The organism is Larkinella knui, from assembly GCF_003858645.1.
GTDB classification, from domain to species: domain Bacteria; phylum Bacteroidota; class Bacteroidia; order Cytophagales; family Spirosomataceae; genus Larkinella; species Larkinella knui.
This window is the reverse complement of the sequence record NZ_RQJP01000001.1, coordinates 980414-1038084: the sequence shown is the minus strand read 5'-3', so window position 1 is coordinate 1038084 and position 57671 is coordinate 980414. Positions and strand designations below refer to the sequence as shown.

The 57671-nt window shown below is 50.3% G+C and carries 47 protein-coding genes (1 of these 47 cut by a window edge); 24 read left to right on the top strand and 23 right to left on the bottom strand.

All coding sequences use genetic code 11. From position 1 onward, the window contains the following. The 5 genes from EHT87_RS04195 to EHT87_RS04175 form a co-directional block, all read left to right on the top strand. A protein-coding gene (locus EHT87_RS04195) for an FMN-binding glutamate synthase family protein (RefSeq protein ID WP_124904162.1) crosses the window boundary here: on the top strand, positions 1 to 155 show its final stretch. 1381 nt of this gene lie to the left of the window's left edge; only the last 155 of its 1536 coding nucleotides appear in the window; its start codon lies off the left edge, out of view; the stop codon is at positions 153 to 155. Between the two features lie 15 nt (positions 156 to 170). Further along, positions 171 to 683 carry a hypothetical protein gene (locus EHT87_RS04190; RefSeq protein ID WP_124904160.1) on the top strand — a complete coding sequence of 171 codons (513 nt, stop codon included), beginning with the start codon at positions 171 to 173 and terminating at the stop codon, positions 681 to 683. A 102-nt stretch (positions 684 to 785) separates the two neighbouring features. Next, on the top strand, positions 786 to 1706 hold the full coding sequence (locus EHT87_RS04185; RefSeq protein WP_124904158.1) for an NAD-dependent epimerase/dehydratase family protein: 921 nt from the start codon (positions 786 to 788) through the stop codon (positions 1704 to 1706). A 253-nt stretch (positions 1707 to 1959) separates the two neighbouring features. After that, positions 1960 to 2352, top strand: a complete 393-nt coding sequence (locus EHT87_RS04180) for an OsmC family protein (protein ID WP_124904156.1) — start codon at positions 1960 to 1962, stop codon at positions 2350 to 2352. Between the two features lie 139 nt (positions 2353 to 2491). Continuing rightward, on the top strand, positions 2492 to 2911 hold the full coding sequence (locus EHT87_RS04175; RefSeq protein WP_124904154.1) for a DUF4260 domain-containing protein: 420 nt from the start codon (positions 2492 to 2494) through the stop codon (positions 2909 to 2911). Here the strand turns inward: EHT87_RS04175 and EHT87_RS04170 are convergent. From EHT87_RS04170 to EHT87_RS04160, 3 genes are all read right to left on the bottom strand, one after another. Beyond that, positions 2847 to 3884 carry an AraC family transcriptional regulator gene (locus EHT87_RS04170; RefSeq protein ID WP_124904152.1) on the bottom strand — a complete coding sequence of 346 codons (1038 nt, stop codon included), beginning with the start codon at positions 3882 to 3884 and terminating at the stop codon, positions 2847 to 2849. The two genes, EHT87_RS04175 and EHT87_RS04170, sit on opposite strands and share 65 nt — an antisense overlap. 90 nt (positions 3885 to 3974) lie before the next feature. Then, positions 3975 to 4652 (bottom strand): hypothetical protein, encoded by a 678-nt coding sequence (locus tag EHT87_RS04165; protein ID WP_124904150.1) that lies wholly within the window; start codon positions 4650 to 4652, stop codon positions 3975 to 3977. Positions 4653 to 5039: 387 nt separating this feature from the next. Beyond that, on the bottom strand, positions 5040 to 5555 hold the full coding sequence (locus EHT87_RS04160; protein ID WP_124904148.1) for a DUF2911 domain-containing protein: 516 nt from the start codon (positions 5553 to 5555) through the stop codon (positions 5040 to 5042). A 120-nt stretch (positions 5556 to 5675) separates the two neighbouring features. Between EHT87_RS04160 and EHT87_RS04155 the strand changes: the two genes are divergently transcribed. Then, the gene (locus EHT87_RS04155) at positions 5676 to 6944 is read left to right on the top strand and encodes a hypothetical protein (RefSeq protein ID WP_124904146.1); all 1269 of its coding nucleotides are present in this window, start codon (positions 5676 to 5678) and stop codon (positions 6942 to 6944) included. On the opposite strand, the gene EHT87_RS04150 is transcribed toward EHT87_RS04155, so the two are convergent. Beyond that, positions 6936 to 7697, bottom strand: coding sequence for an ABC transporter substrate-binding protein (locus tag EHT87_RS04150; protein WP_229320831.1), 762 nt, complete (start codon positions 7695 to 7697; stop codon positions 6936 to 6938). The genes EHT87_RS04155 and EHT87_RS04150 overlap by 9 nt on opposite strands. A gap of 21 nt (positions 7698 to 7718) precedes the next feature. On the opposite strand from EHT87_RS04150, the gene EHT87_RS04145 reads away from it, so the two are divergent. Further along, entirely contained in the window at positions 7719 to 8552 is an 834-nt protein-coding gene (locus EHT87_RS04145; protein ID WP_124904144.1) for a DUF5694 domain-containing protein, read from the top strand. Positions 8553 to 8673: 121 nt separating this feature from the next. Beyond that, positions 8674 to 9450 (top strand): recombination directionality factor, encoded by a 777-nt coding sequence (locus EHT87_RS04140; protein WP_124904142.1) that lies wholly within the window; start codon positions 8674 to 8676, stop codon positions 9448 to 9450. On the opposite strand, the gene EHT87_RS04135 is transcribed toward EHT87_RS04140, so the two are convergent. Next, complete coding sequence (locus EHT87_RS04135; RefSeq protein ID WP_124904140.1) at positions 9451 to 10128, bottom strand: response regulator transcription factor; 678 nt, start codon at positions 10126 to 10128, stop codon at positions 9451 to 9453. It abuts the gene before it with no gap. Between the two features lie 125 nt (positions 10129 to 10253). Beyond that, positions 10254 to 11732: a sensor histidine kinase gene (locus EHT87_RS04130; protein WP_124904138.1), complete on the bottom strand. Its 1479-nt coding sequence runs from the start codon at positions 11730 to 11732 to the stop codon at positions 10254 to 10256. A 208-nt stretch (positions 11733 to 11940) separates the two neighbouring features. Here EHT87_RS04130 and EHT87_RS04125 point away from each other — a divergent pair, with 208 nt between their 5' ends. After that, on the top strand, positions 11941 to 12672 hold the full coding sequence (locus EHT87_RS04125) for a GDSL-type esterase/lipase family protein (RefSeq protein ID WP_185716139.1): 732 nt from the start codon (positions 11941 to 11943) through the stop codon (positions 12670 to 12672). A 171-nt stretch (positions 12673 to 12843) separates the two neighbouring features. Here the strand turns inward: EHT87_RS04125 and EHT87_RS04120 are convergent, their stop codons facing one another. Both EHT87_RS04120 and EHT87_RS04115 read right to left on the bottom strand, forming a co-directional pair. Continuing rightward, positions 12844 to 13833: an aldo/keto reductase gene (locus tag EHT87_RS04120; RefSeq protein ID WP_229320829.1), complete on the bottom strand. Its 990-nt coding sequence runs from the start codon at positions 13831 to 13833 to the stop codon at positions 12844 to 12846. Between the two features lie 67 nt (positions 13834 to 13900). Beyond that, positions 13901 to 14758 (bottom strand): helix-turn-helix domain-containing protein, encoded by an 858-nt coding sequence (locus EHT87_RS04115; RefSeq protein ID WP_124904132.1) that lies wholly within the window; start codon positions 14756 to 14758, stop codon positions 13901 to 13903. A 132-nt stretch (positions 14759 to 14890) separates the two neighbouring features. On the opposite strand from EHT87_RS04115, the gene EHT87_RS04110 reads away from it, so the two are divergent. The 4 genes from EHT87_RS04110 to EHT87_RS04095 all read left to right on the top strand — a co-directional run bounded on the left by EHT87_RS04110 (position 14891) and on the right by EHT87_RS04095 (position 23824). After that, on the top strand, positions 14891 to 15724 hold the full coding sequence (locus EHT87_RS04110; RefSeq protein ID WP_124904130.1) for a GLPGLI family protein: 834 nt from the start codon (positions 14891 to 14893) through the stop codon (positions 15722 to 15724). A gap of 175 nt (positions 15725 to 15899) precedes the next feature. Further along, the gene (locus EHT87_RS04105; protein WP_124904128.1) at positions 15900 to 18776 is read left to right on the top strand and encodes an outer membrane beta-barrel protein; all 2877 of its coding nucleotides are present in this window, start codon (positions 15900 to 15902) and stop codon (positions 18774 to 18776) included. 267 nt (positions 18777 to 19043) lie between these two features. After that, complete coding sequence (locus EHT87_RS04100; RefSeq protein ID WP_124904126.1) at positions 19044 to 22388, top strand: DUF1553 domain-containing protein; 3345 nt, start codon at positions 19044 to 19046, stop codon at positions 22386 to 22388. A 2-nt stretch (positions 22389 to 22390) separates the two neighbouring features. After that, the gene (locus tag EHT87_RS04095; protein WP_124904124.1) at positions 22391 to 23824 is read left to right on the top strand and encodes a DUF1501 domain-containing protein; all 1434 of its coding nucleotides are present in this window, start codon (positions 22391 to 22393) and stop codon (positions 23822 to 23824) included. On the opposite strand, the gene EHT87_RS04090 is transcribed toward EHT87_RS04095, so the two are convergent. The 3 genes from EHT87_RS04090 to EHT87_RS04080 form a co-directional block, all read right to left on the bottom strand. Continuing rightward, positions 23821 to 24438 (bottom strand): hypothetical protein, encoded by a 618-nt coding sequence (locus EHT87_RS04090; protein WP_124904122.1) that lies wholly within the window; start codon positions 24436 to 24438, stop codon positions 23821 to 23823. The two genes, EHT87_RS04095 and EHT87_RS04090, sit on opposite strands and share 4 nt — an antisense overlap. A 139-nt stretch (positions 24439 to 24577) precedes the next feature. Continuing rightward, the gene (locus EHT87_RS04085) at positions 24578 to 25663 is read right to left on the bottom strand and encodes a M42 family metallopeptidase (protein ID WP_124904120.1); all 1086 of its coding nucleotides are present in this window, start codon (positions 25661 to 25663) and stop codon (positions 24578 to 24580) included. A gap of 91 nt (positions 25664 to 25754) precedes the next feature. Continuing rightward, a complete protein-coding gene (locus EHT87_RS04080) occupies positions 25755 to 28067 on the bottom strand; it encodes a TonB-dependent receptor (RefSeq protein ID WP_229320827.1) in 2313 nt (770 codons plus the stop codon). 412 nt (positions 28068 to 28479) lie between these two features. Here EHT87_RS04080 and EHT87_RS04075 point away from each other — a divergent pair, with 412 nt between their 5' ends. Both EHT87_RS04075 and EHT87_RS04070 read left to right on the top strand, forming a co-directional pair. After that, positions 28480 to 29613: a sensor histidine kinase gene (locus EHT87_RS04075; protein ID WP_124904116.1), complete on the top strand. Its 1134-nt coding sequence runs from the start codon at positions 28480 to 28482 to the stop codon at positions 29611 to 29613. Positions 29614 to 29662: 49 nt separating this feature from the next. Next, on the top strand, positions 29663 to 30388 hold the full coding sequence (locus EHT87_RS04070; RefSeq protein ID WP_124904114.1) for a LytR/AlgR family response regulator transcription factor: 726 nt from the start codon (positions 29663 to 29665) through the stop codon (positions 30386 to 30388). Positions 30389 to 30410: 22 nt separating this feature from the next. On the opposite strand, the gene EHT87_RS04065 is transcribed toward EHT87_RS04070, so the two are convergent. From EHT87_RS04065 to EHT87_RS04055, 3 genes are all read right to left on the bottom strand, one after another. Next, positions 30411 to 32378 (bottom strand): STN and carboxypeptidase regulatory-like domain-containing protein, encoded by a 1968-nt coding sequence (locus tag EHT87_RS04065; RefSeq protein ID WP_124904112.1) that lies wholly within the window; start codon positions 32376 to 32378, stop codon positions 30411 to 30413. A gap of 90 nt (positions 32379 to 32468) precedes the next feature. After that, positions 32469 to 33554: a FecR domain-containing protein gene (locus tag EHT87_RS04060; protein ID WP_124904110.1), complete on the bottom strand. Its 1086-nt coding sequence runs from the start codon at positions 33552 to 33554 to the stop codon at positions 32469 to 32471. 102 nt (positions 33555 to 33656) lie between these two features. Continuing rightward, complete coding sequence (locus EHT87_RS04055) at positions 33657 to 34238, bottom strand: RNA polymerase sigma-70 factor (protein WP_124904108.1); 582 nt, start codon at positions 34236 to 34238, stop codon at positions 33657 to 33659. A gap of 340 nt (positions 34239 to 34578) precedes the next feature. On the opposite strand from EHT87_RS04055, the gene EHT87_RS04050 reads away from it, so the two are divergent. Beyond that, complete coding sequence (locus EHT87_RS04050) at positions 34579 to 35490, top strand: sugar phosphate isomerase/epimerase family protein (protein WP_124904106.1); 912 nt, start codon at positions 34579 to 34581, stop codon at positions 35488 to 35490. A 91-nt stretch (positions 35491 to 35581) separates the two neighbouring features. Here the strand turns inward: EHT87_RS04050 and EHT87_RS31225 are convergent, their stop codons facing one another. Next, on the bottom strand, positions 35582 to 35740 hold the full coding sequence (locus tag EHT87_RS31225) for a hypothetical protein (protein WP_185716138.1): 159 nt from the start codon (positions 35738 to 35740) through the stop codon (positions 35582 to 35584). Between the two features lie 118 nt (positions 35741 to 35858). Further along, complete coding sequence (locus tag EHT87_RS04045; protein WP_124904104.1) at positions 35859 to 37415, bottom strand: acyl-CoA carboxylase subunit beta; 1557 nt, start codon at positions 37413 to 37415, stop codon at positions 35859 to 35861. Positions 37416 to 37517: 102 nt separating this feature from the next. On the opposite strand from EHT87_RS04045, the gene EHT87_RS04040 reads away from it, so the two are divergent. The 5 genes from EHT87_RS04040 (at position 37518) to hslU (ending at position 42278) form a co-directional block, all read left to right on the top strand. Continuing rightward, positions 37518 to 38063 carry an LVIVD repeat-containing protein gene (locus EHT87_RS04040; protein WP_124904102.1) on the top strand — a complete coding sequence of 182 codons (546 nt, stop codon included), beginning with the start codon at positions 37518 to 37520 and terminating at the stop codon, positions 38061 to 38063. Between the two features lie 11 nt (positions 38064 to 38074). Beyond that, a complete protein-coding gene (locus EHT87_RS04035) occupies positions 38075 to 38833 on the top strand; it encodes an LVIVD repeat-containing protein (RefSeq protein WP_124904100.1) in 759 nt (252 codons plus the stop codon). After that, on the top strand, positions 38833 to 39594 hold the full coding sequence (locus EHT87_RS04030; protein ID WP_124904098.1) for a hypothetical protein: 762 nt from the start codon (positions 38833 to 38835) through the stop codon (positions 39592 to 39594). The genes EHT87_RS04035 and EHT87_RS04030 overlap by 1 nt, the downstream gene beginning before the upstream one ends. A gap of 85 nt (positions 39595 to 39679) precedes the next feature. After that, a complete protein-coding gene (gene porQ / locus EHT87_RS04025) occupies positions 39680 to 40726 on the top strand; it encodes a type IX secretion system protein PorQ (protein WP_124904096.1) in 1047 nt (348 codons plus the stop codon). A gap of 154 nt (positions 40727 to 40880) precedes the next feature. Further along, positions 40881 to 42278, top strand: coding sequence for an ATP-dependent protease ATPase subunit HslU (gene hslU, locus EHT87_RS04020; protein ID WP_124904094.1), 1398 nt, complete (start codon positions 40881 to 40883; stop codon positions 42276 to 42278). A gap of 157 nt (positions 42279 to 42435) precedes the next feature. Here hslU and EHT87_RS04015 read toward each other — a convergent pair whose 3' ends face one another. From EHT87_RS04015 to EHT87_RS04000, 4 genes are read right to left on the bottom strand one after another with little or no spacing between them, the layout of a single operon-like run. Then, positions 42436 to 43212 (bottom strand): LytR/AlgR family response regulator transcription factor, encoded by a 777-nt coding sequence (locus EHT87_RS04015; protein ID WP_124904092.1) that lies wholly within the window; start codon positions 43210 to 43212, stop codon positions 42436 to 42438. After that, on the bottom strand, positions 43209 to 44243 hold the full coding sequence (locus EHT87_RS04010; protein WP_124904090.1) for a sensor histidine kinase: 1035 nt from the start codon (positions 44241 to 44243) through the stop codon (positions 43209 to 43211). Before EHT87_RS04010 ends, EHT87_RS04015 begins: the two co-directional genes overlap by 4 nt. Next, positions 44244 to 45284, bottom strand: a complete 1041-nt coding sequence (locus tag EHT87_RS04005; protein WP_124904088.1) for a S41 family peptidase — start codon at positions 45282 to 45284, stop codon at positions 44244 to 44246. Between the two features lie 39 nt (positions 45285 to 45323). Continuing rightward, a complete protein-coding gene (locus EHT87_RS04000; RefSeq protein WP_124904086.1) occupies positions 45324 to 46142 on the bottom strand; it encodes a hypothetical protein in 819 nt (272 codons plus the stop codon). A gap of 251 nt (positions 46143 to 46393) precedes the next feature. Here EHT87_RS04000 and EHT87_RS03995 point away from each other — a divergent pair, with 251 nt between their 5' ends. Continuing rightward, positions 46394 to 47959 carry a hypothetical protein gene (locus EHT87_RS03995; RefSeq protein WP_124904084.1) on the top strand — a complete coding sequence of 522 codons (1566 nt, stop codon included), beginning with the start codon at positions 46394 to 46396 and terminating at the stop codon, positions 47957 to 47959. Between the two features lie 12 nt (positions 47960 to 47971). On the opposite strand, the gene EHT87_RS03990 is transcribed toward EHT87_RS03995, so the two are convergent. Beyond that, on the bottom strand, positions 47972 to 49528 hold the full coding sequence (locus EHT87_RS03990) for a DUF5723 family protein (protein WP_124904082.1): 1557 nt from the start codon (positions 49526 to 49528) through the stop codon (positions 47972 to 47974). Positions 49529 to 49744: 216 nt separating this feature from the next. On the opposite strand from EHT87_RS03990, the gene EHT87_RS03985 reads away from it, so the two are divergent. Both EHT87_RS03985 and EHT87_RS03980 read left to right on the top strand, forming a co-directional pair. Continuing rightward, positions 49745 to 51229 carry a circularly permuted type 2 ATP-grasp protein gene (locus tag EHT87_RS03985; RefSeq protein ID WP_124904080.1) on the top strand — a complete coding sequence of 495 codons (1485 nt, stop codon included), beginning with the start codon at positions 49745 to 49747 and terminating at the stop codon, positions 51227 to 51229. 244 nt (positions 51230 to 51473) lie between these two features. Beyond that, positions 51474 to 54815, top strand: a complete 3342-nt coding sequence (locus EHT87_RS03980; protein WP_124904078.1) for a right-handed parallel beta-helix repeat-containing protein — start codon at positions 51474 to 51476, stop codon at positions 54813 to 54815. A 194-nt stretch (positions 54816 to 55009) separates the two neighbouring features. Here the strand turns inward: EHT87_RS03980 and EHT87_RS03975 are convergent, their stop codons facing one another. Then, complete coding sequence (locus EHT87_RS03975; protein WP_124904076.1) at positions 55010 to 56239, bottom strand: glycosyltransferase; 1230 nt, start codon at positions 56237 to 56239, stop codon at positions 55010 to 55012. Positions 56240 to 56250: 11 nt separating this feature from the next. Further along, the gene (locus EHT87_RS03970; RefSeq protein ID WP_124904074.1) at positions 56251 to 57594 is read right to left on the bottom strand and encodes a flippase; all 1344 of its coding nucleotides are present in this window, start codon (positions 57592 to 57594) and stop codon (positions 56251 to 56253) included. Between the last annotated feature and the right edge of the window lie 77 nt (positions 57595 to 57671).

Sequence of the window (57671 nt, the reverse complement as noted above, 5' to 3'; positions counted from 1 at the left end):
CGGGGTACGAGCACCCCTGTCAGTTTACGATGGAGGACGTCGATCTGGCCATGGGCGACAACAACCGGATTCAGCCGTTGTGCGATGCCTACGGCTATACCAAAGATGTGGTTGCGTTTACGTCCATTGCTGATTTGCTGAAGATCAGGACCTAAAGTCAATCCATTCGAATGAAAATTAACTTTACCGCAAAACAAGCCGCCTGGATTTTTCTGCTTGCCTGTGGCGTTTTTGCCTTTATCAAACCCTGTCCGGGTGAGTACTGCCATTTGGGAGACGTTGAGCCGAAAGTTCGCGCTGTTAAAGCCGGCTTGTTCTGGAGTCTTTTTACCGGTTTCCAGATCAGGCGCCGTTTTTTTGGTGAAGACCTCTGGGCCGTTCGAATTGGTGACAACTTCATTTTTTTGTTGGCATGTTATACAATCAGCGCACTTCTCCAATTCAGTATAATCAGGCTATATTGTTTGGTTGCCCCAACAAAAAACTATCAGGTATCGGGATCGGTAATCAAAGCAAAAAATGCGGACAAAATGAGTGCCGATTATTATCTGATAACTCTCCAAACCACCGAAGGTGATCATGATTTTTACACCAGCCGAAAAGCGGTAATAGGTGACAGCCTGAACCTACAATTGCACCAAACTTCCTGGGGTGTCGTTTACGGGAACCGGGCAAACCCGTAAGTCCGCTTTATTTCGTTTTTAGTCACTTCTATTTTCATTTTTAGTCATTCGCTTTCCTGGTATCTTTCCTCACTTTTGCGCTATAGTTAATCCGAAAAGAGCATGCAAACCATACTAGGCGCCGGCGGTACCATCGGCAGCGAATTAGCCAAAGAACTTTCCCGGTATACGGACCGGATCCGGCTGGTGAGCCGTAATCCTAAAAAAGTCAACCCGACGGACGAACTGTTTCCGGCCGACGTCACCGACCGCGATCAGGTGTTTAAAGCTGTGGCAGGTTCGGAAGTGGTTTACCTGACCGTCGGCTTTGACTACAACATCAAAGTCTGGCGCGAAAACTGGCCCGCCCTGATGCGAAATACGATCGATGCCTGCCAACAAGCGGGTGCTAAACTCGTCTTTTTCGACAACGTCTATCTGTATGATGCGAACGCCATTGGACACATGACGGAAGAAACGGTCATCAAACCCATTAGTAAAAAAGGCCAGGTTCGAGCCGAAATTGTCGCCATGCTGATGCGTGAGGTCAATCAGGGAACGCTGACGGCACTCATCGCCCGGGCCGCCGATTTCTACGGCCCCCACAACGACAAAAGCCTGCTGGTGGAAACCGTCGTGAAAAATTACCGGAAAGGAAAAGCCGCCAACTGGTTTGCCCGAATGGACAAAATCCACACGTTTACGTATACGCCGGATGCCGCCAAAGCCACGGCCCTGCTCGGCAATACCGCCAGCGCCTACAACCAGGTCTGGCACCTGCCCACCGACGCCACCCGCCTGACCGGCCAGCAATGGATCGACCTGTTCGCCAAAGCCATGAAGGTTAAACCGAAAGCGTCCGTTTTACCCACCTGGATGATTCGCCTGATCGGGCTGTTTGTTCCGCTCATGCGTGAGTTTCCGGAGATGGCGTATCAGTATGACCGGGATTATTTCTTCGACAGCAGCAAGTTTGAAAAAGCGTTTAATTTTCAGCCTACGAAACCGGAGGAAGGCGTTAGAAAGACCGTGGAAGGAAATTGAGGTTCTTAGAATTGAATTTAACGCGAACGATGAGCGTAGACGACTCCCGGGCCAAACCGTTGTTTAAGCGCCAGCGGCCCGTACCGGTATTCGCAAATCGAACCGATCCGGGGTCAATCATTTCATAGTTCATGTTAATTTAGCCGTACTTTTTAAATCAGCGGTTTTCATCGGCGGAAACTGCCTTATTTTACCGGAATTCACGGAGTGTAACGCCGACGATTCAACCTAAACCGGCTCTACCCGTATGAAAATGTCTGCCCAACTAGTGAGTGAATTGAACAAGCACGAGATCATCGTGCAGACCGACAATTCGACCAAAGGGCTGCTCATTCCACCCAAACCGTCCGGCTTCGGATCTTCCATCAATGGGGGTGAACTGTTGCTGCTTGCCCTGGCGACCTGTTTCTGCAACGACATTTACCGGGAAGCCACCAGGCGAAACATCGCTGTTTCGGGCGTCGTAGTTGAAGTTTCCGGAGAATTTGGGGCAGAAGGTGAATCCGGTTCCAATTTCACATATAAAGCGAACGTCACGGCCGATGCATCGCCCGACGAAATCGATGCATTGATTCGCCACACCGACCAAATTGCCGAAATCCACAACACCCTGCGGCAAGGTCTGAACATTGAATTGATTACCTGACGGATTTTTGGGCCAGGGATCACCGGTATTCTGAGCGCCGGCAAAATTTCGTTTTTCGTCACTTCGATTTTCATTTCCGGTCATCCCCAACCCGGTTTTTTTGGCGGACCTTTGACATACACAAAACACAAAGACTGTCATGAAAACGCTACTAAAACTCGAAGAAGCCGCCCAATTTATCCTTTCGATCGTTCTGTTCAATCAATTGCCTTTTGCCTGGTGGTGGTTTCCGGCCCTGATTCTGGTTCCGGATCTGAGTATGCTGGGATACCTGATCAATCCCAAACTGGGCGCGTATGCCTACAACCTGATGCACCACAAAGCATTTGCAATCGGCATCGGCATCCTGGGCCTAACGCTGAACAACCAGCCGCTCCTGCTGACCGGCATTCTGCTTTTTGGCCACGCGGCTATGGATCGGATGATGGGCTACGGACTGAAATACACCGATGATTTTGGCCATACGCACCTCGGTCGCATCGGCAAAAATGCCGCTAAGCCGTCAGACGAAGCGCGGCAGTCCGGTATGCACCGGGCGTCGAGCCTGTCCATTTCTTAAACGTGCGGTAAAACACACTGGGTTCGGAAAACCCGAGGAGGTACGCAATGTCGGTGGTGCTGAAATTGGGTTCGCGAAGGTGCCGGACCGCGAGATCGTGCCGCACTTCGTCCAGCAATTGCTGATACGTAAAGCCTTCTTCTTTCAAATGCAGCTGGAGCGTGCGAACACCCATCGCCAACCCCTCCGCCACTGCCGCCAGCGCCGGTTCTTCGCCTTTCAACAGTGTGAAGATTTCCTGTTTCACCCGAACCGAAAGGGCAGCCGGAACCTCGGCCGTCGTCCGCAGTTGCCGCAGCAATTCTCCGGCATGCTGGTCAAATAAAGCATACAGACTCGGGTTCGCATTCAGAATTGGCGTATCCAGCCACGCAGCATCCAGAATCAGCACGGTTTCACTGGCGTCGAACACCAATCGGGCCGGGGCAAAAACGCGCTCGTACGCCAGCTGGTTTTCCGGTGCCGGGAACGCATACCGGATTTCTTCGGCGACCACCGGCAGCCCGGTCAAAGCCCGAAAAGCCGACTGATACATCGAGAGTTCGGAACCCAGCGTGTAGTCGGGATAAATAATGGCTTTACTGGTCAACGTCAGCGAAAGATGAAACCGGTCGCCGACCAGCCGTCCGACGGTTTGCACACCCTCACACGCAATATCCTGATAATGACACAGTTTCTCAATTGCTTTTCCCAGGGTCGGGCAGTGCATCATCACATACGACAGCACCCCCAGCGACAACGGGTTGATCAACTCGCCCAGTTGCAGGGGTAAATCAGACTCGCCGGTCATTTGAATGACTTCCTTCCAAAGGGCCTGCACAGCCTGAATCGAAACCCGGCCGTCGGGGTTTTGCAAAACCGCCGAATCAACACCAACCGCCCGGCACAAGGCCGACGAATCCGCCCCCCGCTGTCGGGCGGCATACAGGATGAGATTAAAAGAACCGGAAGAGAGCGTTTCATCAGTGGTCATGCCCGCGAAGATACGACGCCCAACGAAATTATCTGCGCGTCGTTCACCGGCAAACCATCAAAGAGGCTCTTTCCGGCTGATGAAGCGGTTTCAGGGATTGGCAGGTGAAATTTTCAGATTGGCAAAATCACCGCCAGAACCCGCCCCGACCCATAATCCGATTCGCCCGTCTTTGCGGTTGTTTAATTTTTTGACCACCAGGCTGGGATGTGCATTGTCGTTCACAAAAACGCTGATGGTTTCCTGATCCACCACAATGCGGGCCTGAAACCAGCCGTTGGGATCGGGAGCCGGTTCGATGGGTTGTTCGTATTGGTCGGGATTGTTCTTGCGCAATACCGGCCAGTCATGGTCCGGCAGGGAAATGTACTGAACGGCGTGGCTGTGCCGAACCGGGTCCGAGGCCCGGAAATTAAACGGTCGAAAATACACCGCATCGTACGTTTTATCGTCGACGCCATGAAAGGCGACGCCCACAAAACTCCGCTGCAACACGTCTTTCCCCCGCATAGCCAACGCGATGGTTCCCTGCTGGAAAGCTACGTTTTCCAGCCAGGCCACACCGGCATCGGCGTCCCGCTCTTCCAGCCGAACGCCCGGGCGGTCCCCCTCCGGAAGCACTTTCAGGGCGCGATTATACAGTTTGAAACCGTTTTCCTTCGCCAGACGACCCAGGTCGACATTACCGCTCTTCTGACTAAAAGCAAGCGTGTTGAAAAACAGGCTCAGGCTCAGAAAAATGACCTGGAATGTAGAATTTGTTTTCATGTTTGAAAATCGGTTTGGTTCAAAACCAGGCACCAGCCTTCCTGCCCACGGTAAAAACCGAGGGACTGAATAAGCCCGTTTCAAGGTTATTTTGGGAAATAGACGGATGAATATTCTCGAAGGTCAGCGGTGGTTTCCGGAGCAAAACCGCCGGGGCCGAAGCCGGAATGCGGGCCAGTCCGGCATTGGGAGTTTGCGGGTAGAAAAGGCAATCACCTGAAAATCCCGGCTTAAGTATGAAAGCAGTTGGCGGTATTCGTCGATGAAACCGGGCAAACTGCTGGGCAAGCACCCAACCGGTTTGCCCGATCCACCAGGCAGTTGCGGACTGCTTTTTAGTGAAAAAGAAGCCGCACGTAGTCGCGTTTTCCGATTCAGAACGCGGGCTTATTTCACCATGAAATCAACTTTCGTATCCGCCCACACCATCGCCACATCGCCTTTCGGGGAAATATCAATGGTAAATTTTTCCTGAAAGTTCTTGGCTTTTTTCGCCGGAACCGTCACGCGCAGCACGTCTTCCTCCTGTTTGTACGTAAACGCGCCCCACTTGATGCCCTTGTTGATGATGATCGTCCAGTCTTTTTCGCCCGGAATCGTAAAAAGCGCATACTTGCCTTTGGGTACGGGTTTTCCTTCCAGTTTTACATCATCCGAAAATTCGATGGTAGTGGTTTCGTTCGCTCCGGTCCGCCAGACTTTGCCCATGGGCGCTACTTTACCGGCCGGGTCCCAGACGCTGCGGCCTTTGACCGACGGCTGGCTGTAGTCAATGGTGATGGTTTTGCCACCCACCGTTTGCTTGGCCACTGCCGGTGGGCTGGGCCGTTTCGACTTGTCCTCCTGGGCAAAGGTCATTTGGGCGATCAAAAGCAATGTTGTGAAAATGAGCAATTTTTTCATGATGGTTTACGTAACTTTGGTTGAAGGAATAAATTACCGAACAAAGGTGGAAAAATTCATCGAAAATAGATAATTCGCCCGTTGTTCAAGACTGTTCAAGTTGATTCACGCTGATTGTCAATGCAAACCGAAGGTGACAAGTTACAGCATTGCCGAATGCTGATCGAAGAGAAAGTGAATTGGGGCGACAGCAGCCAGTGGCAGAATCAGGATTTTGAAGCCCTGAGTGAACGCATTTTTTCCGAAACCAACGTTTCGCTCAGTGCCAGCACCTTGAAACGGATATGGGGAAAAGTCCGCTACAACAGTGCCCCCACGGCCACCACGCTCAATACGCTGGCGCAATTTGTGGGTTACGAAAACTGGCGGGAGCTTCGGAAAGACCCCGTTCCGGTGAACGACGCCCCAATTCAGAACCTCCCCGCTCAACCCGCTCCACTTCCCGTTGCCCGCCCATCGGTTTGGCGTTGGCCTTGGGTCGTCGGCACGTTGGTCATGCTGGGGTTAGCCGGTATCTGGGCTTTTCAGAAACGAAACAAACCGTTGCACTACGGACCGCTGACCTTCACCAGTCGCCCGGTTTCCAGCGGACTCCCCAATACGGTTTTGTTCGACTATGACGCGACGGATTCTAACGCCGACAGCGTTTTTATTCAGCAAAGCTGGAATCCAAAACTGCGCTACCGGGTCGGGAAAGACGATCACCACTACGCCAGCACGTATTTTTATCCCGGTTATTTTCGGGCCAAACTAATCCTGAACGATTCCATCGTAAAAGAACACGATCTGTATATCAAAACCGAGGGCTGGCTTGGCACGATCAACCGCGATTCGATTCCGGTGTATTTTCCGGACAAACAACTCCGGCAAATGGGAACCCTCGCGCTGACTGAGGCCGACCTGACCGGGCAGGGCATCGATTTCCGGCAGGGCGTTCCGTCGACCAGTTTCCATTACGTACAGCCCCTGGGTGAGTTGTCGAGCAGTAACTTTCTCTTTGAAACCGAATTGAAAAGCACCTTCAACCGATTCGAGGCCGTATGCCAGAACGTGGGCATTATGGTGCTGTGTTCCAATGGCATGCATTTTATTCCATTGTCATTGAAAGGCTGTGTGGGTCAATTGAATCTATCGTTTTCCGGAAAAAATGTTTCGGGTAAAACCAGCGACCTCTCCGGTTTTGGTGTCGACTTTTCCGATTGGGTGAAAGTTCGCTGTGAGGTGAAAGACAAACTGGCGAAGGTATTTGTCAATGAAAAACTGGCGTATGAAGGGCGGTTTCAGGACGATGCCGGGAAGATTGTCGGACTGCGGTATTATTTTCACGGAACGGGTGCGGTAAAATCAGCCCGGTTTTCCGATGGCCGGATCAAGGCGGTTTTACTGTAAGCCGAGCTTTTGTTTCAGCTCCTTCAGGTAATCCGCAACTTTCAGCAACCGGCTCCCGTACCAGCTAAATAGCTCGCCATCCACCAGCACGACCCGGGCGGACGGGCAAATTTCCTGCAATTCATGCCGGTGTTTTTCCGAAAACGGATACGGTTCCGACGACAGAAAAATCAGATCGGGTCGGGCGGTCTGGAGATCGGTTTCCGTCACTTCGGGGTAACGGGTCAGGTTTCCAAAAGCATTCTGAAAACCGGCCATTTCCAGCATGGAATGGATAAACGTCTGACGGGCCGCAACCCTGTACGGTTTTCGCCAGATGAAGTAGGCGACCGTATGTGCTGAGGCAGCTCCGTTCTTGTAAAAAGACTCTTCGATTTTCTTCACCAATGCCGCCCCTTTCTGAGCTTTTCCGACCCGCTCTCCCACGTCCCGAATCATCGCCAGCGCATCGGATACGGTATTGACATCCGTTACCAGAACCGGGTAAAACCGCTGCAACTCCTCGATTTGTTCACGGGTATTTTCTTCTTTATTGGCAAGAATAAAGTCCGGTTTCAGGCGGTGGATCTCGGCCAGATGAAGCGTTTTGGTGCCCCCAACTTTGGGTTTGTTTTTTACCTTTTCTGCCGGATGAACACAGAATTTGGTAATGCCCACAATTTCCGCTTCCAGCCCGAGTTCGAAGAGCAATTCGGTTTGCGACGGAACGACGGAAATGATGCGCCGGGGCGGTATTTTTGCATTACCTTGCATTTCTTAACCAGACTAAAACTCATGAAAATTGTACTGGCGCTGTTACGCACCCTGCTGGCAATCCTGATCTATCTAAGCTGCGTTCCGTCGTTTGGGCAAGACAGTCCCGCTAAAATCAAAGTCTATTTACTCGGTACGTTTCATTTCGGGGCCACGTCGGACCCCGGCAAAACGCCTTTCCCCGATCTTTTTTCAGCCAAACGGCAGAATGAACTGGATCAGATTGCCGGTCATATCAGCAGTGCGAACGTATCGAAAATCTTCGTCGAATACAACTATACCCGACAGAGTCTGCTGGATTCACTCGGAAAACTTTTCGTAAAAGGCGAACTGAAAGACAGCGCCCGTGCCCGAAACGAAATTTATCAGATCGCTTACCGCTGCGTCCGCAAAAACCCCAGAATTGCCGTCGTTGCAACCGATCGCCAAACCGATCTGCCTGCTTACAAACTCGAAGATTACGAAAATACGCACGCTGAAGGCAGTTACGGCGGAGAATTTTTCAAAACACCGTATCTGTTTCGGAAACCGCAGAAAAAACTCAGGGAATCCACGTTAAAAGACTATTATCTGCAAATTAATTCGAAATACAACCGGCAGTTGAGCCAATCCGATTTCCTGCATTACGCCTTGATGTACGGGGATAAATCCGATTTTACCGGGGAAGAATTTACGCTAAGCTGGTATGACCGAAACCTCCGCATTTTTACCAACATCCTCCGCAATCTGAACCCGGCAACGGACCCGGCAATTGTGGTTTTATACGGCAGTTCACACACCGCCATCCTGCGTCAGTTTTTCGAAAACCACGCCCGGTTTGAGATCGTGGAACTGGAGAGTCTGTTTACCCCGTAGTGGCCTGGTCAGGATCCGATCGCCGGAAGTGACGCCCGAAAGCAGATCGTTCCGCGGATTGTGACCAATAGATCTTTCCGATTACCTATATTTGTCTATCGTATCGAACGTAAACAACAACATGCGTATTCAATCGGACAGCAATCCGTCGCCCTCTTCCGCGCTGACGGAATTAGGACGGATTGCCGTGGGAGAAAAAGTGGAGCGGTCGGGCCAGGTAGTTCCCAGCAGCATCGACAGTTTTCGGATTCGTGGGGATCATGCCGAAACCGTTCATAAAGTCTACGGTGAAACGATCACCGAATTGCCCATTCTGTTTTATTCCGATCAGGAAGAAATTGTCTGCAATGAACGACTCGAAATTCGCACCGCCGACGGCAAACTGTTCGGCTACGGTGACAACTATACCTTTCACATCTGGAACGACGAGCTGAAAAAATACGCCGTCACCAACACCGAAAAGCGCCCCCAGATCAAGGAAGAAACCATCACGTTTTTGCAGAAAAACCTGCATCCCGGCAAAGCCAAACTCATTAAATGGCTCCCGGTTTTGACCTTGCGGTTCGTAATTCGCGACATACCGCTGCTGGGCTACTGGCAGTTCAGCACCCGCGCCGTTCAGACGACGATTCCCAATCTGCGCAACAAGTTCGATGAATACAAGAAACTGTTCGGCAGTGTGCAGTACCTGCCGTTTCTGCTGAAGGTCAAAAAAGTGAAGTCCAACAAACCGGGCATGGTGTATCAATACCCGATTGTGGATCTGGTGCCGCAGTTTTCGTTCGAAACCGCCCACCGCCTGGCCCGCTACCTTCGCGAGAATCCGCAGGCGGATGTGGGTCACTGGCTGAGTGAAAACGGCGATAAACCGGAGCAGTTGCCGACCGCGATCGAGTAGTTACACAATCAACTTATACCCCACGCCCCGCACATTCACAATCTGAACCTGCGGGTCGTCTTTCAAATACCGGCGCAGCCGGGTGATGAATACGTCCAGACTCCGGCCGTTGAAAAAACTGTCGTCCCCCCACAGATCGAGCAACACCACCGAGCGTTCCAACACCTGGTTGCGCTGTTCGTAAAGCCGCTTCAACAATTCCGCTTCCCGGTATGACAACGGCGTCTCTTTTCCGTTAAACGCCAGTTTCTGTTTGGGATAATCGAACTGATAGCCGCCAATCGGGAGTCGATCCGGCGCGGGTGGACGCAGCACCTGGTTTCGGTTCAGCAGGGCCTGAATCCTGACGATCAGTTCATCGATGCTGAACGGTTTTTTCAGATAATCATTCCCGCCCAGCTCAAAACCGCGCACGACATCGGCGGTTTGGGATCGGGCGGTCAGGAAGATGATCGGAACGTATGGATCGGTTTGACGAATGCGGCTGGCCAGCGAAAAACCGTCGAGTCTGGGCATCATGACGTCGGCCACCACCACATCGGGCTGGTGTTTTACAAACAGCGCATACCCCTCCTCGCCATCAGCCGCGAATAAAACCCCGAAACCGCGGACCTCCAGACTATCCCGGACAATCAGGCCAAGCGAACGTTCATCTTCAATCAAAAGTACGGTTGCCATAAATTTTGGTTAGTTATTACACAGAGTTGATCAGAGAAAATCAGAGTCTCTCAGAGTTATTTTTCTCTTTTCCCTGATAACCTCTGATTTTCTCTGATCAACTCTGTGTAATAACTAACTCTTTTCTAAGTCGGTATCCAGATTACAAACACACTTCCGCGCCCCGGCTCGCTGCTCACCTCGATGCGCCCGCCGTGCTTCTCAACCACCTGCCGAACGTACGACAGCCCCAGGCCGAAGCCTTTCACCGGGTGCAGATTCCCCGTCGGAACCCGGAAAAACCGGTCGAAGATTGCTTCATGGTACATTTTCGGAATTCCGTTGCCGTTGTCCTCCACCGTCAGCTGCCAGCCCGCATCGTCGGCCCGGCTGTTGATCAGGATGCGAACCGAGTCCGGCGAATACTTGATCGCATTGTCAATCAGGTTGTTAATGGCATTAGCCAGGTGCAGCCGGTCGGCCTGAACGCGGGCGGTTTCCGGAGCGGTTTCTATTTCGATGTCGACCTGCTTGCCCGGCGTGCCAGACTGCGCTTTCAACTGATGATTCCCCACCACTTCCTGAATCAGGTCGGCGGGTTTGAGCCATTCGCGATTCAGTTCCAGTTCCTTCTTTTCATCGACCGCCATGTTCAGCACTTTCTCGACCAGATCGGACAGACGCTGGAGTTCATTTTTTGAAATGTTCAGGTACGTCCGCGTTTTCTGCGGATCGTCCAGTGCTCCAAAATGCTGCATGGCTTCGACGGCCGCGGAAACCGTAGCAATCGGCGTTTTCAGCTCGTGGGTCATGTTATTGATAAAATCGTTCTTGATTTCCGACAGCTTTTTTTGCTTCAAAATCGTCGATACCATGTACAGAAAACACCAGGTTGTCAGGGCCATCAACAGAGCGGACCCCGCCAGCAGCCAATCCATTTTCCGTAAAATATACCCCGTTGGACTCGCAAAAGACGCCTGCAGAAACTGGTTTTTTACGGGATTGATGGGCATGGGCGGGGTTTTAATCGGCGAACCCGCGCGGGGCAGCTCTTCCATTTGCCGCATAAACAATTCCGGTTTCAACTGAATGGTGTCCAGTTGGTAGGTGGGATCAATGTCGCGCAGCAGCAACTCGGCCCGGTAGGTCGAGTCAAATTTTTTCAGGTTGAACGAATGATTGCCCGCCCAGTTTACAATCAGCCTGTTGGAGATTTTCCGGGCCAGCGTATCGATAAAAACGCTGTATTTTGGTTCCCTTACTTGCCTTCTTACCGTGTAATTCATCACCTTGATGCCCACCTTTTTCGAGTCAGTCGACTGAATTAAAACGCTGTCGTTGAACCGATTGAACGAAAACTGGTCTTCCGGTCCATCGCCGGATTCCAGCTGGCGGAAATGAAACCGCCGGCGTGGTTCTCCAGCTTTCACTTCTCCCCGAAACAGGATTCGGGCATCGCTGATCTGCTGTTTTTCCACCGCCGAAATGAAAGCCCCGCGCACGGTCCGTCGAAACTGCTGCTCGTGCAGTCGGTAGCTGGTATAAAGCCAGTAGGCCTGAAACGCCATGACGCCCAGGATACAAACCGTCATCAGAACAAATATCGACCGGATGCGCTGTTTCATTGTGCCCAAAAGTACCGGCTTTTCGGGCGGCTTTCCAACGGTGTTAACACTGTTTAACAGTACGTAGCTTTATTTAACCATTGCGCGCACCTGCATTCCCGGAACAGGAATACAGGTGCTTCTGAAAAATAACGCACTCGTTCTGAAAAATCAGAAAGCAAATCGTCTCTGAATGCTTTTCTTGCAGTTATTTTCAACCAAGTCAGTTATGCGATCATTGCCAACCGGAACCCTACTCTTTCTCATCCTGGCCCTTTCAAAGCCCGTGTCAGCCCGGTTTACGATACAACCGGCGTCCGCCCAACCAGCAAATACCGACACCAGTTCGAAGGCAATCACCCTCCTGGGCTTCGGTGATTCGATCACGCAGGGTGGACCTGATTTTGTTTCGTACCTGTTTCCCCTTCGGAAAATGGTCCAGCAGGCCGGTTATCCGCTGAAGTTTATCGGTCCGAAGGCCAGTATCTACCAGACAGACACCGTTTATAATGCCGGGTATAGTGGCAAAAATGCGGAATTTTTAGCGCAGAAAGCCGATAGTATTTACACCCGGTTTCCGGCGGACCTTGTTCTGCTGCATACGGGACACAACCATTTTGATACCGAAAACCCGGTTGCGGGCATCGTTGCGGCTCAAAAGTCGATTATAACCCAACTACTGTCCATCAATCCCCGGGTTATCATCCTGGTTGCTCAGGTTATAACCAGCGGAAAATTGCCCAAATACAGCTACATCCCGGCTCTGAATGAGCAACTACGGGATCTGGTTAAACAGCTGAATAACAAGCAAGTCATTCTGGTTAATCAGGAAAAAGGGTGGGACTGGCAAACCTACACGATTGCCGATAAAGTCCATCCCAACGCGTTGGGTGCCGAAAAAATGGCTCAGACCTGGTTCAAAGCATTGAAAAAGGTATTGCCACCGCCCAGGAAGGACTAATCAATGTCCATAAAACCGCCAGGTTTGCCCGTTTTCGCTATTCATTTCCCAAAAACAGGATCCTTACCAGTGCTCCCTAAAAAGAGGAGCCAACCTCAACGGTTTCCCCTCATGGTCGGCTCCTCTTTTTGATGTTACGAATCGCTAGCTTTCACAGCGGGAAAAAATCGTTTATTGATTCAGAGCATTCATAAACCGTTCCGGGTAGCGGGTGCCTGAAACGATTCCCGCCGGCATGATCGCTTCAATGCTTTGCAGATCCTCCCGAGTGAGCTGTACATGCTCGGATGCGATGTTTTCCTCCAGATAGGGGATCCGTTTGGTGCCGGGAATGGTAATGATATCATTACCCTGAGCGAGCACCCAGGCTATCGCTAACTGCGCGGGCGTACACCCTTTCTCAGTGGCCAGCAGGGTAATTTTTTCAACTAGCTCCAGATTTTTGAAAAAGTTGTCCCCCTGATAGCGGGGCATATTGACACGGCTGTCCTTGAGATCGTCGGGCGTTTTAATTTCACCGCTCAGAAAACCCCGGCTTAACGGTGCGTAGGCTACCAGCCCGATCCCCAACTCCCGAATGGTGGGCAGGATTTCGGCTTCAATATCGCGGCTCCACAGCGAATACTCGATCTGCAAGGCCGTGATGGGATGTACAGTGGCGGCCTTGCGGATTGAATCGGCCGAGGCTTCCGAGAGTCCGATGTACCGTATGACCCCTTTCTGGACTAATTCAGCCAGCGCACCGACCGTTTCTTCAATCGGAATAGCAGGGTCTACCCGAGCCTGGGTGTAAAGATCGATGTAGTCGGTTTTGAGACGGCGGAGGCTGTAAAAAACTGCATTGCGAAGGAAATCGGGATGGCCGCTAACCGGACCAGGGGTCATAGATCCGTCAGGGGCAGCCGTTACCAACTGACCGGTTTTTACCGAAAGAAAAGCTTTGCCACGTTTGTCTTTGATGGCCTGGGAAATGAGCTCCTCGTTGTGGCCCAGGCGATAGTAATCGGCGGTATCTAAAAAATTATGCCCCAGTTCGAGGGCTCTTTCGATGGTAGCGATGGCTTCTTTTTCGTCGCTTTGTCCGTAAGCGCCCGACATGCCCATACAGCCTAACCCAATTGCTGACACCAGCGGGCCATTTGTTCCTAGTTTTCTGTTCATCACCTTGATTTAGTAGTACGAAAACAAAGGTCTGATGAACAGCCGGGAATGAACTGGACAAAACGCATTAGTTCCCTGACAAATCCTGAACGAACGTGGCGATGGTTTGACCCGTTACTTTTTTGAACAACCGGGAAAAGTAGTCAGGATCGCTGAAGCCCAGATCGTAAGCCAGTTCCTTGATGGAACTTTCGGCGTAGTACAGACGGCGCTTGGCTTCCAGTATCAGCCGGTTGGTAATGAACTCTTTGGGAGAAAGTCCCGAGTAGTGTTTCACAATGGCATAGAGGCTGTTGGTGTTGAGGGCGAGTTTTTGAGCAATTTCCCGGATGGTGGTATGATCGGTCAGGTTGTCTTCGACGAAGAGTTTGAAACGGATGTATTTGGTAAGCTTATCGTCGGCGGGGCTTTTGCCGGTCGAAAAATACGCTGTATTGATTTCGGTCAACAGGCTGTTGAGGTGGGCCAGAATGAGGTCCGGATCGGTATCTACGGTGCTTAATAAATTAAGCAATATTTCGAAAGTAGCTTTTAACCGGGCAGCTGCCGATGCCGTAAAGTGTAGTTTTTGCTGGTTAAACGGATTAACCAGAAAGGGATACTGTCTGGGCAAGAGGGAAAGACAGTTTTCATCAAAACCCAACTTGAAATAGTCAGTACCTTCTTTCGTAGCCGGAAGCCGATGGATCTGGTGAGGCAAAATGAAAAGAAGCTCATTGGCGTTGATATCGAATTGCTGGAGATCGACACCGTGCCGGGTGTGGCCTGCCAACATAAAGAGGAAAAAGTAGTGTGGTTTGCGGTGCGTAAGACCGTATTGCCGGGCCATTTCAGGGGGGAGATGGCCGAACGTTGGCGCGATAAGTCGGATGGCGAGCTTGTTGTTCTGTCGGTTGAGCGTAAGAAGTGATTCAACGGTTTGCATAGGGTAAAAGTAAAGAAATTGGTTCCGGGTTCTTCCTTAACACTGTTTAACACTAAATAACAGTGCTTTACAGGCAACCTCCGCATCTTTGTCCCATCTTTTTTCAACTTCCATTTCAATTCGCCAACCCGTATGCTACCATTCCGCTTTGTAGCCATTGCTCTTTTTGGCCTGAGCCTCGCTTCCCTGACGAGCCAGGCCCAGCCCACGGCCGGCCGGATTTCGTATGAAGTCATGCAGAAAATCGACTTTTCCCAAATGCGGATGGTCATCGATGGGCAGGAAGTGCGGCCCGGTAGTGCCGAAGCGCCCACGGATTTGCCCGAAACGCGTTCGTTCACGCAGCAGTTTATTTTTTCCGGCCACTACGGCAAGGAAGAGCAGGACCGCAACGGCGGAAACGGCATCATGATCCGGCAGGTGGTGCGCGATGGCGGGCCGGGAGAAACCGGACCGGGCGGACCCGAAGGCCGCGGAAACCGGAATTTCACGGGTCGCCCCTTCGAGCGCAGTATGTTTTTTGACCTGACCGCTCAGAAAACCCTCGAAGTGCTGTCGATTAAAAAAGATTCGGTCACCCGACACTACCAGACCGAAATCCCGCTGAAACGCGCAACGGGCTGGCAGGAAACCGGCAAAACGAAGAAAATTTCGGGGTATACCTGTAAGAAAGCAACGGTTCCGTTCCGCAACCTGTCCTATACCGTCTGGTACACCACCGAATTGCCGTTTACCTACTCGCCCATCAGTAGCCTGACGCCCGAAAAAGGGGTTGTTTTGCAAATTGAAAGCGATAACGAAGCCTTTAGAGCCACCAAAGTAGCCGCGCAGGATGTGAAAGAAAGTGACGTGATACCGCCCAAAACCGCTCAGGTGGTGACACCCGATGAGCTGAATGCCATCCGCCAGAAGGCCATGGCCGACATGCGCCAGCAAATGATGAATACCTTTCAAAACCGCAACTAGTTTACGGTATTCGGTTTACAGTATTCGGTATACGGTGTGGTTCCCCGCCGGGACTAACGCATTCGTAGATTGCTGGAGTCAGCCACCGTATACCGAAAACCGTATACTGAAAACCATAAACCGAATACCGTAAACCGAATACCCAGTACAGCCAACCTGAAAGTAACTGATTCCTATGCGCTCACTTCTCCCCGTCTTCCTTTGCCTGATCAGTCTGACAACGGCCGTCGCCCAATCGCAACTCCGGGGTGCGGTGATCGACTCCACCTCGCGAAAACCGCTCATGGAAGCTACGGTTTCGCTGTTGTCGGGCCGGGACTCGTCGGTCGTCAATTTCATGATTACCGATGGAGACGGGGCGTTTGCGTTCAAAAATGTGGCTGCGGGCACCTACCGGCTTTTGATCACGTATGTGGGCTACCGGAACCAGTCGAAGCGGATTTCGATTGCCGCCGACAAACCGGTGACCGACGCCGGAACGTTTGAAATGACCTCGCAGGCCGTTAACCTGAACGAAGTCGTGGTGAAGCAGGAAGGCCCGCCGATTGTCATCAAACAGGATACCGTCGAGTTCAACGCAGGAGCTTTCAAGACGCAGCCGAATGCGATGGTGGAGAACATGCTGAAGAAACTGCCGGGGGTGGAAGTCGACCGCGACGGCACCATCAAAGCACAGGGTCAGGAAGTAAAAAAGGTGCTGGTCGACGGAAAACCGTTCTTTGGCGATGATCCGAAAATGGCCACCCGCAATCTCCCCGCCGACATTATCGATAAAATCCAGCTGTACGACCAGCAATCCGACCAATCCCAGTTTTCGGGAATCGACGACGGCGACCGGAGTAAAACCATCAACCTGGTTACCAAAAAAAACAAGCGCAAAGGCTATTTCGGCCAGCAATCCGTGGGTGCCGGTCCGAACGAAACGAACGATGACATTCGCTATGCGGCCCGGCTCAACCTGAACCGGTTCAACGGCAACCAGCAGATCTCACTCATCGGACAAGCCAACAACATCAATCAACAGGGATTTACGGGGCAGACTATTTTTGGCGGTGGAGCTGGATTGGGGGCCAACTTTGGGGGCGGTGGCGTCATGATCTCGGGGGGTCGCAGTGGCGGAGGTAATGGTGGCAATTCAAACGCGATCACCAAAACGCTGGCGGGCGGACTGAATTACCGCGATGAGTTTGGCAAGAAAGCCGACGTGGCCGCCAGCTATTTTCTGAATGACCTCACTACCGTAACCGATCAGCAAAGCCGCCGGCAGTATGCCCTGCCCGACACGTCGTATCAGGTCAATCAGAACAGCAGGTCGCAGAATCAGGTCACCAGCCACCGGTTTAACATGCGGTTTAATTACCAGCTCGATTCGCTAACGACCTTGCGAATTACACCCGGTTTCACGATTCAGAATTCGGCCTACCAAAGCATGAACCAGTCGCAGACCTTAACGAATGAGGCCATCGCAAACGTCGAGCAACTGGATTCGACCAACCTCATTAACACCAGCACTACGCAGTATAATTCGACCGGTACCGGTATTTCCGGCAACAACAATGCGCTGTTGATGCGGAAGTTTAAGCGCAAAGGCCGGACGCTTTCCCTCAACTGGAACCTGGCCGTCAACAACCAGAATACCGACGGAATTAACCAGTCGATCAATCAGTTTTTCGGGCAAACCGGTGGTCGTAAAAACCAGAACATCAATCAACGGAATGAACAGACGAGTAAATCCGTCACCAACTCGATTAACCTGACGTATACCGAACCATTATCGCTCAGTAAAACGCTCGAGTTCCATTATAACTTTTCAAACAACCGCAATACCTCCAACCGAACCGTAAACGACTTTGATGAAGCAACGAAAGAATATGAGTTGTTTAACCCGACACTCAGCAATAATTTCGTCAATACTTACCTAACAAACCGTCTGGGATCTACCCTGCAAAATAAACGGTTAAAGTACACCTATGCGCTGGGTTTCGACATGCAGCAGGCCAGTCTCCGCAGCGATAACCAGACAAGCGATGTGACGTTACAAAAAAGCTTTACCAACCTTCTGCCGAATGCGATGTTCACCTACAGCTTCAGTAAAAACCGCACGCTGCGGCTCAATTACCGGACTCGAACCAATGCGCCTTCCGTTTCGCAGTTGCAACCGGTTCCCGACAACACCAATCCGCTGAACATCCGGCTGGGCAATCCGAATCTGAAACAGGAGTTCACCAATACCGTATCGCTGAACTACAACAATTTCCAGCAGACAACTTTTCGCAGTGTTTTTGCCATGTTAAATGCGACGCAAACCAACAACAAGATCGTGAATGCCACGACGTTCACGAACCAGGGTGCGCAAACCACGCAACCCGTGAATACGAACGGCTATTACACGATGAACGCCTTTCTGGCAATCGGCCGGCGTTTCCAACCGCTCAAAGCCAATGTCAATCTGACCAGCAACGTCAATTTCAACCGGGGTGTCAGCCTGGTGAATAGTCAGACCAACCGCTCCCAAAACTGGACGTTTAGCCAGGGAGCGCGGATCAATTCCAATTTTGATGAAAAACTCGAATTTGGGCTCAGCGGAAACATTAGTTACCAGACCGCTTTATATTCGCTTCAAACGACGCAAAATACGGAGTATTTTACTAAATCCCTCAGTGGTGATTTATACTATCAATTGCCTTTCCGACTGGTTTTTACGACCGATGTTACGTACAATAATTATTCGGGGAAATCTGCGGGATCGGTTCAAAATTTCTCGCTCTGGAATGTCGCTTTAACGCGGCAATTCTTCAAAAACCGGCAGGGAGAATTAAAAATACAGGTGTATGATTTGCTGAATCAAAACCGGAGCATCAGCCGGAACGTGACGGAAACGTATACCGAAGAAACACAATCCCGCGTTCTGAACCGGTATTTTATGCTCAGTTTTACGTACAATCTGCGCAGATTTGGCAGCGGTCAAACCCAGAGATCCGGGCGCGAACGGCAGGGCCCGGATCAGCTCTATCAGCCCCGGAACAGGCAACGCCCGGAGCGGATGAATTAAGCCCTTTTCAATTATCCAGGATGGGAACACAGATTGAGCGGATTGAACGGATTTACACGGATAAATCAGTTTTTATCTGTTTAAACCCGTTCAATCCGTGTTCCTATTCAACTTTTGACCTTTTGTTTAGGCTTTTACCTAGGCTTAAAGAAGTAGCATTTAGGTCAATCTTCCTTTATGGATTGAACACAACTTAGTATAATAACTTCGGCTTCGCAGGAAACCGGTTTGTTAACGAATCAAAGGCTGTGATTCACTCTTTCAGGCATGAAAACGATTGGACTTTTAGGGATACTCGTGGCGTTGGGTTTGGCAGGCTGCCAGTCGTCCCAGTTGCCTGAGGATGTCGCGTTGGCGCTGGAAAAAACGCCGGGAACGGTGGATTACAACCTGCACGTCAAACCCATCATCTCCGACCGGTGTTTCAAATGCCACGGACCCGACAAGGCCAAAATCGAAGCCGGGTTGCAACTGGCGAATTTCGAAGGCGCAACGCAGGAAAACAAGGAAGGACGGCGTGCCATTGTGCCCGGCAATACCGGAAAAAGTGAGCTGGTGAAACGCATTCTGAGCCACGATCCGGAGGAAGTCATGCCTACCCCCAAGTCGAATCTGACGTTGACCGCGGAGGAAAAAGCCATGCTCATCAAGTGGATCGACCAGGGCGCGGAATATAAGGAACACTGGTCGTTGACAAAAATCGAACAACCGGCGGTGCCCAGGGTGGGCGGCAGTTTTCTGGCCCGCTGGGGTCTTACCTCCGACGAAGAAACCGCGTGGGTTCACAACGAGATCGATCAGTTTACGCTGACAAAAATGAAGGAATTGGGGCTAAAACCGTCGCCCAAAGCGGAAAAAGCCACCTTACTCCGCCGGATTTATCTGGACCTGACGGGCCTCCCTCCTACGCCCGCCGAAGTGAAATCGTTCGAAAAAAATACCGCTCCGAATGCCTACGAACAGGTGGTCGACAAACTGCTGGCGTCTCCGCATTATGGGGAACAGCAGGCTGTTAGCTGGCTGGATCTGGCCCGGTTTGCCGACTCGCAGGGCTACCAGGACGATCCGATGCGCAACGCGTTTCCGTACCGTGACTGGGTCATCAAATCGTTCAATCAGAACCTGCCGTTCGACCAGTTTGTGAAGTTGCAGATTGCCGGGGATCTGCTGCCGAAAGTGCCAAACCCGGCTGTTCAACGGGAACGGGAACTGGCGACCGCTTTTAACCGGCTGCATTCGCAAAGTGGCGAAAACGGCATTGTGCCCGAAGAATACCGCATCGAATACGTTGCCGACCGCGCCAACACGTTTGGCAAAGCCTTTCTGGGCCTGACGATGGAATGTGCCCGCTGCCACGACCATAAATATGATCCGATCAGTCAGAAAGATTACTATTCGCTGTTTGCATTTTTCAACCAGAACAAGGAAACCGGACAGATTACGCACAACGGAGAAGCCTGCCCGACGGTGATGCTGCCCTCGGCCCAGACCGAGCAAACGCTAAAATTCATCCGGACAAAAATCCAGCGGCTGGAAACCCGCTTACAGCCAACGCTTTACGAAAAGCCTTTTGCCGACTGGACCACGCATCCCTCCACCGCATCCACGCTGAATCAGGGTCTGCTGGTGCATTTGCCGCTGGATGCAGAGGTGAATGACACGTACGAAAATCGGGCTGATGCTTCCTACACAGCTTTTATCAGCGGGGATAAAGAACGAAAACCACTGTCAACACCGGGAAAAATCGGGCAGGCTCTAGCGTTGCAGGGGGGGTGTGGCATCGGTATTTTATCGGAGAAATATGACCGGGTGAATGGAAAGATCGTGGAAAATCCGAAACGTTTCGGCAAAGGGCTCAACTTTGAACGCAACCAGGAATTTTCCATCAGCCTGTGGGTTAATCCGGCCAAAAGCGGGGTCGAAGGTGCCATTTTCCGACGAACCAACTACGAAAACGAAGGCTATCGCGGGTATTCGGTCAAACTGAATCCGGATCAAACGCTGACGGTTTTGCTGAGTTACGTCTGGCCCGCCAACTGTATCGAACTGCGGACGACCGAAAAACTGGGTTTGAACCGCTGGCAAAACCTGACCCTGACGTACGACGGTGGAGCCAAAGCCGCCGGGGTTCGGCTGTTTGTCGATGGGCGGATGGCCCGGATGAACATCATCACCGACCACCTGACAAAAGGCTTGCTGCACGGCGAATTCAATTCCAACAAACCAGCCAAGTTTGGCGGTTTTGAGTTGGGAAATGACGCCCGTGAGAAAACCCTGCACGATTTCAGCGTCGACGAACTCCGGATTTACAACCGGCGGCTTTCTACTCTGGAAGTAAAAGAACTGGCGGGTTCGCCCAATCCCGTTGCCGACCTGCTGCAACTACCGCCCGCCCGGCGAACCGCCGGGCAACGCCAAAACCTCCTTGAACATTACATGCTCACGGCCGATTCGACCTTCGCCCAGACGAACCGGCAATTGTCCGCCATTCGGGGCCAGGAAGTGGCGATTGTGTCTGATATTCCCGAAGTGATGACGATGCAGGAGCTGCCCGCCGATCAGCAGCGGAAAAGTTTCATTCTAAACCGGGGCGTCTACGATGCGCCCGGACCAGCGGTTTCTGCCCAAACACCTCTCCGACTGGGAAAACTGCCCGCCGATTATCCGCAAAACCGGCTGGGACTGGCGCAATGGCTGCTGGCCGAAGACCACCCGCTTTTCGCCCGGGTGATGGTCAACCGGCTCTGGCAGAACTACTTCGGCAACGGCATTGTCAAAACGCAGGAAGATTTCGGGAGTCAGGGTGATTTGCCGTCCCACCCCGAATTGCTGGACTGGCTGGCGGTTCAGTTTCGCCGGGAAAACTGGGATACCAAGCGGTTCATAAAACGAATGGTGATGTCGGCCACCTACCAGCAATCGTCCAAAGCAACGGCGGCCGAAATTGAGCGCGATCCCGATAACAAGTGGCTGGCCAGAGGCAGCAGTTACCGGCTGTCTGCCGAACAGGTCCGCGACAATGCACTGGCGGCCAGTGGCTTGCTGGTCCGTCAAATCGGCGGACCGAGCGTTTATCCGTATCAGCCCGCCGGTATCTGGGAAGCATTGGCAACCCGCAACACCATCAGTTACCGCCAGCAACACGGCGATAGTTTGTACCGGCGCAGCATGTACACGATCTGGAAGCGAACGAGTCCACCGCCGATGATGCTGAATTTCGATTCGCCGGACCGGAGCCTATGTACGGTCAGGCGGCAAAAAACCGCCACGCCTTTGCAAGCGCTGGTCACACTCAACGATCCGCAATTTGTGGAAGCCGCCCGGGTTTTGGCGCAGCGAACGATGCGGGCAAAACCCAACCAAAACGAACGAATCCGGTATTTTTTTCAGGCCATCGTGTCCCGCAACCCACGGGAACGGGAGTTGGCCTTGATGAAGGAATTTTACGCCGAAGCTTTGCAGGGGTTTGCCAAATCGCCGGAACGGGCCGAAGCCTTACTCAAAACCGGCGAATTTGCCCGCGACCGCACGTTGAACGGCCCCGAGTTGGCGGCTTACACGATTGTGGCGAATACCATTTTGAATTACGACGAAGCGACCATCAAACGATAGCCATGACCAACGATTTGCAAGACCGCGTCCACGATGAGATGAGCCGCCGTACCTTCCTGCGAAGCAGCGGTTTGGGACTGGGAGCAGCGGCTCTTTCTTCCCTGTTGCCGCAGAACGCGGTGGCCGGTGGGCTGGATTTGCCGCATTTTCCGGCCAAAATAAAGCGCGTCATTTACCTCCTGCAAAGCGGAGCACCGTCGCAACTGGAAACCTTCGACTACAAACCCAAACTCGAACAGATGTGGGGGCAAAACCTGCCCGAATCGGTTCGTCAGGGCCAACGGCTGACGGGCATGTCGGCCACCCAAAGTTCCTTTCCGCTGGCGGCATCGGTCTACAAATTTGCGCAGTATGGAAAAAGCCGGGCGTGGGTCAGCGAACTGCTACCGCATCATTCGACCATGGTGGATGACCTGTGTTTTATCAAATCCATGCACACCGAACACATCAACCACGACCCTGCCGTGACCTTTATTCAAACGGGCAACCAGATTGGCGGACGTCCGTCGATGGGTTCGTGGGTGAGTTACGGACTGGGGTCGGAAAACAAGAACATGCCCGCTTTCGTCGTGCTGCTCTCGCGGGCGCGAAGCGGAGACCAGCCGCTGTATGCCAAATTATGGAGCAACGGTTTTATTCCGTCGACGCACCAGGGCGTGGTGTTTCGGTCGGGTCCCGATCCGATTTTTTACCTCAACAATCCCGATGGCGTCGACAAAACCTCCCGGCGGTCGATGTTGAACTACCTGGCGAAAATGAGCGAGGATCAGTACAAGCACGTACTCGATCCCGAAATCAACAGCCGGATGCAGCAGTATGAAATGGCGTACCGGATGCAGACGTCGGTGCCCGAAACGCTTGATCTTTCCAGGGAACCGGATTACATCTTCGACCTATATGGCCCCGAAAGCCGAAAACCGGGCACCTATGCCGCCAACTGCCTGCTGGCCCGCAAATTAGCCGAGAAAGACGTGCGGTTTATTCAGTTGTATCATCAGGGTTGGGACCAGCACGGTAATTTACCGAAGGACATCAAAATCATGACCGATTCGGTCGATCAGCCGACGACGGCCCTGATTAAGGACCTGAAACAGCGGGGTTTACTGGATGATACCCTGGTGATTTTCGGCGGTGAATTTGGCCGGACAAATTACTCGCAGGGCAAGCTAACGAAAGACAATTACGGCCGCGACCACCACCCACGATGCTTTACGGTCTGGATGACGGGGGGCGGTATTAAAAAGGGAATGACGTACGGCCAAACCGACGATTTTAGTTACAACATCGTCAAAGAACCGGTTCACGTTCATGATTTGCAGGCTACGATTTTGCATCTGCTGGGCCTCGACCACGAAAAACTGGTGTATAAATTTCAGGGCCGTCGCTATCGGCTGACCGATGTGGCGGGAAAAGTGGTCAAACCCATCCTGGCTTAACGAATTTTTAAAATACGTTTTACCGTCTTCAGAGCGTTCTGAAAAACCGTCGGATGATCCGTTTTACTTTCCAGGCTTAACGCCTTATCTAGCGATTCATCGCGCAATTCCGGTATGCCCATATAGCCCCACATCGTAAGTGTCGTATGCGCTTTGTTATGCAAAACGGCATCATCGCCTTCCAGACAGGAAAGTAGAAAAAGGGCGGTTTCTTTCTCACCGGCCATATCCTGAAATGTTGAAAACACGGTATTGATAACGTCTTTTCGGTGCTCTTTTAAAGCGTCCAGAATAATGGAAACACTTTTTTTATACTTATTTATTTTCCACAAACAGCCCGCAATAACGACCCGCTTTTCGGGCGAAACTTCCTCCAGTTTCTGAAGTAAGCCCGGCACCAGGTCGTCTGCTGCGTGATACTTCAGGTTATCGATCAACATCTTCAGGACCACCGAATTAGTTTCTGTATCCAGACGCTGCCATTCCCGTTCGATCAGCTCTTTCCGCCACTCTGCTTCTTCCGCCGGGGTCGCCTTGTATTGATCGCCAAAACCGTCTTTATAAATATACAGAGTCTGTCCGCCGTTGGCGAAATACAGCTCTTTGGGTGTCATGTCATACATTTTCCGGCCGTCTAAATTTGGGATGGGAACACGGATTGAACGGATGATGCGGATTCAAACTGATTTTTTATTCTCTGTTAAATCCGTTTTGATCCGCTTCATCCGTTCAATCCGTGTTCCCATCAAAACCTTATTTCAAATACCGGAAATCTTCATTTCCTTTTACCGCCAGCAAGGTTTCGTAAATCAGTTTGATAACCGCCTGAACATCATCCATATGCACGGTTTCAACCGTCGTGTGCATGTACTTGAGCGGCAACGAGATCAGGGCCGATGCGCTGCCTTCCGACGCATACGCAAAGGAGTCGGTATCCGTACCGGTCGACCTGCTGACGGCCTGGCGCTGGAATGTAATTTCCTTTTCATTCGCCACCTGAATGATAAAATCCCGAACCTTATTCTGTACCGCCGGGCCGTAACAAATCACCGGACCACCACCGGCTTTGAGGTCGCCCTGCTCCTTTTTGTCGTATTTAGGCGACTGTGTATCGTGCGTTACGTCGGTGATAATGGCCAGATCGGGCTTCAGTCGCCGGGCAATCATTTCGGCTCCGCGCAGACCAATTTCTTCCTGCACCGCATTCACAATGTACAGCGTAAAAGGCAGTTGTACGCCGTTTTCTTTCAGTTGCCGGGCCACTTCGGCAATCATAAAACCGCCCATCCGGTTGTCGAGCGCCCGCCCAACGTAGTACCGGTTGTTAAGTTCGAACAAGCCTTCTGAGAAGGTGCAGACCGTCCCGACGTGAATGCCCATTGCCAGTACCTCGTCCTTCGTCAGTGCACCCACATCGATGAACAGATCCGTCACTTTCGGAGCCGCATCCTTTGCCAGATCCCGAACGTGAATAGCCGGCCAACCGAATACACCCAGCACCGGCCCGTTCGCCGTGTGCAGATTGACCCGCATCGACGGCGCAATCAGCGCATCGGAACCGCCGTTGCGCCGGACGTAGATGTAGCCGTCGTCGGAAATAAAATTGACAAACCACGAAATTTCGTCGGAATGGGCCTCGATAACGACTTTGTAAGGTTCCTGATCGGCCGAAGTAGCGCCGTTAATAACGCCAACGACGGTGCCATACGTATCGATGATATAGTCATCAATATACGGCTTGAGGTAATCCAGCCAAATCTGCTGTCCCGACGACTCGAAGCCCGTGGGAGAGGCATTGTTGAGGTAGGTATAAAGGAAATTTTTACTTGATTCGGTCATGCCCTGAAACTGGTTAATATGCAATTCTCCAAACCAAACAAAAACGGTCGACAATTCCCACCTTGCCGACCGTTTTTTGATGTTCTATTTTTTAAAACGCCACCCGGTAACTCAAAACCGGAATCAAGGGCGTCATGTAACTGGTTTTGATCAAACCGGTTCGGGGTTCGAAATACTGGCCGAAAATGTTTTGCCGGTTGGTGGCATTCTGAAGATCCAGCGACAGGGTGCGCGTCGAATGGGGCCGGTTGCGTTTCCAGCTCAGGCGGACATCGGTGCGGAAATAATGGGGCAGCTTTTGCGTATACGACTGACTGTCGACATACACCGTCTCCTGCTTCCGGATCGATTCGGCCACGTCGATCGGCGTGGTCCGATAGCCGCCGTAATACGTCAGTTTGAGGTTCAGACCAATGACATTCCGGCCCGATTCGCCGAGTAAAAACTCCTTGCCGCCCTGAAAACTGAACGCGTATTTTCCATTAAACCGGGTGTCGCGCCAGATGCCGTCCGAACCGCGGTAGCGGGAATCATAGAGCGACGACGACAGCAGAAAGTAAACGTTGTTGTGTAAAAACTGCTCCAGCGTCAATTCCAGGCCATAATTTTTGCCAACGCCTTTGTTCACCAGCCGGTCGACGGTCAGGCCGTCGATGCTGTTGACGAGGGCAAAAGCGTCTTTTTTGTCGGCGCTGATGGGAATATTAAACAACGACTGGTAATACGTTTCCGCTTTCACGCGCAGGTGATCATTGAGCAGCCAGTCGTAGGCCAGCACCAGGTGGTGCGAACGCGTAAAGCCCAGATTCCGATTCGTCGCAGCGCCGTTTTCCGACGGCTGGGTGGCAAAATACGTCGCCAGATTCTGGATCTGACTGTGCAACCCGTAGCCCAAACTGACCGAATGGCCCGGCACAAAGGCCCAGCGAACTGATCCGCGGGGCTCCACCGCATCCGTATTGTTCAGCAGCAGGCGCAGGTAATGCAGTCCGGCGTTGAAGGTCAGTTTTTCCGTCATGCGGTAATTCCATTGCCCATAGGCCTGAACCGTTGCGGTTTGGTCGTTCGTCTGAATCTGCGTTCGGAGTTCATTTTGTTCTTCCAGCCGCTCCTTCCGTTCGAGGTTAAAACCCAGTATGGAACCGGTCAAACCGGCCCGCAGGGTGAGCCGGGGATTGAATTTATACGTGAGGGTCGAGGAAGCGATCTGTTTCCGGACGCTATAGGATTCCCGCATTTGCAACAGCGGCACGTAGCCGAATTCCAGCGATTCGTTTTCATAACCAGACTGATAGCCCGAAAAGAGCGCAACGGTTTTCAGAAACGCTTTTTTGCTGAGGTTGATGGAATGGGTGGCCCCAACGGCACCCGTTTTCGCAAAAAAATGGTCGTTATGCCGTTCATATTCGCTTTCCCATTTCGTCGAATCTTTCTTTGCATCGGCGTCGCTGTTGCTCAATCCGCCAAAACCAAACACGGTGAAATTGCCCGCTTTGCCCGCCGGTAAATACATATTGAAGGATAAATCCTGAAAAACATTGGTCGCACCGCCAATATTCACCCCAATTTTTGACAGCAAACCCAGGGTCGAATACCGGTAATTGAAAAGATAAGACCCTTTGTAGTTTTTGGAAAAAGGCCCTTCGCTGGCCACGTCGATTCCCAAAACGCCCACCTGAACGGTGTGTTCGCGCCGGGCGTTGTTGCCTTTTCGCAGCCGCAAATCGAATACGCCGGACAGGGCGTTGCCGTATTCGGCCGGAAAGGCTCCCGTCATGAAGTCCGAATTGGTGAGCAACTGGGCACTCAGAATGGAAATACCGCCCCCGGCAGAACCCATGTTGGCGAAGTGGTTGGGATTCGGAATTTCGACCCCTTCCATCCGCCAGAGCAAACCCGTTGGCGAGTTACCGCGAATGACAATGAGGTTGTTGCCGTCATCGGCGCTGACCACCCCGGCGTAGGCCGTCGCCATCCGGGCCGGGTCGTTTACGGCAGCCGCAAATTTCTGGGTTTCTTCCACCGAGAAGGTCCGGGCGCTGACGCCCGCCATCTCATTGAGCGGTTTGTCTTTCTCGATTTGTGGTCTGACGGTCACTTCATTGACCGTGACAATGGCCTCTTCAAGCGCCACATTCAGGACCAGTTCCTTCCCCGCATCGACCAGAATGTTCGACAGGATGAGTTCTTTGTAACCCAGATTCGTGATCTTTATACTGTGCCGTCCGACGGGTATCTGCGTCATCCGAAAGGAGCCGTCGGCTTCGGTCGTAGTTCCTTTCAAGGGGCTGGAATCTAAAATAACGACCGTTGCACCCGGCAGGGCGGTTTGCAAACTCTGGTCGACAACCGTGCCCCGAATGGTCTGCGTGTACATTTGTGCCTGGCCATTGTGTGTGAACATGCCAGCTAGAATAGCGAAAATAAAAGCTCGAACGTGCATATTATTTGTGTTGTAGATATGCCGGTATGACAGCTATCGACGAACTTTCCCCTATGCCGAACGTATTTTTTTATTCAATTTTTATTGACCAATAACCGGCTCAAAACCGGCCAGCTTTTTCGGACATTATCATCCAGTACTTACCTACTGAACAACCGGGCTGATTTGAAATGAATACCCCAGCCTATACTTATGGCAATACCTTTCATACAGCAACACCGCCCTTTTGTCAATTAGTTAAGGCATTTTACCCATAAATTGAATAAATCAGTCTCTAATCGGTTATGTTAGAGATTATTTTTCTTCCTGAGAAGATGGGAAGTGATTCAAAAACCCCAGTCTAAAAAACCTGTGCGGGTTAATCTTTCATGAAATGAAAGCTTCGACGTTTACAACTTCAACCCAGAACTGGTTTATCAAGTATAAGCTTTATCACATTCCGTTTTGGTTTCTATATAATTATCTCTGGTGGGTTATTGCCATAGGCAACCCATTTAAAGCCGCCACAAGCATCTTTTTTACGCCTTTTTCCGTAAAGTTTCTTTTTTATTTTATTTTTCAGGCGCTGGCTGCTTATTTCAATCTGTACTACCTTATTCCGAAGTACCTGGAAAAAAACCGGTTTACCGAGTACATTTTTTACCTCCTCCTTACCATTGCCATCGCTTCACTCCTCATTATTCCCGGGTATTATTTAAGTGCCTATTTATCCGGAAAGACCCTGGCAGAATTGTATGGCGGAGGAACGGAAGCGGATTGTTTTTATCGATTTCTGGGCAATGCTTTGCCGTCGACCGTAGCCAGTATGACCCTGGCAATGAGCATAAAGCTGACCAAGAACTGGGTTCAGTCCCGTCAGAGGCAACAGCTGCTGGAGAAAGAAAATCTGGAGACCGAGTTGAAGTTTTTAAAATACCAGTTTAATCCTCACTTTTTGTTTAATACCATCAATTCCATCTTTTTTTTGATTCATAAGAATCCGGACATGGCCTCCAATTCGCTGGCTAAATTTTCCGAGTTACTGCGGCACCAGTTGTACGAATGCAATGACCAGAAAATTTCACTCAACAAAGAAATAGCGTACCTGGAAAACTTTATTGAATTGGAAAAACTTCGGCAAAACAACAATATTGAAGTTACTTTTCAAACTGAAATACAGCTCAGTAGGCATCTGGAGATAGCCCCTTTTATATTGATGAATTTTGTGGAAAATGCCTTTAAACATGTTTCCAAACATGCCGACCAACCCAACTGGATTTCCATACGACTCGGGGTTGATCAGGAAAAACTGACTTTCAACGTATCGAACAGTGCTTCGCACGGGGGGATTACCGAGGTGATTCGCTACGGGGGCATTGGAAATAAAAATGTGCAGCGCAGGTTAGATCTACTTTATCCGGAACACTATGTTCTGGCTATTCAGTCGAACGAGCATCGCTTTGATGTCGAACTTCGGTTAACGCTTTCGGCGCTTGAAGTGTCTGAATTGATGGAAAAATCCATTTAAAAACCGGATCATTCTGGCCGATGAGCCGGTTTTATAAACAAATACGAGAATGAACTGTGTAATTATTGACGATGAACCGCTGGCCCGTGAGGGAATCGCTAATTATGTAAGAGAAGTCGATTTTTTAAATCTGGTCCAGACCTGTCAAAATCCCGTCGAGCTACTTAACTTAGTAAGCGAACATAAAATCGATTTGCTTTTTCTGGATATTCAGATGCCTAAAATGAACGGTATCGATTTTTTAAAAACGGTACAAAATTCACCTATTGTTATCATTACTACGGCATTTCCGAGTTATGCGCTGGAAAGTTTTCAATTAAACGTGCTGGATTATTTATTGAAACCCATCACTTTCGACCGGTTTTATAAGGCCGTTAGTAAAGCGAAAGACTATTACCAGCTCATTACCAAAGCCGTTTCAACCGGAATTGAAACGGCTGGTCAGACGGATCAGTACTTCTTTATAAAATGTGATAATAAATACGAGAAAATAGTTTTTGATGACATTCTGTATATTCAGGGAATGCAAAATTACGTTATTATTTTCACGCAAAAGGGAAAGTATGTAACGCTTCTTTACCTGAAAAATCTGGAGCAGAATTTAGACAGCAAATCGTTTATCAGAGTGCATAAATCCTACATCGTTTCCATCGATAAAATTGACGCCATCGATGGAAATGAAATCATGATTAAATCACACCGAATTCCCATCAGCCGGAATTATCGGGAACAAATCATTCAGCAGGTTGTAAAGAATAAATTGTGGATAAAATAACGCTTCCCGAATTGAGTTTCGGCTAATTACAAAACCGTAAAGCCGCCTGAAAACCCAGCCAGCCCGCCGAGTACGTATTGACATTAGTGACGGAGTTGCCAAACAGCGGCACATCAAATCGGGTGGCCGGTTTGGTGCGGGTATAATCGGTCAGGTACCCGTTGACGGACGGGCCAACGGCCAGAGCGATCCGCCGGCTCAGCTTTTTCTCGATACCCAGATTCAGGCGAATCAGCGAATTCCAGTCCTCCCAGGTATAGCGGTTTTCTCCGCTGAGGACCTGGCCAGTTAAGTCGAAATTCAGCATCCAGCCACGTTTCAGATCCACCGCCGTGCCCAGGCCGTACCCCAAACTCCAGAGCGGTTTTCCCGCCATACCCAGATTGGAACCGCCCGTAAAGATGTTATAAAATCGCCGAACACCGGTTTTGAAGGTCAGATTGGTGGTCATCACTTCGTCTGTCGAGATTTCCAGACGCCGGTAGCCGTTGCGGTGCACGTAACTGAACAAACCGAATGGCGTGGTTTCCGACGATCCGGCAATGTTGATGACCCCGATCTGATGCCCCCGGTTCACCTTGCCCGCGTAATTGAGGAAACCACTGAGTTGCCAGCCCGAAAGTTCGCCAACGGCAAAATTGGTAAAACCGGCCAGTTGAAAACCGGCCATGTTTCCACCGGTGACGTTTCCATATCCGGCCAATTGAAAACCGGTCATCGATCGGGCGGCAATGTTGGTAAAACCGGCCAGTTGAAAACCGCTAATTTCATCGGCAACGATGTTGCCAAAACCGGCCGCCTGAATACTTTCCGACATTTTCCCCATCGTCATATTGTAAAAACCGGCCGCCTGAATGCCCTGAACGGTCCCCAATACGGTGTTGCCAAACCCCGCAGCCTGCACGCCCAGTACGTTGCCCCGAACCCCGTTGAGAAAACCGGCGGCCTGAACGCCATTGACGTGCTCGCCAACCACATTGCCAAAACCGGCCACCTGTACCCCGCCGACCTCACCCCGAACCAGGTTCAGGAAACCGCCCACCTCCAGACTTCTGACGCCCAGAGAATACCCGGCGACGAGGTTAAACGAATACTGGTTGATTACCCGTCCACTCAGCGTGTGGTTGGTTCCAATAAACGGAAACAGCGAAAACTGCATGTCGCGGTAAATCGTATCGCCCGCCAGGTTGGCATCGTGAACGGCTTGCTTGGTGGTTTTGAACCAGTCGGCAAAATCGCTCCGGGTTTCTTCCAGCACCGACTTGCTGCGGTCCCAGATCGTGGGGTTGCTGGTCCGGGGCTGGGGAGTCGAATCAACCGGGATGGTGACGGCTACCGGCTGCGGCATGATGGGGGTCGGGCGGGTGGTATCGATCGACGTCCGGACGGTCATCGGCTGTAACGTCGTCGGCAATGGCAAGGGGGTCAGGCCAATATCGAGTTTATGAGATTGCCGCGCGTTGATGGCAACGGTTTCCGAGAAATAATACTTCCGCCGGACCTCCAGGCGCACGGAAGCAATATCGGTCGACAATTTGATCCGGTAATAGCCGTACGGATTGGAAACCGTCGATGCCAGCGTGGTTTTTTCGTAAATACTGACCTGACTGACTTTCTGGCCGGTCTGGCGGTCGGTGACGTATCCGTCCAGAAAAAAACTCTTGGGCGCTTCGTCGGGAAGCTCGGCTTTTTGCAGAATGATGTGGTTACCGCGGGATTTATAGGTGATCGTTCCCCGAAAAATCTGATTCATGATCGCCCGGACGGAATTGGTGGTCCGCAGGCTCAGCGTGCTGTTGGGATTGATGAGAGCGGCATTGTAGGCAAATGAAAACTGGCCTTTGGTACTGATGATTTTCAGGGCATTTTCCAGTCGCTCGTTGGAAAAATCGACCGAAATCACCCGTTCGAGCGGTGGTGTCGACTGGGCAACAGCGGATCGAAGGAGCGCACAGAAAATCAGCGAAAACAATAAACGGATCGGGTACATTTTACGTGTGTGGTACGTGTGTATGGATGACACCCTGAAAAGTCATTACCCCTATGCTGGCACACATTCCGGAGCTGTTTTTCGAATGCCTTACTTGCACGGCCCGCCATCCAGAATGATCCGGTTTCCCTCCCGCCGACTCCGCAAATTCATCGCTTCCTCCGTCGTTTTCAGCACATATTCTAAGTTTTCATTCTTAAATGTCCCCGAATAGAGGCAATTGCCGAGCTCCGCATTGGCCAGGTGAATATCGGCGTGATACACTTCATTGAGTGTTTCAACCACTTTGCTCATCGGTTCTCTTTCGAAGACGAGTCGCCCGGTTTGGAAAGCCATTGAATTCGCATCGAATCGGGGTGCCTTGATGATCGTATCTTTCTTCGCGTAAAAAACCGCCTGCTGGTCTTTGATCAGCGTCACTTCTTTATCTTTCGCCGAAAATTTCACTTTCCCGGTCCGAACCGCCACGCGGACATCCGCGGTATAGGACCGGATGCTGAACGACGTTCCCAAAACCTGAACGGTGGTGTTGCGAACGTGAATCCGGAAAGGTTTCTCGGGGTCGGGTTTCACATCGAAATAAGCTTCGCCCACCAGGCTGACCTCGCGGCTGTCGTCGGCAAACGATTCCGGATAGGTAAGTTTGCTGTCCCGATTGAGCAGCACCCGGCTGCCATCCGGTAAGATCTTCTCGATTTTATCCGTAGACGTCACCGCAGCCACCTGGACGACGGGAACAGTCTGGGTTTCTTTCCGGAAAAACCAGAGCAGACCTGATAAAAGAACCACCGTAGCGGCAACGGCCCAAACCGGTGACTGCCACCAGGTTGTAGTCCGGTGGGTGTGAACCGGCTGAACGGGCAGCGGTTTTATAACGGGTTCCGGGATGCTGTCGGCGGGTGTGGGATCAACGGCCGTTGCGGCTTGCGTCCGAATTTTACCGCGCATTTTTTGCCAGGCCGCATCGGTATTGACGGGAATCGATGCGGGATCGGTTTTCGGGCCTACTTTCCCGGCGGTATTCCAGATCTTCTCAAAGCGGTCGAATTCCTGGCGTTCGGAGTTGTCCTGATCCAGCCAGCGCCGTACCCGCTCCGACTCGGCAGCATCCGTCTCCCCAGCCAGGAATTTTCCCAGCAGGTCGTCGTCGATTCGGTTTTCGGGTTGATCAGGCATTTATTTTTACAGAATAACGATTTAAGACCAGAGAGCAGTGACAAAAAACCACTTGTTATCAGCGCATTGTAGGCTATACCCTCTTGTCTGACCTCCAGCGTCTTAGTTTAAAAACAGAAAGAACAGTACTGTCGGCAGATAATCAGCCAGTTCTGTCCGTAAAATACGCAATGCTTTTCCGATCTGGTTTTCCACCGTTTTGATGGATAGACCGAGTTGATCGGCAATTTCCTGGTACTTCATTTCTTCAAACCGGCTCATCGAAAAAATCAACCGGCATTGTTCCGGCAATCGCTGAATGGCCACCTGCAAACGATCCGACAATTCATCGGCAATCAACGTCTGCATGGGCGCTTCCGCCGACGACTGGTACATCTCGACTTCATAAGCCGCCTGTTCGCGGTGTTCGGACTGCACCGACAAATGCCGGATGCGATTCAGGCAGCGGTTGTGGACCGAACGAAACAGATAGGATTTCAACGAAACCGTAATTTCCAGACTATCACGTTTTTCCCAAACCGCCAGAAAAACCGCCTGCACGGTTTCTTCGGCATCATCCCAATCGTGCAGGAAGGTGCGGGCATACTGGCACAACGGGGCGTAATGCTGCCGAAAAACGGCCTCAAACGCTGGCTCGTTGCCCAGACGTATCGCATGAATTAATTCCTGATCGGTTGGTTGCACGTAGTTGCGTCAGTTTTTCTTGGCAAATCTACTACTCTTTTTTAAACCCGTATCTACTGCAACTGACTTGAAGACACCCAAACGGTAGTTTCCCCCCACGAATAGTATATATTTTTTTCTAAACGGTAAAAAATTTAGTGATTTATGACGCCAGAAGCCTTCTGTACGGAAAAAGCCTTTTAGTATATTCTGGCATTCAGCATACGCTGATAAAATCAACGGTTCAAAAAATACCCGATAACGAGTAAAGATGGCGGTTTAACCGGTTTATAGGTATTGGAATGCCAACGGGTAAATCCCACTGAATTAACGAACAAACTAACACGCCCTGCGCTTCACGATGACACACCTGACTCGCCGTTCTGCCCTCAAAACAACCGCTGCCGGGCTGGCAACTGCTTTCCTAGGAACCTTATCCGGTTTCGATTCAAAACAACCGCCCCTTGCTTTTTCGACACTGGGCTGCCCCAAATGGGACCTGGACACGATCCTGAAAACGGCCGTTTCGGCGGGCTACCAGGCAGTTGAATTCCGGGGGCTGGCGGGCGAACTGGATCTGACCAAAAGCCCGGCTTTCAACACGGCCAGCAAGGCCCGCGAAACCCGCACCCGGTTTGCCGACCGGGGCATCCGGATTTGCAATCTCGGTTCGTCGGCTCAACTGCACCATGCCGATGCTGGCAAGAGCGCCAAAAACCTGGACGAAGCCCGGCGATTTATCGACCTGGCTCAACAGCTCGACTGCCCATACGTCCGCGTTTTTCCCGACCAGCTCCCGGCCGACCAAAGTCGGGAAGCCACGCTTCAACTCATCAGCGATGGCCTGTTAACCCTGGGCGATCATGCGAAAAACAGTTCAGTTGCGGTGCTGCTCGAGTCACATGGCGAACTAACCCGAAGCGACCTGTTGATTCAGATCATGCAAGCCGCCAAACACCCGAAAGTGGGCCTGATCTGGGATATTTTCAACATGTGGGCCGACGCGCACGAAGCGCCGGCGGAGGTATATCAGAAGCTGAAACCGTATATCCGGCATGTGCACGTCAAAGACGCCCGGCTGGCAAACGGGAAGCACCAGTATGTTTTGCTGGGCCAGGGTGACGCTCCGCTTCGGGAAGCCATCGATTCGCTGAAAGCCGGAAAATACGAAGGTTACTACAGTTTTGAGTGGGAAAAACTCTGGCACCCCGATATTGCCGAACCAGAACTGGCCATTCCTCACTATCCAAAAGCAATGAAAGCGTATTTTTGAGTTGAAGAGCCAAGTATGGGTTTTTATGAAGAAGGGGTCTAGAAAATCTTTTAATGGTTTTAATACAGGAAGTTTTTTCACCTTATCAGGACTATCGAAAGCATTCTTCCAATTCTAAACCATCTCCAACTTTATTCATGGGATTAAAGCCAATATTCATCGCATAGTCGAACTGCACAAAGTCATAGGTAACCGCTTTAACCTGACCTTCTTGATCTTCAATCATGGAACCATTTCGAGCATCAGCCATAACATAAATTGTTGCATATCGTCATCTTTTAACGCTTCAATAAAAGCTTACTGGCATTCGAGACGGTGAGTTGTGGCAACTAGTTGTAAACGGTAAACCCTAAACTCATTTTAACTACTTACAACGGAATATTCCCGTGTTTCTTTTTCGGCAGGGTCGCCACTTTGTTTTCCAGCATCTGAAACGCCCGGATCAGTTTCTGGCGGGTTTGTTCGGGGTAAATGACTTCATCGATATAGCCCCGGTGGGCAGCCCGGTACGGATTGGCGAACTTGTTGGTATAATCCAGCACCTTTTCCTGCAACCGGGCCTGTGGGTCGGCGGCTTCGGCAATTTCGCGTTTGAAGATGATTTCGGCAGCTCCGCTGGCCCCCATCACGGCAATTTCGGCGGTGGGCCAGGCGTAGTTCATGTCGGCTCCGATGTGCTTGGAATTCATCACGTCATAAGCCCCGCCGTAGGCCTTCCGCGTGATGACGGTCACACGCGGCACGGTTGCTTCGCAGAAGGCGTAGAGCAACTTCGCGCCGTTGGTAATGATGGCGTTCCACTCCTGGTCGGTTCCGGGCAAAAAACCGGGGACGTCTTCCAGCACCAGCAACGGAATGTTGAAACTGTCACAAAACCGAACAAAACGGGCGGCTTTGGTGCTGGCGTCGATGTCCAGAACCCCCGCCAGAATCGCCGGCTGGTTGCCCACAACGCCGATGCTGCGTCCCGCCAGTCGGGCAAAACCGACCACAATGTTTTCGGCAAACGCCTTGTGAACTTCAAAAAAACTGCCCGCATCGACAATTTCCTCGATCACCTCGCGCATGTCGTACGGCTGATTGGGATTCTCAGGAATGATGGCGTTCAGCTTCGGGCGGTTTTCGTCCGCCGGTTCATACGGCAGTCGTATCGGGTCGTCCTCACAGTTTTGCGGAACATAACTCAACAATTGTTTGATGTATTGAATGCATTCCAGTTCGTTGGCGCAGGCAAAATGGGTAACGCCGGATTTGGTGCTGTGCGTGCTGGCGCCCCCCAGTTCCTCGGCCGTCACATTCTCGTGCGTCACGGTTTTCACCACATTGGGTCCTGTAACGAACATGTAGGACGTATTTTCGACCATCAGAATGAAATCCGTAATGGCGGGTGAATACACCGCGCCACCCGCGCACGGCCCCATCACCGCCGAAATCTGCGGAATGACGCCCGAGGCCAGCGTATTGCGATAGAAAATATCGGCATACCCCGCCAGCGACAACACGCCTTCCTGAATCCGGGCACCACCCGAATCGTTCAGCCCGACCACCGGAGCGCCGTTTTTCATGGCCAGATCCATAATTTTACAGATCTTTTCGGCGTGGGTTTCGGACAGAGCGCCCCCGAAAACCGTAAAATCCTGCGCAAAAACGTACGTCAATCGCCCGTTGATGGTGCCGTAGCCCGTTACAACACCGTCGCCAAGGTAATGCTCTTTGTCCAGACCAAAATCGCGGGTGCGGTGCATGACGAATTTGCCGATTTCCTCGAAAGAGCCTTCATCGACCAACAGCGCAATGCGCTCGCGGGCCGTTAACTTCCCTTTTTTATGTTGGGCGTCGATGCGCTTTTGGCCTCCACCCAACTCGGCTTCGGCATTTTTATGATCAAGAATTTCGGTTTTGGTTGACTTAATTTCAGCGTCCATGCACGGGTTGAATTGAAAGTATGGCAACAAAAATAATTTTTATTAACGAATCCAACGTTTTTCCCTCAATTTGTATCCTAAAGGCATCCATCTGCTCCTTTTATGAAACAGCTTTCCGTTCCTATTTTCCAGCGATTTACGGTCCCATGGCTGCTCCTGACCATGTTCGGTTGTGAAATAAACCGTGAAAATGAGCCTGACCGAACCGTTCAGGCCCTGCGGCCGGTTTATGCGAGTTATGAGGAAGTCCGCACAATTCAGACGCTGGGTCCGCAACCGCTGAAGAATCCCGGCAAAATATACATTAAAGGCAGGTATTTATTCATCAACGAACCGGGAAAAGGTGTTCATATTGTCGACAACAGCGACCCGGCCCACCCGCAAAAGATTTCCTTCGTGTCGGTTCCCGCCAACGTCGATATGGCCATTAAAGAGAATGTGCTTTACGTCGATAATGGCGTCGATCTGGTTGCCCTCAACATCACGGATTCCCGGAAGGTAACGGTTTTGAAGCGAATTAAGGATGCCTATCCGTATCCGTCCTATCCGCAGCAACGCGGAGTGCAGTTCGAATGTGCCAATCCTGACAAAGGCGTCGTTGTTCGCTGGGAAACCGCTACCCTGACCAATCCGAAATGTTACCGTTAACCGGCCGCACCATGAAAAACTATCTCCTTGTCCTCCTGATCGGCCTGACCGCGCTGACGGGTTGTTCTGAAACGGGCAGTAAAGACAGTGCAGCCGTCAACCCCAACGGCGGAAGTGGAACGGGCGGTTCGATGGCCCGGTTCACCGTCGCGGGTGATTATCTGTACGTTGTCAATCAAAACAGTCTGCAGGTCTACGATGTGCATCAAAGTGCAGACCCGAACAGCCTCAGTAAAGTATCGCTCGGTTTTGGCGTCGAAACCATCTTTCCGTACAAAAATCACCTGTTCATCGGAACGCAAACCGGGATGTACATCATGAACCTGGAGAATCCGGCCAAACCGCAGCAAACCGCGCTCTACCGGCATATCTACAGTTGTGACCCGGTTGTGGCGCAGGGCAATTATGCTTACGTGACCCTCCGCAGCGGCACGTCGTGCAACACCGGCCCGAACCGGCTGGAGGTGGTCGACATCTCGAATCTGGCCAATCCGGTGCAGGTCAATTCGATTTCCATGACCAATCCGCACGGGTTGGGAATCGACGGAAATCTGCTCTTCGTTTCCGAAGGAGACGCCGGACTGAAAGTTTTCGACGCCACCGATCCGGTTAAACTGAAACTCATCAAATCGTTCGATGATATTCGCTCCTTCGATGTCATTCCAAACCGCTCGGTTCTGATCGTCACCGGAAAAGACGGTATTTTCCAATACCGCTACGACGCTTCCCAGCAACTGACGCTACTCAGCAAATTACCGGTCGAAAATTGATGAAACACCGTTTTTTAAAAGGGCTGGCGCTGGTTTTGTTCCTTCCGCTGAATGGTCTGGCTCAATCATTGCTGGCCGACACGCTGACACCGGTGATGAACCACTCCCCGCGCTGGGTCGTTAAATTTGCTCCGCTGGCGCTGTTTGACGTGGATAATACCGTTGAGTTTGGCGTCGAACGACTTTTGGGCAGCCGGCGCTCCGGTGGCCGGCATTCCGGTGGCCGGCATTCCATTCAGGCGGAGTTTGGCTACGGCTGGCGGGCGATCAACCTGTATCCGAACCGGCGTGAAGAATACGAGGGTTTTGAAGTCTGGCGCGGCCGGGCCGAGTGGCGACGGTATTCCGGACGCTACCGGAGCTACCGCCGACCGCACTTTGCGACCGCACCCATTGGCCGGTATTTTGCCGTCGAAACATTTTTCAAACAGGTGACGGTTTTGCAAAACACGTCCGTGGGCCGGGAGTGCGTCGACGGAACCTGTGCTTTTTTTGAACGCGGCACGTTTCCCATGTTCCGAACGGTTTGGGGTGTTCATTGCAAAGTCGGTCGGCAATTCGTACTGACCATGCCGGGCGAAAATCGCCTGCTGCTGGATTTTTACATGGGATTGGGTTTCCGCAGTGTCACGCCGTATCGCTTCACTAATTCGACCAACGAAGATGTGGTGCGCCCCTCCGGCATCGGTTTCTGGACCAACCAACAGGGCGGTTTACGGCCCAGTGGCACGTTGGGGATAAAATTGGGTTATGTTTTATAGTTTAAGGTTTATAGTTTAGAGTCTCTGGTTGGCTCACGCAGTCGTTTACGGTCACTTTAAACGATAAACCCTAAACTGGAAGTCCTTGAAATCTCATTTTCTGATTGTATTCTTTCTCCTCCCCTTCCTGTCGGGTGCCCAGCCGCCCGGTGGTCAGGATCGTTTTACGTTTTTAACGATTCCGACCCACGCCCGCGTGGCGGCTCTGGGTGGTCTGGCGGTATCGAATACGCAGCCGGAAGGTCAATTTACGCTGCAAAATCCGGCTTTGCTCGATTCGTCCGGCCGTAACCATCTGTCGCTGACGTTCGTACCGTATTTTGCCGACACCCGTTTTTATACGCTTCAATACGGTTTGCCCGTCAAAAGCCGGGGGCAGTGGGCTGTGGGCCTGCAATACCTGACTTACGGCACGTTTGACCAGACGGATTTATTGGGCAATCAAACCGGCACCTTTACGTCCAATGACTACGCGTTAAGCGTATCTCATTCCCGAACTGAAGGCAATTTTACGCTCGGTGCAACGCTCAAGGCCGTCGGTTCGTCGATCGATACCTATTCGGCGTTGGCGGTTTTGTTCGACGTCGGCGGCACGTGGCGACACCCGAAAAAAGAACTCACCTTTGGGCTGGTGGCCAAAAATGCCGGTTTTCGGCTAAAAACGTATTTTCCCGGCCAGGCTGGCGGTTCGCCGGACCTGCCTTTTGATTTACAGGCGGGTGTAACCGTCAAACCGGAGCATCTGCCCATTCGTGCCACCCTGACCGCCCATCATCTGTACCAGTTCGATATTGTTTACAACGACCCCGCGCTGAACGTCACGTATGACCTGAACGGCAACCCGATTTCGAAGAAAATTGCGGTTCCCGAGAAAATTCTGCGGCATCTGGCCATCGGGCTGGAGTTTCTGATTCACCGGAACGTCAATCTGCTGGCTGGCTACAACCACCTGCACCGACAGGAAGGCAGGCTGGCGACGGGTTCGGGAGCCGCCGGTTTGTCATTCGGCGTTGCCGTTCAGGCAAAAGGGTTTCAGTTGACCTACGCGCGGGCTTTGGCCGCCCCGGTTGTGGGTGGAAGTAGCCATTTGTCAGTTAAGGTAAACTTAAATCGAATCTTACCAAAAAAATGACTAAATCCCGGCACAAATTGCAGTTTCCTACGTTTCTTTGTGAACAATGACCAGGAAACGATGAATACGGAACAAGGGGTTTGCCACTATTCGCCTATGGTTTATTCATGGTTTACTGCCGCGCGGGCGGCCCGTCATTTTTCAATACTTATTTATGACGACACAAGAACTGAAAGATTTAACCCCCCGGCAAATAGTTGCGGAACTGGATCAATACATAATCGGCCAGCACGACGCGAAGCGATACGTTTCGATCGCCCTCCGCAACCGCTGGCGACGTATGAACAGTACGCCCGACATGCAGCAGGAAATTACACCCAATAATATTCTGATGATTGGGGCAACGGGCGTTGGTAAAACCGAGATTGCCCGGCGGCTGGCCAAAATCGCCGACGCGCCCTTTACCAAAGTGGAAGCCTCAAAATTTACCGAAGTCGGTTACGTAGGTCGCGATGTCGAAAGCATGGTCCGCGATCTGGTCGAGCAGTCGGTCAGTATGGTCAAAGCGGCCAAGAAAGAGCAGGTCAAAACCCGCGCCTTGCAAATTGTCGAAGACATGATTCTCGACATTCTGATTCCCCCGATCAAACAACCGTCCGGTTTTATGCTGGACGAGCCGACCGATAAGAACGACATTCCGGACTCGGATGCCGAACTGAACGAACGAACCCGCGAACGGTTCCGCGAAAAAATCCGCAAGGGCGAAATGGATGATCGGAAAATCGAGATCGACGTTCAGCAGAATGCCGCTCCCAACATCGGCATGATCGGTGGAACGGTGGATGAACTGTCGATGATGAACATTCAGGAAATGATTGGCGGTATGATGCCCCGGCGCGGGAAAAAGCGCAAGGTGACGATTGCCGAAGCCAAGAAGATTTTGCTGGAAGAAGAAGCCGCCAAGCTCATCGATATGGACGAGGTGAAGGACGAAGCCATCCGCAAAGCCGAAAATACCGGGATTATTTTTATCGACGAAATTGACAAGATTGCCTCCAGCCGCGGCAGCGGTTCGGGCGGGCCCGACGTGAGCCGCGAAGGCGTGCAGCGCGATATGTTGCCGATCGTTGAAGGAACCACGGTCAATACCAAATACGGCAGCATCAACACCGACCACATTTTGTTCGTGGCAGCGGGTGCTTTTCACGTTTCCAAGCCGTCGGATTTGATCCCGGAATTGCAGGGCCGCTTCCCGATTCGGGTCGAATTGCAAAGTCTGTCGGAAGATGATTTTTTCCAGATTCTGAAAGCGCCCAAAAACGCCCTGACGAAGCAATATGTGGCCATGATGCAGTCGGAGCAGGTCGAACTGACGTTTGAAGAAGAATCGTTGCGCGAAATTGCCCGCATTGCCTTTCAGGTCAATTCGGAAGTGGAAAACATTGGAGCGCGCCGGCTGCAAACCGTCATGAGCCATTTGCTGAACGATTTCATGTTCGACATTCCGGATGTGATCGGGCCGGATTCCAAAGTATTCATTACCAAAGACATGGTTTCTGAAAAACTGAGCGAACTGGTGAAAAACCGGGATTTGAGCCAGTTTATTTTATAATCCCCCGGACTTTAGTCCGTGTTTTGTTTTGCTGGCTATTCTTAGACCAAAGACTAAAACACGGATTAAAGTCCAAGGGTACTTATACGAAAAACCTGGCACTCCAGCGGAACGCAAACTCCGGAATTTACCTGAAAATCCGTTGAGATGAACGTCATCATTCGCCCAGCCACCGCCGAAACGCCATCGCCTTTTCCCGGCTGACGATCACGTCCTCTTCACTCGCTGGCCGCAGGATGACCTTTAATTTGTTATTAAAGTAGAAATGCAGCTTCTCAACGGCTTTGTGCCCAACGATAAACTGCCGGTTGGCGCGGTAAAATTGCCGGGGATTCAGACTTTGCTCCAATTCATCGAGCGTATAATCGAGGTGTAGCAGCCGGTTGTCGTAGGTTTTGATAAACGAGATTTTATTCTGGCTGAAAAAATAGGCCACTTCACTGGCATCTACCGGAATCAGGCGCTGGCCCTGCCGTACCAGAAACCGCTCCCGATAGCTTCCGGTTTGGGGAGCCCGTCGTGCCAATTCGTCAATCAACTTCTCAATCTGCACCACGGGATTGGGCTGCGCAAAGGCCGCAGAAAAGTGTTGAAACTTCTGTAAAGCCCGCCGGAGAGCCGCATCCTCGATCGGTTTCAGCAAGTAATCGATGCTGTTGACCCGAAAGGCCTTGAGGGCAAATTCGTCGTATGCCGTCGTGAAAATAACCGGGCTTTGCACCTCTACCTGACTGAAAATCTCAAAACTCTGTCCGTCAACCAGTTCAATATCCATCAGGATCAGGTCTGGCACCGGATTCGTCCGCAGCCAGTTGACCGACCCCTCAACGCTATCCAGAATACCGACGACTTCGGCGTCGCTTTCCGCCTGGAGTACCATGGTTTTCAACTGGCGGGCGGCAACGGTTTCATCTTCAATGAGTAAAATTTTCATACCGTTTCCGATTTCAATAAAGAGACGATCACCTGGAAATGGAACTGAGTCTGTTGAATCACAATATCCGGCTGGTTCATCAACCGGTATTTGGCGGAGATATTGACCAAGCCGGTTTTATTGGACGGAACGGCGGTCTTTTTTTGCTGTAAATTATTCAGGATGATCAGGTTATAGGCCATATCGGTATAAATTCGGATCGTTAGGGGCCGCGTCGACGAAACGACGTTGTGCTTGACGGCATTTTCGACCAGCATCTGCAACGTCAACGGGGGCAGTTGATAGTCGAGCAACACGGGATCAATTTCAATCAGCAGATTCAGCCCGTTCTCAAACCGGGTTTTGAGCAAATCGATGTAGGACCGGACGAAATCCAGTTCGCGTTCGAGGGAAATCAACGGTTGTTCATTGCTCTGGAGCAAATACCGGTAGACGTGGGATAGATTACCAATAAACGAAACCGCCTTCTGCTTCTCGTCTTCCAGCACCAGCCCCTGCAAGGTGTTCAGGCTGTTGAACAGAAAATGCGGTTTGACCTGCTCTTTCAGCGATTCCAACTGGGTCTGCAAATTGATCTTCTTCAATTCCTCCGCTTCGTAATAGGTTACTTTCCACTGGCGATACAGGTAAATGCCTTCGTAAATGGCCGCGATTGGAATGACGCAAAAAATACCGGCGGCTATATTATAAACGTAACGCATGGGCGGGTAGTGATAGCCCCAAAACTGCGTCATATCGTAAAGAAAACTAGTTAAAAACCGAAACAAAGCCGTCGTTACAAAGAACCAGACGATCTGAAAACCAATCCGTTGCCGGGTTTGATTCAAGGCCGGAAACCGTCGCCGGGAATGAATGATTCCGAACCGGGCAATGGTCCAGAGCAGCGAAGACTCGATGACGCCCACGCCCACATCCAACCAGAATGACTGGCCGTGCTGCCGGTTGATTTCGTCGTAAAAAATCCAGTCGCCCAGCAAAGCGATGAGTGGAATGCCGATGAGCCGAAACCACTTGTCGTTCAGTTTTTCCATTTAGTTCAATAACCCGATTGCTGTTTCCAGCGCGTAATCGTGACCGGCTTTCAGGTCTTCCGGCTTGTTTCTGACCACAATTTTGGGCGTAATGCCAATGCCTTCCAGGTTCTTTCCGTTGGCGTCGCGCACGTCGGCAATCGGCACGCGGAAGCTCCAGCCATTGGGCAAATCCCGCTCGACGGCGTCTGAGAAAGCCCCACCCGTCACGTCGCCAACCTGCGTAACGGTTTTGTTCTGGAGCATGGCCAGCATGAACGTTTCCGCCGAACTGTACGACGACCGATTCGTGAGCACAACCACCGGTTTTGTGTATTGAAAACTTCCTTCCGGCTCGGTATAAAACCGCAATTCCGGTCCAAAATCGGCATGATGGGGGCCATTCCGCAGTCGTGCGGTGAAAGATAAGTGTTTTTCGGTCGCAAACCGGTTGGCGATGTACTGCGATACGCGGTCTTCTCCCCCACCATTCGCACGCAGGTCAATCACAACGCCTTTCAGGTCTTTCAGGTACGTCAGCACTTCGTCCATTGCTTTCGGGTAATAGGAACTATTATTCTCGAAGCCCTTCAGGAGCAGGTACCCCACCGTTGGCGTTAACTTGCCGTATTCCAGGTCATTGCCGTACATTTTGGTTTCACTTAAATACGTTTTTACTACCTCACCGTTGTAGTCTTCCACCCGGGTCCGGCCCAGGATTCCCCCCGAATACCAGGGCAGCTTTGTGTTCGCCGTTGGCCGCAGATACACGTGATTGTCGTCCAGAACATCCAGCATCTGCGTCATCACGTTCAGGAGTTCAGCGTCGGTCATGTTGTCGCTGACCTGCGGGCGGTATTTCTGATAAACCGCCTGCCAGTCGATTTTTTTCGGCTCAAAAGCGCCGTACATTTTATCGTATTCGCCCCAGAGGTGATCAAAATTGGCGACGGGGTTGTTCGGCGCATCGGGACCAATCAGTTTCTGGGAACAGGAGGACAAAAAAACCGCAGCGGCTACGAACGTAATTTGTAAAAAAGGACGGAATTGAATCGTTTTCATGGGCTGGTTCAATGAAGGTGTTTACGGTATGGATGAACATTAAAACCGCATCTCGCTTTCCAGCGAAATGGTGTTGCTAACGGCCCGAATGGGCCGGGGTGACGGATAACTCAGGTACCGGGCGCGGTAGGTGGCGCCGAAACTGATGCGCGGACTGACCCGAAAGCCATAACCCACCTGCAAATTAACACTGCCCAATCTGTTGGCGGTAGCCGCCTGAGTTCCCTGTTTGAAAAAAGCCTTCACGTTTTCATCCTGTGTCGACTTCGGAAAATTGGCGTAAATAGCGCGGGTAATTAACCCCAAAACCGCCATATCGACCCGAAGGGTGAGGCTGTGCCGGGGCTGAAAGTGGTAGTCATACTGGATAACCGGCGATACCGTTGCGGTATTGACAACCCAGGGAAAATTGGCGACTTCATCGGCGTACCAGATCGACTCCTGCACGGCTCCACCCACCCAGAGAGCACTGTTCGTATTCTCGACCGAATTGACCCGGCGGAGGTAATCCGCTTCCAGGCCAACGTAGTAAAAAACCGACGCGATTTCATACGTAAAAGGCTTTCCGTCGGGGAACGAAGTCGAATACGAGCGGGGGCCAAATCGTTCGGGATTCAGGGTTCCTGCGCCCCCCGACAGTCGGATGTTCAACCGGGAGCGGTCGGATTCATGACCATACCGCAGGCCAAAAACCGGCTGAATAGCTCCTTTGTACCGAAGCGGTGAAGCCTGTTGATCGAGCATCCGAAGCGAAAAGGTTCCAACCGAAACCCCGATCGTGTTCCTGTCGTGCTGCGCATTTCCTGGCAAGCGAAATATTAGTAATAATAGACTGATTGTAAAGGCGATACGTTCCATTGTATTTGTTTTTGAATCTGTCTACAAAGGTGGATTATATCCTTTCAATCTGAAACGGGCGGTTGATAAAGCGGGCCAAAACGCCACCGGACTGGAACGTTTTGCGACTGAACCGGAGCTGAGGGCCCTGATAGGATCCGTAAGAACTAAAATAATCCGGTTTTTCTGAACCGGCCGGGAGGATTTCGTCCGGCCTTTTTTAGTTTTGTCCATACAACCGACCACACCAGCCTGCTAATCAAGCGTATTGCATGAAAACCGACCGATTAACGCTTGCTTCACTCGGTTATCTGTATGTTCCGGTTTGCCTCTTCCTGTATGGCTGGATTATTCCCGGTATCGCCATTCCGCTTTCCCTGCTGATTGGGATCGGCGTCTGGCAATTCGGTCGCCAGGCCGATCCTTCCACCCGGTCACATTTGCCGTTTTCCCGCCAGGAATGGCTGATTCTGATGGCGGGAGCACTCTTCTGGACCTGGGTAAGCGGCATGGGTGCCTTTGTGCCCCAATATGGCGATTACGATAAACACAACCTGGTTTTTTACGACCTCATCACCCGACCGTGGCCGGTTGTCTACCGGAACCCGCGGTTTGATGACCCGTTCCTTTGCTATTATCTCGCCTATTATTTACCCACGGCGGCCCTGGCCAAGCTCGCTCACCTGTCTTTTCCATCGGCAGAATGGGTTTCGTTCTTCTGGGGACTGCTGGGTGTTTTGCTAGCTTTCTGCTGGGCCGCTCGACTGAGTGTACGCTACCGGGTCTGGATTGCCATCGGCCTGCCGTTGCTCTCGGGCGTTGAGGTTGCCATCCGGTTATTCTGGTCATTGTATACTGATTTTCAGTGGCATGTAATACCTTGGCTGTCAGCGGTGAGCAACAACCGGATTCCGGGTTATACGCGATATGAACCACCCCGGATCGTCTTTAGCAACCACAACTGGGCCCAAAGCATGGACCCGTCTCCGCTCGTCATGCAGTTGCAGGCCGTCCCGCAACATGCGTTGGGCGGCTGGATTGCCATCGGCCTGGTCTGTTACTGGCAACGTCGAAAAACGACACCCGTCGCGCTGGCTTTCGTTGTGGCGGGCACCCTGCTTTGGTCGCCGTTTGTGAGCATTGGCCTGGGGCTGTGGTTGCTCTTCACCCAGCGAAACCTCTTTTCCTTTTCGGCCTGGTTGCACCCGGTTTTTTTGACCTGTTGTCTGGCAATAACGGGCCTGATGGGAAGTTTTTATCAAGCCCACTACCCGATTCCGGACGCCGGGCTGATCACCGAAGCCTTCGTCACCCCGGCCGACGGGATTTTATACCTCCTTTTCTGGGGCTTCCAGCTTTGGGTGGGGTTCGTAGTATTCCGGTGGTCTAACCGGCCAACCAACGGGAACAAGGACTGGGAAAAAATGGCCTTCTTGGCCGCGGTGACCATTCAGCTCATCAGCCTGGTTTATATGGGTCGCTGGAACGACTTCCAGAACCGCAGCCTGATTCCGGCCCAGTTCATTTATTATCTGGCCATGGCTAATGGATTGGCCAACTGGTTGGCGGCTCCGAAACTGTCGGTTGCCGGGTGGCTTTTTGCGGGCTGGATTCTCCTCGGGCTGTATGTGCCGCTGCGCGTGGTGGGGTATAAACTGCGTTCGATTCCAATCCCGCAACCCATCGAACGGTCGATGGCCAATGCCGCAACCAACTTTGGCGAATCGGATATGAGCCGGATGCGGCCACATGAAGCCATCGATGCCGACGCGGATTATGCCCGGCAATACGTTGGGAAACGGGAGTCGTTTTTTTACCGGTACTTCATCCGAAAATAAAGCCTTCAAGTCTCAGCGCTTTCGGCCAAACCGCTTCCAGTATCCGCCTTCCTGTGGCGGAAAGTAACAGGCATTCGGATTTTTCGGTCCCCGGCGGAACAGCGGAATCGTCGCTCCGGCGTAGAAATTGGCCCCGCGCGGGTTGCCGATATTGGCCAGACCACCCAGGTGATCGGTTCCGGCAAACACGGGGCCCACCCGCATGGCCAGCCCGATGGTTGGCATCGAATAATTATCCTGCAACGCAATTGGCATCGAAACTTCCGCCCAACGGCTTTCCCAACGGGGCACAACGGCCAGCATCGAGGGCGTAATCATCGCCACGGCATTGGACGGCACGAGACTCTGCGTCCATAAAACGCCAACGTAGACCTGGGGTCTGAATTGGTAATCGGCACTGACGTTCAGCGCCGTTGGCAGACCGGAACGATACGAAGTGGTTCTGTTCATCAAGGGAAGATCGAGCACATCAACAATCCGGTTATTGATCTCATCGGGCTCCTTTACACCCAAAAAAGTGGTATTGGTAATGAGCTTGTTCACGGCCGAAACCTGGTATAAGTTAACCATTTCCGGATTTTTAAACCGGATGCCGCCAATATCGACCAGCGAAGCAGATATCCGGTAGAGGTATTTATTTTTGGTCGGGTCACGGCGGAGTTCACCGTTTTCCCGGTAGGTATAGCTGCGGATTGCGGGGCGGTATTCATACGTCATTCCGAGGTCAAAACCCCAGCCCCCTCCCGCTGATTGTTTGCCAAAAAGCCAGCCCGGCGCCAAACCAGCATTCTGAAAAGCCGTCTGATTCGTATAGCCGTAAACGCCGTCGAACTTCCGGATGCGCAGGGCCTGAAATCCGGACTGGTTGGGGTCCCGAACGATCTGGTGGGTGCCGTCGTCGACCCGAACGTGGGCGTTATAAAAACCAACTTCCCGCTTGATGGTAACGCCTGCTTTCCAGAACTGCTCATCGTTATCGAGCAGCACAGCCCCGAAGGTTGCGGCCAGTTCGGCGTAGCCATTGACGTTGGCCATACCGTGTTGATTTTCGTTCAGAATGCGTTGCAGTTCAACAATCTGGGTTCCGTAGAGCATCAACCGGGCGGTTTCTTCCGATGTGTTCCGGTATGAAATTCCCGTTCTGACCCGCGTTGATAGGGCCACGCCAAACCGGTCATTCAGCGTTACCAGGGCCGACGGTCCCCGGATTTCGCCCCCCAGTGTCAGGCGCTTGTCGCGTCCGTTCAGTTGTTCTTTCAAATAACCGGTTCTTCCCAGGCTCTTCCCACGTTCACTGCGGTATTCGGACGGTATTTGCCCGGTCATATACCGGACCACGGAAAAAGGCGCTACCCAGCGCACGTAGTTATTCGAAGCGTAGAAATCGACTGTCGCCAGGTTCAGGTAAACCCGGTAGCGGGAATCGGCCGCTTCTGATGGATGACGATAAATGGATTGAGTACCTCCATAATTACTGTTAGCAATTCCCGTCAGGTATTGCCCCCAGGTGGGAAAAGAAAAACTCAGAATTGCTAACGTTGCGAATAGCCGACCGTATCTCTCTCTCATTCAACTAGTAATAGACGTGATGCGATTTTTCAAGGGTTGTTGAGCCTTTAAAGATACGGGTTGTTTACGGAAATGAAGAGACAGTTATTTAACGGCAAGGCCTAAATCTCCGCAGGGAAATAAATAATAAACTATCTGCTATAAACGCCAACCATATATAATTTTGTATATTATTGCAATTTTAAGGGTTTATTCGCCAAAATCACTAGCCCACCTATGCAATTTCAGTCACAGTCACAAGGAAACCAAACTCAGTCACAATCGCAGGGAAATTCCTTCTCATTTACCGACTACCAGACGGATAACTTTTATGATGAAATGTTTACGCCGGATGGTCAGGTACGCTCTGGGTATGAACAGTTTAAACAGCGGGTGGAGCAGCTGAGCCGCGAAGATGTCATCGGTCGGCAGCAAACGGCTGAGCGGGCGCTGATGTCGATGGGCATCACTTTCAACGTCTATTCGGAGGGCGAAGGAACCGAACGCATCATGCCGATCGACATCATTCCGCGCGTCATTCCGTCGGAAGAATGGAACCGGCTCGAACGCGGACTGATCCAGCGCATTCAGGCCATCAACATGTTTATCCACGACGTATATAACGACCAGCGGATTCTGAACGACAACATCATCCCGCGTGACCTGATCGAATCGAGCAAGTGCTTTTTACCCGCCTGCATGGGTCTCAAACCGCCCAAAAATATCTGGTGTCACATTACCGGAACCGACCTGATTCGGGGCGAAGACGGGCAATTTATGGTGCTGGAAGACAATCTCCGCTGTCCGTCGGGCGTGTCGTACATGCTCGAAAACCGGGAATTGTCGAAACAGACGTTTCCGGAAGTGCTGGCGCGGACGGGCGTTCGGCCGGTTTCCGATTATCCGACGCGGCTGCTTCAATTGCTGCAACACATTGCCGACCGCCCCAATCCCACGGTGGTGGTTTTGACCCCCGGTATTTACAACTCCGCTTATTTCGAGCATTCGTACCTCGCCCAGCAGATGGGGGTTGAGCTGGTCGATTCCCGCGATCTGGTCGTTTCGGGCGGTTATGTTAAAATGCGGACCACCAAAGGGTTTCAGATTGTCGATGTCATTTACCGCCGGATTGACGACACGTTTCTCGATCCGCACGTTTTCAATCCGGAGTCGCTGATCGGAATACCGGGTATTTTCGAAGTATATAAGAAAGGCCGCGTTGCTCTGGCCAATGCCCCCGGTACGGGCGTAGCGGACGACAAGGTGATTTATGCGTACGTGCCGCGCATTATTAAATACTACCTGGGCGAAGAAGCCATTATCCCGAATGTAAAAACCTACATTTGCCGGGAAGAAGAGGATTGTAAATACGTCATGGAAAACATCGAGCAGCTGGTGGTGAAGGAAGCCAACGAAGCCGGTGGATACGGGATGTTGATTGGGCCGAAAGCCACCAAAGCCGAGCATAAGCTGTTTAGAAAAAAAATCAAGGAAAATCCCCGGAATTACATCGCCCAGCCCACCATTTCGCTTTCCCGCGTGCCGACCATCGTAGGAGATCATACGGAAGGCCGACACGTCGATTTCCGGCCCTACATTTTGTATGGTGATGGCATCAACGTCATTCCCGGCGGACTGACCCGCGTGGCCCTGCGCAAAGGTTCACTGGTGGTTAACTCCTCACAGGGCGGGGGCGGCAAGGACACGTGGGTTTTGTATTGAGGGCAAGTCAGGTTTCAAGGTAACTATCCAGTCAATATCCGCCGTCAGCACGGGATGGATCCATCCCGTGCTGACGGCGTTTTGTGTCTATTGCTCGTTGTAAAGGCCTAATCAAGTACGAATTCTCGAAAAATTAAGGGTTTAACCGTTTTCTATTTGGTTACTTTGGCATTCGGTTTGCTGTCTTATAATAGTGCCATAACCATTTGAAATTGAACGGATAAACGAGCATTCAATTATTTTTATGAGGCTATTTCTTCTTGTTATTTTCATAAATTATTTCGTTTCAGCAAAGGCAGCAACGTATTATTTCTCCACCCTCACCGGGGATGATTCCCGGACCAGTTCGCAGGCGCAAAATTCCGCCACTCCCTGGAAAACGATCGCAAAGCTCAATTCTTTTTTTCCCAATTTACAACCGGGTGATGCCGTCTTATTCAAACGGGGAGAAACTTTTTATGGCCAGATTATAGTGGGCAAATCCGGTTCTTCAAACCTTCCCATCATTCTGGCCGATTATGGTTCGGGAGCAAAACCGGTAATTTCCGGGTTCGTCAGTCTGAGCAACTGGACGTCGGTTGGGAATGGTATCTGGGAAACAACCAACAGCGGTTTGCCGAATGCCATCAATGTTCTCACCATCGACGGAAAGGTCGAACCCATGGGCCGCTATCCGAACGCCGACGCAGCAAACAAAGGGTACTTAACCTACGAAGGACACAGCGGGAATACCCAAATCACGGATAACCAGTTACCAGCCAGTCCGAATTGGTCTGGGGCTGAAGTCGTTATTCGCAAAACCCGCTGGATTCTTGATAAAGGCACCATTACCCAGCATTCAGGCACCTCGCTTACGTACTCAGGTACGTCAAGTTACCAGGCCGAAGACAACTTCGGTTATTTCATTCAAAACCACCGGTCTACCCTGGATAAATCAGGCGAGTGGTATTTTAACAAAGCCGCAAAAAAGGTTTCTATTTACCTGACTAGCGGTATTAATCCGAATAACCAAAGCATTAAAGTTTCATCTCTTTCTACCTTGATTCAGGTTTTGGGAAAAAATTATATAAAATTCCAGAACCTGCAGATTGAAGGGGCTGATCTGAACGGATTTAATCTCTCCGGTACCTCCACGATTACGATCAGCAATTGCACGATAGCGACCTGTATTAACGGCATCGCAGGGCAGAATAACACGCTGCCGGTCATTGAAAATGCGGAAATTTTAAACTCGGGCAATACGGGCATTTACCTCACTGCTACCACAAATGCCATTCTGCGCAATACTACCATTACCAACACCGGAATTATCGGCGGAATGGGCCTCAATGGCGACGATACGTACCAGGCCGTAATCATTCGGGGATCGGGTAATCTCGTAGAAAAAAACACGGTTACCAATACGGGGTATTCAGCACTCCGTTTTGAAGGTGACAATACTATTTTGCAAAATAACTTTGTGTCGAACTTCAATCTGGTCAAAGACGATGGCGGGGGAATTTACAGTTGGAATGGCAATCCCAATTCTCCGGAAAAAGCATCCAAAATAGTCAATAACATCGTCCTAAATGGAATTGGAGCTGGCAGTGGCACACCAAAATCCTCCGATTTGTTTACACACGGTATTTACCTGGATGATAATACAGGATACGTTGACGTAAAGGGCAATACGGTAGCCTATTGCAACGGAAGTGGCATATTTCTTCACAACGCCAACCATATAAATCTGTCGGGCAATACCGTGTTCAGCAATGAATGGCAGTTGTTTATGCAGCAAAACGGGGTTTATCAGATCCGAAATAATTCCATCAATGAGAATAAGTTTTTTGCTAAAAATAGCACTCAACTGGCCTCCCGAATTGTTTCCGATTTAAACGATATTAAACAATTTGGCACGTTCGACAACAATTATTACTCTCGTCCTCTTGATGATGGATTTATAATCAACGCAAACACAAATTCAGGTATTTCCGGAATTTATACTCTATCCGACTGGAAAACTGCATTCAGCCTCGATGCCAATTCCAGGACATCACCAATACCAATCCCTTCGTATCGGCTCAACACCTTGATTGGGAATAATAAATTCCCCAATGGCACCTTTACAAACCATATTAACAATGCCTACAGTTGGTCTCCATCGGGTAATGTTAAGCTGGAATGGAGTAATGAGGGCGGTTTGGATGCAGGCTGTATGAAGACTACGTTCTACACCACTATTAATCCTTTGGTTAAAGACCGAAGCGCCTTGATTACGATGGAAATTGGAGCCGTAAGTGCTGCGAAGAAATATATACTTAAATTTAGTTTAGTGGGTACCCAAAAGCAGCGAAGTTTTCAGGTTTATTTGAGAAAGCGCGATTCACCTTACAATGATTTAACGCCACGTTACCCGTGCAATCTGAGTACAACCAGAACTGAAAATGAGTTTGCTTTTTCGGTTCCCACTTCAGAAAGTAACGCTTTTTTAGTTTTTCAGACCGACCAAGCCGACGGTACTTTTTTTGTCGATAATCTGCAATTGGTTGAAGCCGATCTTTCGTTCATAAATCCTGATGATGTCATTCATTTTGAATACAATGCATCAGGTGTGAACAAAGGTTTTAACTTGCCAACTGGCACCTTTGTTGATCTTGAAAATCGCACGTATCAGGGAACCGGTACGCTGGCCCCCTGGTCATCTCTTATTTTACTGAAAAAATCAGATACCGCATCTCCGCAACCAACGGTCTGCACCCCACCCGCTCCCCCGACTGTCAGCTCCAGTTCTTCAGCCATAACCGCAGGACAAAGTGTAACCTTGACCGCCAGCAATTGCGCCAGTACAGTTGTCTGGAGCACCAGCCAAATTGGCACCTCATTAATCATAACCCCTTCATCGACCACAAGTTACACGGCAATATGTAAACAAAGCGATGCCTGTAAAAGTGTGCCTTCAACTGTACTTACTATAGAAGTTAGTCCAATTATCAACCCTGCTGTCACGGTTACTGGTAATTTCGAAGGCTATCTGGATAAAGTGGAGTGCGGTTCGATTCGCGGGTGGGTGTGGGATCGCAATAAACCCAATGATCCTGTCCTGCTTGAATTCTATGCGAACGGAAAAGTAATTGGAAGCACCAAAGCAGATCTTTATCGCGCCGATCTTAAAACAGCCGGTAAAGGCAACGGAAATCACGGATATACTTTTACAACCCCACCTTCAATAAAAACCGGGGAAACATTCCAGATCAGTGCCAAAGTTCAAAACAGTACATTTACACTGACCTGGTCGCCCAAAACACTGAACTGTGCGCCTAATGCGCGGGCTGTTGCGGTGGGAGAAATCGAATCGGATTCATCCGATTTTAAGATAACGCCTAATCCGGTCGATCGGGAATTTGAGGTATCTTATTACACGGTGCAACCGATGGCCAGCGAAATATCGATCATTGATCAAATGGGTCGTTCCTGGTACAAAAAGGGTATAGAAGGTGCCGGATACCACCGGCAGAAAATTTATCTGCAAGGTGCCTCTGGTGTGTACATGGTTTTGATCCGCCAAGGTAATCAGCTACGCAGTAAAAAAATCATTTTTCGTCAATAATGGGACTGCAGGCATCTTGCGGGTAAAGACAGGCTAATCAGTATACCCAAGGATTGATTTAATTTCATATCTGGCATCAAATTTATCTTCATTCGGGCAGTTCAAACTGTATGTCTTAAAGTATTATCTATAAATATAATTATTCATTTTAATTAGAACTACTTGCAGAAATTTAAACTTGATTACAATTAAGGTTAATAATATATTTTATGATTATAAAGCTTTTTAAGGACAAAATTCGATCCTCTATGAGTGACTTCATGCTTCAGTTTAATCCAAAGCAAAATTCGCACTATATTCTTTTTTATAAAGCTTAAATTTCTGATTGCAACTAAAGAAGAAATAGGGCTAGTCTTACTACTTGTATTTTCACGAGTCATTATATCAATTACTTTCTGCGCCACAACCGTATAATTATAATCATTAATAATTTTCTCTCTCCCTCGCTTCCCAAGTTCATGTCTAAGTTTCTCATTAAAATATAGTGTTTTAATAAATTTAAAAAATTCTTTTCTGGAATTTGCGCAGTATCCACCTACTCTATCCCCAATCACCTCTGACTGAGAATTGTCAGACCAAGGTGTATTATAAGCAATTACTGGTGTTTCACAAAGAAGAGACTCCGCTAAGGCATACCCAAAACTTTCACCTTGAGTACTTATGTGGAGAAATAGATCGATTGTTGAATAACATTGAGCTAACTCTTGATCTCCCGTGATAACATCTATCAAAATAATTTTATCCAGTAAACCTTTGTCTTTTGCATAAGAAATTAAACTTTCATGTGCATTAACCAACAGTAAACACGAATTCGCATTTACTTCTTCACTAAATTTCTGAAAGATATCCACTAAATAATAAGACCATTTAGCAAAATGTTTCTGACCAATTCTTCCCAACACAAAAGCATCGCCAGGAATGTTATATTTTTGTCGAAATGCCTGGCAATCTTCATAAGTAGATTTTTTAAACGGCTGTGTTTTGACAGGATTAGGAATTATAACACTTTTATTAGTGGAGCCACCTCTACTGTGGTATAAATAGTTACACCATGCCGAAAGCTGAAAACTATACTCTACGCTATTTTCTGAATAATCGGACAAACAGGAGAAGACATTCGTTTCAATCATTCGCGCCCTCGGGCACACTTCTTTGAGTTTATAAACTTCAACCTTTTTCAAAGCGTGCGAATGAAGATGGATAATATCAGGATCCCAATCTCTTAAGTGTTTTATAAACTCAGGTGTAATCGTTACATAAACTGAAATGCCTAAAACCTTTAATTCTTGTTCTCTGGGGCCACCTGCGTAAACCGCAATTAACTGGCTATCATGGCCAAGGGCTTTATAGGCTTCACAAAAATTTTGAGCAGCTCTTTGCGTACCTCCTTTATCAAGATCATATACCACAGTGAGGATTTTCATTTTACCAAATACTATTTAGCCTTTTTAAAATAAGCCCCGGGTAATAAAAGGATGGCTTCCATTCTTAAATAAAATATCCACCTTTCATTTGGAATCAATATTCCAAATATAAACAATGAAATATCTGCCAGTAAAGTACCAAATGAGGCTCCCTCAATCCCGTACATAGGTATTAGAATAACATTAACCAGTATGTTAATTGCTGCAATAATAAGCTGCCGGAAAAGGATCGTCGTATTTTTATTGAGCTTTTGCAGGATGGTACTTGTCACTATATTTAGAAAAGTAAAAGGAATAGACCAAATCAAAATATTGACAACAGTAATACTTGAAGCATATTCCTGGCCATACAAAATGGTAACGGCATAACTTGAGGCAATATTCACGCCCAATGAAAGCAAGACCAATCCATAAAATAGGTATCGTATTAAAATAACCAATGTATTCCTCTCCTTGTCGAGATCCATCCCAACGATTTTGGGATAGATCGACTGGCTAATAATCATGGGTATAAAATTAAATATCTCAGCAAATTTTACGCCTACAGCATAAAACCCTACGGTGGTTTCATTCATAAAACTTTTAAGCATTACCTGGTCAATTCGCATTCCGATAGATATAGAAATGCTTGAAAGAATTAAGGGCCAGCTATCTTTCAGTAATGCGATAGAAACCGATTTATCAAATTTCCATTCCCTAATATCCTCTTTATTACTTCTATAAAAGAAGATAAGCCCTACTGCGGAAACAATACTTTCAAGAACGGCGACGAACGCAAATGCTTCTAAAGGTGCTTTTATAACTAAAAGTGCTACTTTAACAGGGGTGCAAATCAGTAACACAATAAAATTCACATACACGACAAACTTAGACTTAACCTTAGCTTGAAAAAAGAAATCTATAACATTAAAGCTTTGGAAGATAGTTGATGAGGCAACAATTAAAACAATGAACTTGGTATAAAAATCAGTTGGAATAATATTTATAGCTAAAGTTAAAAGAACAACAACAAAAAAACCACCAATAAGCTTCATTAAAAAAGCGGTACCTAAAAGAACGTTTTTATCAATTCGTTTTTTTACTAGTTCACGAATTACAATATTATTTAAACCTAACGTTGCTATTGCACCGAACAAACCCACTAAACTTTGTGCGTAATTTAAAATTCCAAATTGAGCAGGACCTAAAAATCTTGCAACCCATACTCCCACAAACAAGCCTACACTCATTCGAACTATTTGCTCAAAAAATAACCACGAAGTATTAAAAAAATAGGTTCTTATAGTATGGTTAATTTTTATTATCTGAACCTTTTCAGTTAAAGTGCTAACCGATTTATCAAACACATTTCGCATCGAAAAAAATTTTAAAAATAAAATGCAATTGATTTCAACATTTATGTAGACATAAAATAAGGTATGTCAAATCTTGT

Coding starts and splice junctions, on each gene's coding strand:
- EHT87_RS04040 (WP_124904102.1), top strand. CDS start 37,518: ATGAAACAGCTTTCCGTTCCTATTTTCCAGCGATTTACGGTCCCATGG.
- EHT87_RS03985 (WP_124904080.1), top strand. CDS start 49,745: ATGCAATTTCAGTCACAGTCACAAGGAAACCAAACTCAGTCACAATCG.
- EHT87_RS04070 (WP_124904114.1), top strand. CDS start 29,663: ATGAACTGTGTAATTATTGACGATGAACCGCTGGCCCGTGAGGGAATC.
- EHT87_RS03980 (WP_124904078.1), top strand. CDS start 51,474: ATGAGGCTATTTCTTCTTGTTATTTTCATAAATTATTTCGTTTCAGCA.
- EHT87_RS04160 (WP_124904148.1), bottom strand. CDS start 5,555: ATGAAAAAATTGCTCATTTTCACAACATTGCTTTTGATCGCCCAAATG.
- EHT87_RS04175 (WP_124904154.1), top strand. CDS start 2,492: ATGAAAACGCTACTAAAACTCGAAGAAGCCGCCCAATTTATCCTTTCG.
- EHT87_RS04130 (WP_124904138.1), bottom strand. CDS start 11,732: ATGAAACAGCGCATCCGGTCGATATTTGTTCTGATGACGGTTTGTATC.
- EHT87_RS04190 (WP_124904160.1), top strand. CDS start 171: ATGAAAATTAACTTTACCGCAAAACAAGCCGCCTGGATTTTTCTGCTT.
- EHT87_RS04090 (WP_124904122.1), bottom strand. CDS start 24,438: ATGACACCCAAAGAGCTGTATTTCGCCAACGGCGGACAGACTCTGTAT.
- EHT87_RS03995 (WP_124904084.1), top strand. CDS start 46,394: ATGAAAACCGACCGATTAACGCTTGCTTCACTCGGTTATCTGTATGTT.
- EHT87_RS04005 (WP_124904088.1), bottom strand. CDS start 45,284: ATGAAAACGATTCAATTCCGTCCTTTTTTACAAATTACGTTCGTAGCC.
- EHT87_RS04095 (WP_124904124.1), top strand. CDS start 22,391: ATGACCAACGATTTGCAAGACCGCGTCCACGATGAGATGAGCCGCCGT.
- EHT87_RS04050 (WP_124904106.1), top strand. CDS start 34,579: ATGACACACCTGACTCGCCGTTCTGCCCTCAAAACAACCGCTGCCGGG.
- EHT87_RS04010 (WP_124904090.1), bottom strand. CDS start 44,243: ATGGAAAAACTGAACGACAAGTGGTTTCGGCTCATCGGCATTCCACTC.
- EHT87_RS31225 (WP_185716138.1), bottom strand. CDS start 35,740: ATGGCTGATGCTCGAAATGGTTCCATGATTGAAGATCAAGAAGGTCAG.
- EHT87_RS04080 (WP_229320827.1), bottom strand. CDS start 28,067: ATGTTCACACACAATGGCCAGGCACAAATGTACACGCAGACCATTCGG.
- EHT87_RS04115 (WP_124904132.1), bottom strand. CDS start 14,758: ATGCAAACCGTTGAATCACTTCTTACGCTCAACCGACAGAACAACAAG.
- EHT87_RS04145 (WP_124904144.1), top strand. CDS start 7,719: ATGAAAATTGTACTGGCGCTGTTACGCACCCTGCTGGCAATCCTGATC.
- EHT87_RS04000 (WP_124904086.1), bottom strand. CDS start 46,142: ATGGAACGTATCGCCTTTACAATCAGTCTATTATTACTAATATTTCGC.
- hslU (WP_124904094.1), top strand. CDS start 40,881: ATGACGACACAAGAACTGAAAGATTTAACCCCCCGGCAAATAGTTGCG.
- EHT87_RS04170 (WP_124904152.1), bottom strand. CDS start 3,884: ATGACCACTGATGAAACGCTCTCTTCCGGTTCTTTTAATCTCATCCTG.
- EHT87_RS04035 (WP_124904100.1), top strand. CDS start 38,075: ATGAAAAACTATCTCCTTGTCCTCCTGATCGGCCTGACCGCGCTGACG.
- EHT87_RS03970 (WP_124904074.1), bottom strand. CDS start 57,594: ATGCGAAATGTGTTTGATAAATCGGTTAGCACTTTAACTGAAAAGGTT.
- EHT87_RS04015 (WP_124904092.1), bottom strand. CDS start 43,212: ATGAAAATTTTACTCATTGAAGATGAAACCGTTGCCGCCCGCCAGTTG.
- EHT87_RS04110 (WP_124904130.1), top strand. CDS start 14,891: ATGCTACCATTCCGCTTTGTAGCCATTGCTCTTTTTGGCCTGAGCCTC.
- EHT87_RS04030 (WP_124904098.1), top strand. CDS start 38,833: ATGAAACACCGTTTTTTAAAAGGGCTGGCGCTGGTTTTGTTCCTTCCG.
- EHT87_RS04165 (WP_124904150.1), bottom strand. CDS start 4,652: ATGAAAACAAATTCTACATTCCAGGTCATTTTTCTGAGCCTGAGCCTG.
- EHT87_RS04100 (WP_124904126.1), top strand. CDS start 19,044: ATGAAAACGATTGGACTTTTAGGGATACTCGTGGCGTTGGGTTTGGCA.
- EHT87_RS04180 (WP_124904156.1), top strand. CDS start 1,960: ATGTCTGCCCAACTAGTGAGTGAATTGAACAAGCACGAGATCATCGTG.
- EHT87_RS04120 (WP_229320829.1), bottom strand. CDS start 13,833: ATGAACAGAAAACTAGGAACAAATGGCCCGCTGGTGTCAGCAATTGGG.
- EHT87_RS04125 (WP_185716139.1), top strand. CDS start 11,941: ATGCGATCATTGCCAACCGGAACCCTACTCTTTCTCATCCTGGCCCTT.
- EHT87_RS04085 (WP_124904120.1), bottom strand. CDS start 25,663: ATGACCGAATCAAGTAAAAATTTCCTTTATACCTACCTCAACAATGCC.
- EHT87_RS04185 (WP_124904158.1), top strand. CDS start 786: ATGCAAACCATACTAGGCGCCGGCGGTACCATCGGCAGCGAATTAGCC.
- EHT87_RS04150 (WP_229320831.1), bottom strand. CDS start 7,697: ATGCAAGGTAATGCAAAAATACCGCCCCGGCGCATCATTTCCGTCGTT.
- EHT87_RS03975 (WP_124904076.1), bottom strand. CDS start 56,239: ATGAAAATCCTCACTGTGGTATATGATCTTGATAAAGGAGGTACGCAA.
- EHT87_RS04135 (WP_124904140.1), bottom strand. CDS start 10,128: ATGGCAACCGTACTTTTGATTGAAGATGAACGTTCGCTTGGCCTGATT.
- EHT87_RS04155 (WP_124904146.1), top strand. CDS start 5,676: ATGCAAACCGAAGGTGACAAGTTACAGCATTGCCGAATGCTGATCGAA.
- EHT87_RS04140 (WP_124904142.1), top strand. CDS start 8,674: ATGCGTATTCAATCGGACAGCAATCCGTCGCCCTCTTCCGCGCTGACG.
- EHT87_RS04060 (WP_124904110.1), bottom strand. CDS start 33,554: ATGCCTGATCAACCCGAAAACCGAATCGACGACGACCTGCTGGGAAAA.
- EHT87_RS04065 (WP_124904112.1), bottom strand. CDS start 32,378: ATGTACCCGATCCGTTTATTGTTTTCGCTGATTTTCTGTGCGCTCCTT.
- EHT87_RS04105 (WP_124904128.1), top strand. CDS start 15,900: ATGCGCTCACTTCTCCCCGTCTTCCTTTGCCTGATCAGTCTGACAACG.
- EHT87_RS04045 (WP_124904104.1), bottom strand. CDS start 37,415: ATGGACGCTGAAATTAAGTCAACCAAAACCGAAATTCTTGATCATAAA.
- EHT87_RS04075 (WP_124904116.1), top strand. CDS start 28,480: ATGAAAGCTTCGACGTTTACAACTTCAACCCAGAACTGGTTTATCAAG.
- EHT87_RS03990 (WP_124904082.1), bottom strand. CDS start 49,528: ATGAGAGAGAGATACGGTCGGCTATTCGCAACGTTAGCAATTCTGAGT.